Annotated in this window: 59 protein-coding genes and 2 pseudogenes (1 of these 61 running past the window's edge); 34 read left to right on the top strand and 27 right to left on the bottom strand. The window is 63.2% G+C overall.

What is annotated here, in order from left to right; genetic code table 11:
• Positions 1–375, top strand: the 3' portion of a protein-coding gene (mntR, locus tag NKJ37_RS27600; RefSeq protein WP_352775845.1) for a manganese-binding transcriptional regulator MntR. The gene continues 78 nt to the left of window position 1, outside the view; the window shows 375 of its 453 coding nt (coding positions 79–453); the start codon falls outside the window, past its left edge; its stop codon occupies positions 373–375.
• A 94-nt stretch (positions 376–469) separates the two neighbouring features.
• Positions 470–658 (top strand): hypothetical protein, encoded by a 189-nt coding sequence (locus NKJ37_RS27595; protein ID WP_352440442.1) that lies wholly within the window; start codon positions 470–472, stop codon positions 656–658.
• An 83-nt stretch (positions 659–741) separates the two neighbouring features.
• Here the strand turns inward: NKJ37_RS27595 and NKJ37_RS27590 are convergent, their stop codons facing one another.
• Positions 742–2,841 (bottom strand): hypothetical protein, encoded by a 2,100-nt coding sequence (locus tag NKJ37_RS27590; RefSeq protein ID WP_352775841.1) that lies wholly within the window; start codon positions 2,839–2,841, stop codon positions 742–744.
• 188 nt (positions 2,842–3,029) lie between these two features.
• On the opposite strand from NKJ37_RS27590, the gene ypfJ reads away from it, so the two are divergent.
• From ypfJ to NKJ37_RS27575, 3 genes are all read left to right on the top strand, one after another.
• Positions 3,030–3,950: a KPN_02809 family neutral zinc metallopeptidase gene (gene ypfJ / locus NKJ37_RS27585; protein WP_023809690.1), complete on the top strand. Its 921-nt coding sequence runs from the start codon at positions 3,030–3,032 to the stop codon at positions 3,948–3,950.
• Positions 3,951–4,104: 154 nt separating this feature from the next.
• Positions 4,105–5,241, top strand: coding sequence for a TCR/Tet family MFS transporter (locus NKJ37_RS27580; protein WP_352775838.1), 1,137 nt, complete (start codon positions 4,105–4,107; stop codon positions 5,239–5,241).
• Positions 5,130–6,062, top strand: a complete 933-nt coding sequence (locus NKJ37_RS27575; protein WP_502902019.1) for an aldo/keto reductase — start codon at positions 5,130–5,132, stop codon at positions 6,060–6,062. The genes NKJ37_RS27580 and NKJ37_RS27575 overlap by 112 nt, the downstream gene beginning before the upstream one ends.
• 47 nt (positions 6,063–6,109) lie before the next feature.
• Here the strand turns inward: NKJ37_RS27575 and NKJ37_RS27565 are convergent, their stop codons facing one another.
• The 3 genes from NKJ37_RS27565 to carA all read right to left on the bottom strand — a co-directional run bounded on the left by NKJ37_RS27565 (position 6,110) and on the right by carA (position 8,044).
• Positions 6,110–6,490 (bottom strand): helix-turn-helix domain-containing protein, encoded by a 381-nt coding sequence (locus tag NKJ37_RS27565; RefSeq protein ID WP_023809687.1) that lies wholly within the window; start codon positions 6,488–6,490, stop codon positions 6,110–6,112.
• A gap of 14 nt (positions 6,491–6,504) precedes the next feature.
• A complete protein-coding gene (locus NKJ37_RS27560) occupies positions 6,505–6,756 on the bottom strand; it encodes a type II toxin-antitoxin system RelE family toxin (protein ID WP_023809686.1) in 252 nt (83 codons plus the stop codon).
• 70 nt (positions 6,757–6,826) lie between these two features.
• Positions 6,827–8,044 carry a glutamine-hydrolyzing carbamoyl-phosphate synthase small subunit gene (gene carA, locus NKJ37_RS27555; protein ID WP_031212679.1) on the bottom strand — a complete coding sequence of 406 codons (1,218 nt, stop codon included), beginning with the start codon at positions 8,042–8,044 and terminating at the stop codon, positions 6,827–6,829.
• Positions 8,045–8,322: 278 nt separating this feature from the next.
• Between carA and NKJ37_RS27550 the strand changes: the two genes are divergently transcribed.
• Both NKJ37_RS27550 and NKJ37_RS27545 read left to right on the top strand, forming a co-directional pair.
• The gene (locus NKJ37_RS27550; RefSeq protein ID WP_023809684.1) at positions 8,323–8,772 is read left to right on the top strand and encodes a GatB/YqeY domain-containing protein; all 450 of its coding nucleotides are present in this window, start codon (positions 8,323–8,325) and stop codon (positions 8,770–8,772) included.
• A gap of 128 nt (positions 8,773–8,900) precedes the next feature.
• Positions 8,901–9,215 carry a hypothetical protein gene (locus NKJ37_RS27545; protein ID WP_352555724.1) on the top strand — a complete coding sequence of 105 codons (315 nt, stop codon included), beginning with the start codon at positions 8,901–8,903 and terminating at the stop codon, positions 9,213–9,215.
• 109 nt (positions 9,216–9,324) lie between these two features.
• Here NKJ37_RS27545 and NKJ37_RS27540 read toward each other — a convergent pair whose 3' ends face one another.
• A complete protein-coding gene (locus NKJ37_RS27540) occupies positions 9,325–10,230 on the bottom strand; it encodes a LysR family transcriptional regulator (protein WP_352555725.1) in 906 nt (301 codons plus the stop codon).
• A gap of 102 nt (positions 10,231–10,332) precedes the next feature.
• Between NKJ37_RS27540 and pcaD the strand changes: the two genes are divergently transcribed.
• The 3 genes from pcaD (at position 10,333) to NKJ37_RS27525 (ending at position 11,890) form a co-directional block, all read left to right on the top strand.
• On the top strand, positions 10,333–11,124 hold the full coding sequence (pcaD, locus tag NKJ37_RS27535; RefSeq protein ID WP_023809681.1) for a 3-oxoadipate enol-lactonase: 792 nt from the start codon (positions 10,333–10,335) through the stop codon (positions 11,122–11,124).
• 262 nt (positions 11,125–11,386) lie between these two features.
• Entirely contained in the window at positions 11,387–11,632 is a 246-nt protein-coding gene (locus NKJ37_RS27530) for a hypothetical protein (RefSeq protein ID WP_352775832.1), read from the top strand.
• A gap of 45 nt (positions 11,633–11,677) precedes the next feature.
• Entirely contained in the window at positions 11,678–11,890 is a 213-nt protein-coding gene (locus NKJ37_RS27525; RefSeq protein ID WP_352775829.1) for a hypothetical protein, read from the top strand.
• Positions 11,891–11,950: 60 nt separating this feature from the next.
• Here the strand turns inward: NKJ37_RS27525 and NKJ37_RS27520 are convergent.
• Positions 11,951–12,390 (bottom strand): annotated as a pseudogene (locus NKJ37_RS27520) (DUF2267 domain-containing protein).
• Between the two features lie 228 nt (positions 12,391–12,618).
• Here NKJ37_RS27520 and NKJ37_RS27515 point away from each other — a divergent pair.
• Positions 12,619–13,257 (top strand): hypothetical protein, encoded by a 639-nt coding sequence (locus tag NKJ37_RS27515; protein ID WP_352775826.1) that lies wholly within the window; start codon positions 12,619–12,621, stop codon positions 13,255–13,257.
• Between the two features lie 87 nt (positions 13,258–13,344).
• Here NKJ37_RS27515 and NKJ37_RS27510 read toward each other — a convergent pair whose 3' ends face one another.
• Together NKJ37_RS27510 and NKJ37_RS27505 are read right to left on the bottom strand one after the other, a co-directional pair.
• Positions 13,345–14,262 (bottom strand): NADP-dependent oxidoreductase, encoded by a 918-nt coding sequence (locus NKJ37_RS27510; protein WP_128305495.1) that lies wholly within the window; start codon positions 14,260–14,262, stop codon positions 13,345–13,347.
• 483 nt (positions 14,263–14,745) lie between these two features.
• Complete coding sequence (locus NKJ37_RS27505) at positions 14,746–15,729, bottom strand: hypothetical protein (RefSeq protein WP_023809678.1); 984 nt, start codon at positions 15,727–15,729, stop codon at positions 14,746–14,748.
• Positions 15,730–16,130: 401 nt separating this feature from the next.
• Here NKJ37_RS27505 and NKJ37_RS27500 point away from each other — a divergent pair, with 401 nt between their 5' ends.
• Positions 16,131–16,862: a DNA helicase gene (locus tag NKJ37_RS27500; RefSeq protein ID WP_352613102.1), complete on the top strand. Its 732-nt coding sequence runs from the start codon at positions 16,131–16,133 to the stop codon at positions 16,860–16,862.
• A gap of 19 nt (positions 16,863–16,881) precedes the next feature.
• On the opposite strand, the gene NKJ37_RS27495 is transcribed toward NKJ37_RS27500, so the two are convergent.
• A complete protein-coding gene (locus NKJ37_RS27495; RefSeq protein WP_352613104.1) occupies positions 16,882–17,835 on the bottom strand; it encodes a hydrogen peroxide-inducible genes activator in 954 nt (317 codons plus the stop codon).
• A gap of 263 nt (positions 17,836–18,098) precedes the next feature.
• Between NKJ37_RS27495 and katG the strand changes: the two genes are divergently transcribed.
• Complete coding sequence (gene katG / locus NKJ37_RS27490; protein ID WP_023809675.1) at positions 18,099–20,297, top strand: catalase/peroxidase HPI; 2,199 nt, start codon at positions 18,099–18,101, stop codon at positions 20,295–20,297.
• Between the two features lie 181 nt (positions 20,298–20,478).
• Positions 20,479–21,036, top strand: a complete 558-nt coding sequence (locus NKJ37_RS27485; protein WP_352613108.1) for a GNAT family N-acetyltransferase — start codon at positions 20,479–20,481, stop codon at positions 21,034–21,036.
• Between the two features lie 8 nt (positions 21,037–21,044).
• Here NKJ37_RS27485 and NKJ37_RS27480 read toward each other — a convergent pair whose 3' ends face one another.
• A complete protein-coding gene (locus NKJ37_RS27480; RefSeq protein WP_023809674.1) occupies positions 21,045–21,461 on the bottom strand; it encodes a MerR family transcriptional regulator in 417 nt (138 codons plus the stop codon).
• A gap of 106 nt (positions 21,462–21,567) precedes the next feature.
• Between NKJ37_RS27480 and NKJ37_RS27475 the strand changes: the two genes are divergently transcribed.
• Positions 21,568–23,742, top strand: a complete 2,175-nt coding sequence (locus tag NKJ37_RS27475; protein ID WP_352613110.1) for a heavy metal translocating P-type ATPase — start codon at positions 21,568–21,570, stop codon at positions 23,740–23,742.
• A gap of 6 nt (positions 23,743–23,748) precedes the next feature.
• Here the strand turns inward: NKJ37_RS27475 and NKJ37_RS27470 are convergent, their stop codons facing one another.
• Together NKJ37_RS27470 and NKJ37_RS27465 are read right to left on the bottom strand one after the other, a co-directional pair.
• Positions 23,749–24,933, bottom strand: a complete 1,185-nt coding sequence (locus NKJ37_RS27470) for an MFS transporter (RefSeq protein ID WP_352613112.1) — start codon at positions 24,931–24,933, stop codon at positions 23,749–23,751.
• A gap of 143 nt (positions 24,934–25,076) precedes the next feature.
• Positions 25,077–26,741 carry a Na/Pi cotransporter family protein gene (locus tag NKJ37_RS27465; RefSeq protein WP_023809671.1) on the bottom strand — a complete coding sequence of 555 codons (1,665 nt, stop codon included), beginning with the start codon at positions 26,739–26,741 and terminating at the stop codon, positions 25,077–25,079.
• Between the two features lie 387 nt (positions 26,742–27,128).
• Here NKJ37_RS27465 and NKJ37_RS27460 point away from each other — a divergent pair, with 387 nt between their 5' ends.
• The 7 genes from NKJ37_RS27460 (at position 27,129) to NKJ37_RS27430 (ending at position 34,335) form a co-directional block, all read left to right on the top strand.
• Positions 27,129–27,509, top strand: coding sequence for an RcnB family protein (locus NKJ37_RS27460; RefSeq protein WP_352613114.1), 381 nt, complete (start codon positions 27,129–27,131; stop codon positions 27,507–27,509).
• A 136-nt stretch (positions 27,510–27,645) separates the two neighbouring features.
• On the top strand, positions 27,646–29,580 hold the full coding sequence (gene dnaG, locus NKJ37_RS27455; protein WP_352775822.1) for a DNA primase: 1,935 nt from the start codon (positions 27,646–27,648) through the stop codon (positions 29,578–29,580).
• Positions 29,581–30,003: 423 nt separating this feature from the next.
• Entirely contained in the window at positions 30,004–32,025 is a 2,022-nt protein-coding gene (gene rpoD, locus NKJ37_RS27450; RefSeq protein WP_023809668.1) for an RNA polymerase sigma factor RpoD, read from the top strand.
• A 180-nt stretch (positions 32,026–32,205) separates the two neighbouring features.
• Positions 32,206–32,499: a GYD domain-containing protein gene (locus NKJ37_RS27445; RefSeq protein WP_352555748.1), complete on the top strand. Its 294-nt coding sequence runs from the start codon at positions 32,206–32,208 to the stop codon at positions 32,497–32,499.
• Between the two features lie 106 nt (positions 32,500–32,605).
• A complete protein-coding gene (locus NKJ37_RS27440) occupies positions 32,606–32,875 on the top strand; it encodes a putative hemolysin (protein ID WP_352555750.1) in 270 nt (89 codons plus the stop codon).
• A gap of 26 nt (positions 32,876–32,901) precedes the next feature.
• On the top strand, positions 32,902–33,966 hold the full coding sequence (locus NKJ37_RS27435) for a DMT family transporter (protein ID WP_352775820.1): 1,065 nt from the start codon (positions 32,902–32,904) through the stop codon (positions 33,964–33,966).
• On the top strand, positions 33,967–34,335 hold the full coding sequence (locus NKJ37_RS27430) for a thiol-disulfide oxidoreductase DCC family protein (protein ID WP_352440457.1): 369 nt from the start codon (positions 33,967–33,969) through the stop codon (positions 34,333–34,335). It abuts the gene before it with no gap.
• Between the two features lie 67 nt (positions 34,336–34,402).
• Here the strand turns inward: NKJ37_RS27430 and NKJ37_RS27425 are convergent, their stop codons facing one another.
• The gene (locus NKJ37_RS27425; protein ID WP_023809663.1) at positions 34,403–34,660 is read right to left on the bottom strand and encodes a DUF2798 domain-containing protein; all 258 of its coding nucleotides are present in this window, start codon (positions 34,658–34,660) and stop codon (positions 34,403–34,405) included.
• 271 nt (positions 34,661–34,931) lie between these two features.
• Here NKJ37_RS27425 and NKJ37_RS27420 point away from each other — a divergent pair, with 271 nt between their 5' ends.
• Together NKJ37_RS27420 and NKJ37_RS27415 are read left to right on the top strand one after the other, a co-directional pair.
• Positions 34,932–35,633, top strand: coding sequence for a PadR family transcriptional regulator (locus tag NKJ37_RS27420; protein ID WP_352775816.1), 702 nt, complete (start codon positions 34,932–34,934; stop codon positions 35,631–35,633).
• Between the two features lie 112 nt (positions 35,634–35,745).
• Positions 35,746–36,045 carry an HlyU family transcriptional regulator gene (locus NKJ37_RS27415; protein WP_352775813.1) on the top strand — a complete coding sequence of 100 codons (300 nt, stop codon included), beginning with the start codon at positions 35,746–35,748 and terminating at the stop codon, positions 36,043–36,045.
• A gap of 89 nt (positions 36,046–36,134) precedes the next feature.
• Here NKJ37_RS27415 and NKJ37_RS27410 read toward each other — a convergent pair whose 3' ends face one another.
• The 6 genes from NKJ37_RS27410 to NKJ37_RS27385 all read right to left on the bottom strand — a co-directional run bounded on the left by NKJ37_RS27410 (position 36,135) and on the right by NKJ37_RS27385 (position 39,999).
• A complete protein-coding gene (locus NKJ37_RS27410; protein ID WP_352775810.1) occupies positions 36,135–36,344 on the bottom strand; it encodes a hypothetical protein in 210 nt (69 codons plus the stop codon).
• Between the two features lie 93 nt (positions 36,345–36,437).
• On the bottom strand, positions 36,438–37,073 hold the full coding sequence (locus NKJ37_RS27405; protein WP_352775807.1) for an outer-membrane lipoprotein carrier protein LolA: 636 nt from the start codon (positions 37,071–37,073) through the stop codon (positions 36,438–36,440).
• A 49-nt stretch (positions 37,074–37,122) separates the two neighbouring features.
• Positions 37,123–37,386, bottom strand: coding sequence for a YMGG-like glycine zipper-containing protein (locus NKJ37_RS27400; protein ID WP_023809659.1), 264 nt, complete (start codon positions 37,384–37,386; stop codon positions 37,123–37,125).
• Between the two features lie 116 nt (positions 37,387–37,502).
• A complete protein-coding gene (locus NKJ37_RS27395; RefSeq protein ID WP_352775804.1) occupies positions 37,503–37,889 on the bottom strand; it encodes a hypothetical protein in 387 nt (128 codons plus the stop codon).
• 322 nt (positions 37,890–38,211) lie between these two features.
• A complete protein-coding gene (locus NKJ37_RS27390) occupies positions 38,212–39,414 on the bottom strand; it encodes an MFS transporter (RefSeq protein WP_352775801.1) in 1,203 nt (400 codons plus the stop codon).
• 126 nt (positions 39,415–39,540) lie between these two features.
• A complete protein-coding gene (locus NKJ37_RS27385; protein WP_013530158.1) occupies positions 39,541–39,999 on the bottom strand; it encodes an Lrp/AsnC family transcriptional regulator in 459 nt (152 codons plus the stop codon).
• A 172-nt stretch (positions 40,000–40,171) separates the two neighbouring features.
• Between NKJ37_RS27385 and NKJ37_RS27380 the strand changes: the two genes are divergently transcribed.
• Positions 40,172–40,906: an AzlC family ABC transporter permease gene (locus NKJ37_RS27380; protein WP_128305480.1), complete on the top strand. Its 735-nt coding sequence runs from the start codon at positions 40,172–40,174 to the stop codon at positions 40,904–40,906.
• Positions 40,903–41,202, top strand: a complete 300-nt coding sequence (locus tag NKJ37_RS27375) for an AzlD family protein (protein ID WP_352775798.1) — start codon at positions 40,903–40,905, stop codon at positions 41,200–41,202. Before NKJ37_RS27380 ends, NKJ37_RS27375 begins: the two co-directional genes overlap by 4 nt.
• Before the next feature lie 54 nt (positions 41,203–41,256).
• On the opposite strand, the gene NKJ37_RS27370 is transcribed toward NKJ37_RS27375, so the two are convergent.
• A complete protein-coding gene (locus tag NKJ37_RS27370) occupies positions 41,257–41,892 on the bottom strand; it encodes an FMN-dependent NADH-azoreductase (protein WP_023809654.1) in 636 nt (211 codons plus the stop codon).
• A 111-nt stretch (positions 41,893–42,003) separates the two neighbouring features.
• On the opposite strand from NKJ37_RS27370, the pseudogene NKJ37_RS32020 reads away from it, so the two are divergent.
• From NKJ37_RS32020 to NKJ37_RS27355, 3 genes and pseudogenes are all read left to right on the top strand, one after another.
• Positions 42,004–42,374 (top strand): annotated as a pseudogene (locus NKJ37_RS32020) (LysR family transcriptional regulator); the annotation flags it as partial.
• A 343-nt stretch (positions 42,375–42,717) separates the two neighbouring features.
• Positions 42,718–43,452 (top strand): AzlC family ABC transporter permease, encoded by a 735-nt coding sequence (locus NKJ37_RS27360; protein WP_128305480.1) that lies wholly within the window; start codon positions 42,718–42,720, stop codon positions 43,450–43,452.
• Positions 43,449–43,748 (top strand): AzlD family protein, encoded by a 300-nt coding sequence (locus tag NKJ37_RS27355; protein WP_352775798.1) that lies wholly within the window; start codon positions 43,449–43,451, stop codon positions 43,746–43,748. The genes NKJ37_RS27360 and NKJ37_RS27355 overlap by 4 nt, the downstream gene beginning before the upstream one ends.
• Positions 43,749–43,802: 54 nt before the next feature.
• Here NKJ37_RS27355 and NKJ37_RS27350 read toward each other — a convergent pair whose 3' ends face one another.
• Positions 43,803–44,438: an FMN-dependent NADH-azoreductase gene (locus NKJ37_RS27350; protein ID WP_023809654.1), complete on the bottom strand. Its 636-nt coding sequence runs from the start codon at positions 44,436–44,438 to the stop codon at positions 43,803–43,805.
• A gap of 111 nt (positions 44,439–44,549) precedes the next feature.
• Here NKJ37_RS27350 and NKJ37_RS27345 point away from each other — a divergent pair, with 111 nt between their 5' ends.
• Positions 44,550–45,500, top strand: coding sequence for a LysR family transcriptional regulator (locus NKJ37_RS27345; protein WP_023809653.1), 951 nt, complete (start codon positions 44,550–44,552; stop codon positions 45,498–45,500).
• On the opposite strand, the gene NKJ37_RS27340 is transcribed toward NKJ37_RS27345, so the two are convergent.
• Positions 45,439–46,059, bottom strand: a complete 621-nt coding sequence (locus NKJ37_RS27340; protein ID WP_352440464.1) for a TetR/AcrR family transcriptional regulator — start codon at positions 46,057–46,059, stop codon at positions 45,439–45,441. The two genes, NKJ37_RS27345 and NKJ37_RS27340, sit on opposite strands and share 62 nt — an antisense overlap.
• 66 nt (positions 46,060–46,125) lie before the next feature.
• Between NKJ37_RS27340 and NKJ37_RS27335 the strand changes: the two genes are divergently transcribed.
• Positions 46,126–46,551, top strand: coding sequence for a VOC family protein (locus NKJ37_RS27335; RefSeq protein ID WP_352775795.1), 426 nt, complete (start codon positions 46,126–46,128; stop codon positions 46,549–46,551).
• 6 nt (positions 46,552–46,557) lie between these two features.
• Here the strand turns inward: NKJ37_RS27335 and NKJ37_RS27330 are convergent, their stop codons facing one another.
• The gene (locus NKJ37_RS27330; RefSeq protein ID WP_023809650.1) at positions 46,558–47,508 is read right to left on the bottom strand and encodes a S1C family serine protease; all 951 of its coding nucleotides are present in this window, start codon (positions 47,506–47,508) and stop codon (positions 46,558–46,560) included.
• Between the two features lie 168 nt (positions 47,509–47,676).
• Between NKJ37_RS27330 and NKJ37_RS27325 the strand changes: the two genes are divergently transcribed.
• Both NKJ37_RS27325 and NKJ37_RS27320 read left to right on the top strand, forming a co-directional pair.
• Positions 47,677–48,549, top strand: a complete 873-nt coding sequence (locus NKJ37_RS27325; protein WP_352775792.1) for a S1C family serine protease — start codon at positions 47,677–47,679, stop codon at positions 48,547–48,549.
• An 8-nt stretch (positions 48,550–48,557) separates the two neighbouring features.
• Entirely contained in the window at positions 48,558–49,193 is a 636-nt protein-coding gene (locus NKJ37_RS27320; protein ID WP_127297399.1) for a helix-turn-helix transcriptional regulator, read from the top strand.
• Between the two features lie 6 nt (positions 49,194–49,199).
• Here NKJ37_RS27320 and NKJ37_RS27315 read toward each other — a convergent pair whose 3' ends face one another.
• Complete coding sequence (locus NKJ37_RS27315; RefSeq protein WP_352555774.1) at positions 49,200–49,589, bottom strand: type II toxin-antitoxin system VapC family toxin; 390 nt, start codon at positions 49,587–49,589, stop codon at positions 49,200–49,202.
• The gene (locus NKJ37_RS27310; protein WP_023809646.1) at positions 49,586–49,852 is read right to left on the bottom strand and encodes a type II toxin-antitoxin system VapB family antitoxin; all 267 of its coding nucleotides are present in this window, start codon (positions 49,850–49,852) and stop codon (positions 49,586–49,588) included. Before NKJ37_RS27310 ends, NKJ37_RS27315 begins: the two co-directional genes overlap by 4 nt.
• A 179-nt stretch (positions 49,853–50,031) precedes the next feature.
• Between NKJ37_RS27310 and NKJ37_RS27305 the strand changes: the two genes are divergently transcribed.
• Complete coding sequence (locus NKJ37_RS27305) at positions 50,032–50,898, top strand: SDR family oxidoreductase (RefSeq protein ID WP_128305473.1); 867 nt, start codon at positions 50,032–50,034, stop codon at positions 50,896–50,898.
• Between the two features lie 134 nt (positions 50,899–51,032).
• Here NKJ37_RS27305 and NKJ37_RS27300 read toward each other — a convergent pair whose 3' ends face one another.
• Entirely contained in the window at positions 51,033–51,557 is a 525-nt protein-coding gene (locus tag NKJ37_RS27300) for a TIGR00645 family protein (RefSeq protein ID WP_352775790.1), read from the bottom strand.
• Between the two features lie 304 nt (positions 51,558–51,861).
• On the bottom strand, positions 51,862–53,468 hold a 1,607-nt coding region (locus tag NKJ37_RS27295; protein WP_352775787.1), incomplete at its 5' end, for an OmpA family protein.

Below are 53,468 nucleotides of genomic sequence, written 5' to 3'. Positions count from 1 at the left end.
CGCGAAGCGCGCCGCAGCGCGCTGGTCGAGGATTATGTTGAGCTGATCGCCGATCTGATCGAGGACGGCAACGAGGCGCGCCAGGTCGACATCGCCGCACGCCTTGGCGTCGCCCAGCCGACGGTGGCCAAGATGCTGACCAGGCTGTGCGCCGACGGGCTGGTGTCGCGAAAGCCCTATCGCGGCGTTTTCCTGACCGATGCCGGCCGCAAGGTCGCCGAGGAGAGCCGCATCCGCCACCAGACGGTGGAAGCCTTTTTGCGCTCGCTCGGTGTCAGCACCGAGACGGCGCGCATCGACGCCGAGGGCATCGAACACCATGTCAGCGCCGAGACGCTGGAAGCCTTCCGCAAGGCCATGACAGCAGTGCGCTGAGCTTCCGCCTGGATTTCCCCAGCCACCGGAACCCTCGCACGCTGAGCACGTTGGGTCTGACATCCGCGCAAGGCGAGCGGCAAGGGAGGAAGCGATGGGCGTTGAACAGGCACCGACCGCAAAGGGCAAGCAGGCTGCCGAGGGACTGAAACAGGCGGCGGCCAGGGATGAGCGCAAGACCGAAGCGGAGACCGGCCATCCGTTGAAAAAGGGCGCGGCTCGTTTCGAGGAACGTTCGAAGAGCTCCGACGGCAAGAGCGCCGGCGCCAAGCAGGAAGATTAGACGTCTGTCAGGTTGACGTCAGCTGTTCTGGGCGAACGCCGTCTGCCGGAACGTGGTGGCGGCGCTTTCAACAAACCGTTCCCTCACTCGCGGACGTCCTGCACCCAGCTGCGCGGGTGGCCGTCGACGCGGAACTGGAAGATGAAATAGGGCGGAATGCAGGTGCCTTTGCCAGCTTTCGCTTCCGCCAGATCGTCATAGCCTGCGGTGCAGATGTAGTCCTCGCGGCAGGGATGCGCCTTGTCGCAGGCTCGTAGGCCGGCGGTCTTGGTAAATTCCTTCGTGCAGAATTTGTGGTCCTTGCCCGACGCGATGCAGTCGTTGAAGCCGGTCTTGGCCAGACGCCCGCACGTTGCTTCGTCGGGAAGCTTGTCGCAGCTTGCCTTGCGCAGCATGCCACCGGGAAAGCCGCCGGTCTTCTGCTGCGGATTGTCGTAGCGCTGGCGCGCGGCGCCATAGCCGGCGAGTTTGACCAGCGGCTTCTTGTCCTTCGCGGAGTCGATGGCGCAGGCCTTGGCGGTGGCCGGCGACAGGCGGCAATACTGGTCGCTGCCCCAGCTCGACATCTTGATCTCGCCGAACTCGACGGGGTCGCCGACCACCGTGCCTGCTTCGCTGACGCAGGTGCCGAAGCCTGGATGGAAGGCGCTTTCGTGGACACCGGCGCAGCGCAGGCCCGCACCGCAGCTCCAGTCCTTGAAACTTGCATCCTCGCCGCGATAGCAGATCGAGCCCCAGCCATTGTAGAGGTCGGTGCCCTTCAGCGCCTCGGCATATCTGGCGTCCGGACGGGCGGCGAAGCTGCGCGTAAAGTCTAGCTGACTGCCGGCGGCGAACTGCTCGACGATGGCGCGGCGGCGCGGCAGGTCGGCGAAGAACACGGCCGAGCCCGGCACGAAGACGGCGTTGCGGCGCGGCTCGCTCACCGGATCTGCGCCGGTGTAGTGGAAACCGGCAATGCCACGCGTCTGATGGCAGCCGGTGCAGCTCATCTCGTTGAGCCGCAAGTTGAAGCCGGCCACCGACTTGATGGTCGAGAGTGTGTTGCCCCTGGCGACATAGTTCTTCAGCGCCTTGTCGATGTCCGCGTCGTCGACCAGCCCGTAGACGATGTTGTTCTGCGACCGGCTGAGACCGCCGGGGGCGACGGAGACGGCGCTCCTGGCCAGGAACTTTTCGTCGATCACCAGCCGGCCATGGTCGAGGTCGTAGATGTTGCGGTCGGTGAGCAGCCATTTGGCGAAGGACGGCTTGTCGGCCAGCACAATGGCGCGGTCGATCTGGTTTTCCATCTTCGCTTCATAGAAGCTGGACGCAGCCGGATCCCATTTGAAGATCTTCAGGAGATATTCGGCATGGCCGCCGAAATCGCGCCGCGTCGAGGCCGACAGCCTGAGCACCTGCATGTTGAGTTCGAGCCGCATGATCTGCGACGAATTCAGCATGGTGCCTGACAGCGGCCCTTCGTCGGAGCGCAGCCAGGCGGCAAGCTGGTCGGGTGGCAGGTCTTTTTTTCCAGCTGCCAGCCAGCGCTGGGCAACATCGGCGCAGGACACGTCAGTGGCGCTTGGCAGGTCCTTCGAGGCGCGCGCTTGTGCCTGCCTGGGTTTGGCGTTGAACACCAGGCTCATGGTCAGCGGCAGGCGCGAGGAAATGCGCTGGCCCGCCTTTCCCTTCACAGGCTTTTCCGCGACCGAATAGTGGAAACGGTAGATCAGCCGGATTTCGCCGCATTCGGTGTGGCCGAGATAGCCGCGGTCCATGCGGTTGACGACGCCGGTCAGGTCCAGCGTCGAGCCGTCGTCATCGATGTATTTCGGATTGAATTTCTGGCTGGTGTCCTTCGACTTCGCCATGGCAGCAACATAGGGGTCGGGGCTGGTCTTCGGCTCGTCGGCTATCTGCCGCTTGACTGTGTCGCGCACCGTGGCCAGCGCCGGCACCGAAAACAGGCCGCGATTGTCGACCTCGCGGGTGAGGCCGAGTGCCGGGCCCAGCAGGCGGCTGATCGACAGGCCACCACGCTCCAGCGCCTGCAAGGTGGCGGGATCGGTGACGGCAACGCTGGAATCGAGCGTGGCGGCACGGGCGGACCCGATGCCGAAACAAGTCAATGCCGTCAGCAACAGCAGGAATTGGCCGATCGTCCGCAAGCGCCCCTCGCTTCCCAGAGAAACGGACATTAACGGTCTTCGATAGTCTCGGCCATGGGGACGATTGCAACGCCGAGCCGCTCGCCGCAACGAGCTTGGCCGCAAGGCGACCCGTATGGCCAAAAAGGCCATCGAAAAATGCTGTGACTTGGCGCAACCATTGGGATAATTGTTTGTTGCCCCGGAACAACGGGGAAGTTGCTGCACGAGGAGTTGCCATGCTCTGGAAGGGCCGTCGTCAGAGTGACAATATCGAGGACGACCGCAGCGACAGCGGCGGTGGCGGACTCGGCGGCGGCGGTGGCCAGTTCCGCATTCCGATCGGCGGCCGCACCGGTGGCGGCGGCAGCATCTTCCTCGTCATCCTGGTGGTGCTGGCCGGATGGTATTTCGGCTTCGATCCGTCGACGATCCTGGGTGGCGGCGACGGCGGCCTGCTGCCGGGCGGCGGCGGCCAGATCACCGACAACAGCGGACAGGACAACGGTGCCACACCGGCCAATGACGAGATGAAGCAGTTCGTGGCCACCGTGCTGGCCGAGACCGAGGACACCTGGTCCGGCATCTTCAAATCTCAGGGCCTAACCTACGAGGATCCGAAACTGGTGCTGTTTTCCGGCCAGGTCCGCTCGGCCTGCGGCTTCGCTTCCGCGGCGGCCGGACCGTTCTATTGTCCCGGCGACCACAAGGTCTATCTCGACATGACCTTCTTCCAGCAGCTCGACCAGCAGTTCGGCGCCTCGGGCGAATTCGCCCGCGCCTATGTGATTGCGCATGAGGTCGGCCACCACGTGCAGAACCTGACCGGCATCATGTCCAAGTTCAACCAGATGCGGCAAAGCATGGGCGAGGTCGAAGCCAACCAGATGTCGGTGCGAATCGAGCTTCAGGCCGACTGCTTTGCCGGCGTGTGGGCGCATTACACCGGGCAGAAAGGCATATTGGAGCAGGGCGACATCGAGAGCGCACTGAACGCCGCCAAGCAGATCGGCGACGACACGCTGCAGAAGAAGACGCAAGGCTATGTTGTGCCGGAAAGCTTCAACCACGGCACCTCGCAGCAGCGGCAGACCTGGCTGGCGCGTGGTTACAAGAGCGGCAAGCTGTCGGAGTGCAACACGCTGAGTGGGCCGATCTGACAGACCGTTTTCGAGCTTCACCTGCCGGCGATGCTGCCGTCAGGGGGTGTCAGGATGAATAGAATCAGCCTGTTCCCACATTGTTCCTTGCGGCGGGCTCGCCTATAAGTGCGTCCGCCTGCGCCTGAGGGCGAGCAGAGGAGCTTGATCCTGCATGATCGACCCTAAAACCGCCAGACGGGGCCTTGCGCTCGTCTTCACCACGCTGCTGCTCGACATTATCGGCTTCGGCATGATCATGCCGGTGCTGCCGGCCTATCTCAGGGAATTGACCGGGGTCAGCATCAGCGGCGCGGCGATCGAAGGCGGCTGGCTGTTCTTCGTCTATGCGGCGATGCAGTTCGTCTTCGCGCCGATCATGGGCGGCTTGAGCGACCGGTTCGGGCGGCGGCCGATCCTGCTCGCATCGGTGCTGACCTTCTCCATCGACAATCTGATCTGCGCGGTCGCCTGGTCCTACCCGATGCTGTTCATCGGGCGTGTGCTGGCCGGCATTTCAGGCGCCAGCTATTCGACGACTTCAGCCTTCATCGCCGATATTTCGAATAATGAGAACCGGGCAAAGAATTTCGGCTTGCTCGGTATCGCGTTTGGCGTCGGCTTCGTCATCGGGCCGGTTCTCGGCGGGCTGCTCGGTACGTTCGGGCCGCGCGTGCCGTTCTATTTCGCCGCCGGGCTCGCCTTCGTGAATTTCCTCATTGCGTTGTTTTTCCTCCCGGAAACGCTCGATGACAAGCATCGCCGCCGCTTCGAGTGGAAACGCGCCAACCCGGTCGGCACGCTGCTCCAGATGCGCCAATATCAAGGCATCGGCTGGATCGGGCTTGTCTTCTTCCTGATGACGCTCGGGCACATGATGTATCCGGCGGTCTGGTCGTTCGTCTCCAGCTATCGCTATGGCTGGAGCGAGCAGCAGATCGGCTTCTCGCTCGGCGCCTTCGGCCTGTGCGGTGCGATCGTCATGGCGACGGTGCTGCCGCGCGTGATCCCGAGGCTTGGCGAGTGGAAGACGGCGGTCATCGGCCTGACATTCACGGCAGCCAGCGCCTTCGGCTATGCCTTCGCGTCGCAAGGCTGGATGATCTATGCGGTGATCGTCGTCGGCTGTCTGGAAGCGCTGGCCGATCCACCGCTGAGGAGCCTCGCCGCCGCCAAAGTGCCGCCATCGGCGCAAGGCGAATTGCAGGGGGCGATGACCTCGATCTTCTCGATCACCTCGATCATCACGCCGCTGCTCTATACGGCGATCTCAGCGCCGCCCGCCCGGATGCCGATCAGGTCGCACGGCTGATCGGCACCGCCGTCGATCTCGGCCTGACCAGCTTCGATCATGCCGACATCTATGGGAACTACGAGGTGGAAGCGGCCTTCGGTGCGGGATTGGCGCGCTGGGAAGGCAAGCGCGACAGCATCGAGCTGATCTCGAAATGCGATATCATGCTGAAGTCGCCAAACCGGCCGGACAACCGGCTGAAGCACTACGATACCGGTGGCGGCCATATTGTTGCGTCGGTGGAGCGGTCGCTTGCCAATCTCGGCACCGACTATATCGACCTGTTGCTGCTGCACCGGCCCGACCCGCTGACGGATGCCGACGAGACGGCGGCAGCTCTTGCCAAGCTGGTCACATCTGGCAAGGTGAGGGCGGTCGGCGTCTCCAACTTCACGCCGTCGCAGTTCGATCTGCTGGCCTCACGGTTGCCGTTCGCCCTCGCCACCAACCAGATCGAAATGTCGGTGCTGAAAACGGCCGCATTGACCGACGGCAGCCTGGACCACGCGCAGCGCCTTGCCTATGCGCCGATGATCTGGTCGCCGCTCGGGGGCGGCTCGCTGTTCACCGGCAAGGAGGGGCGAGGCGCGGGTGCGGGCAGCGCTTGCTGCGGTGGCCGCCGAGATCGGAGCCGGCGATCTGGCTGCCGTCGCGATCGCCTGGCTATTGCGCCATCCGGCCCGATTGGTGCCGGTGCTGGGTTCGATGAAGCCGGAACGGCTGGCCGCCATGGTCAAGGCGTTGGAGATCAGCCTCGACCGCCAGCAATGGTTCGCCATCCTGGAAGCCAGCGAAGGCCGGCCGGTGGCGTAGGACGAGATACTAGAGTCTTTGTTTGACGCAATTCCCGGACGGAAAACCGTTTCACACTTTTCCCGGGATTGCTCTAGGTTTCGATCCATTCGCCGGGGATATCCAGCGTCTTTGCCAGCATGGCACTGGTCTGCGGCGATGGTTTGCGACGATTGGATTCGAGGTCGGACAGGAAACCCTGGCTGACACCAATAGCAGTCGCCAAATCGGCTTGGGTCAGGTTGCGCCAATTGCGCAGCGCCTTGAGCCGGCTCGAGCCCCGCAGGATATCCATGGTCACGGCAGCGGGCAGGGGCTTTTCCGTTTTGAGCTCGGCCTTCCGTTCATCGTAGATCGCCACATCCGCAGCATCCATGGCTTCTTCAGCGGCATGCAGCAATGCCTCGTAGTCGGCCCTCGGGATGACGACCAGTTCTTCGCCGGTTGAGGTCTTGATGATTTGCGGGGCGTTCATGATGATGTCCTGTCCTATGGCCTGCTATAGGTCGTCGTTTCACGCTTGCCGATGTAGATCGCGAGAATCGTGGTGCGGTCTTCGTCGAATATGACGCGGTAGCGGCCGATACGCAGTCTATAACCGTTCCGGCCGGCAAGACGCTTTACATCTCCACGACCGCTGACGGCGTAAGTGATCAAACCTTCGGAAACCTGCTCGCGGACATCCGCCGGCAGGTTATCGAGATCGCGAGCCGCCGATACTGAAAGGATGATCGTCTTCACAACAAATAATATCGCACATTTATCGCTTTGCGTTAAGCGATATTATAGCTAACAGCCGATCCTCAAAGGATCAGGCCCGTTCGGCCAGCAATTCCTCGCCGCGCTTTTCGCGGATCAAATTGACGAAGCGGCGGAACAGGTAGTGCGAATCCTGCGGGCCGGGGGAGGCTTCGGGGTGATGCTGGACCGAGAACACCGGCCGGCCGGTCAGCGTGATGCCGCAGTTCGAACCATCGAACAGCGAGACGTGGGTTTCCTCGACGCCCGATGGCAGCGAGTCGGCATCGACGGCAAAGCCGTGGTTCATCGAGACGATCTCGACCTTGCCGGTGGTGTGGTCCTTGACCGGATGGTTGGCGCCGTGATGGCCCTGGTGCATCTTGGCGGTCTTGCCGCCCAGCGCCAGTGCCAGCATCTGGTGGCCGAGGCAGATGCCGAACACCGGGATGTCGGTCTTCAACAGATCCCGGATGACCGGCACGGCATAGTCACCGGTGGCTTCCGGGTCGCCGGGGCCATTGGAGAGAAAAATGCCGTCCGGCTGCATGGCAAGGATTTGTTCGGCGCCGGTCTTGGCCGGCACCACCGTGACCTTGGCGCCGAGGCCGGCGAGCAGGCGCAAGATGTTGCGTTTGACGCCATAATCGATGGCGACGACGTGCATTGTCGGTTCGGTCTGCTCGCCAAAGCCTTCGTTCCACACCCAGGGCGTCTCGCGCCAGACCGAGGACTGGCCCGACGTGACTTCCTTGGCGAGGTCAAGCCCGATCAGCCCCGACCATGCGGCGGCGCGGCGCTTCAGATCGTCGAGGTCGAACACGCCATCGGGCGCATGCGCGATGACGGCGTTGGGCATGCCCCTTTCACGGATCAGCGCGGTGAGCGCGCGGGTGTCGATGCCCGAAAGGGCGACGATGCCGCGCTTCTTCAGCCATTGGTCGAGACCAGCGCCGGCGCGGTAGTTGGACGGGTCGGTGACATCGGCCTTGAACACGGCGCCAACGGCGCCGGCGCGGGCGGCCGGATTGAGGTCCTCGATGTCCTCGTCATTGGTGCCGATGTTGCCGATATGCGGGAAGGTGAAGGTGACGATCTGGCCGGCATAGGACGGGTCTGTGAGGATTTCCTGGTAGCCGGTGAGTGCTGTGTTGAAGCAGACTTCGGCGACGGCGGAGCCGGTGGCGCCGAGGCCGCGACCTTCGATGACGGTGCCGTCGGCCAGCACCAGAAGGGCGGTCGGCTTTTCAGTGGTCCAGGCGGGCGTCGAGGCGGCGGTCATCTCGGCCATGGCGGCACTCCTATCGGGCTGCCCGCTGCAACCGGCCCGGCGGGCCATCTGCGCGGCAAACGGCGCGAAGCGGCGATTTTCGCGGCCTCCACGCAGTCAAATTTCCGTTCATGCAAGGCCCAGTACATAGGGGAAGGGGGCAGAGCGGTCAATGATCATGCGAAATGCCGCCATGTTTTATTTCGCCTAGCAAAATCAGTGGCTTGCCCCGGCATATCAGGGTTTGCCTTGGCTCGCCCCCGGCGCTATTGTCCGCGCCGATCGAAGGAGAATGTACCATGCGCGGCAAAATCGCCGAATCCCTGAAGAGCGCGATGAAGGCGCAGGACAAGCACCGGCTGCCGACATTGCGGCTGATCCAAGCGGCCATTCACGACCGCGACATCGCCAATCGCGGTTCGGGCAAGGAGCCGGCCAGCGATGAGGAGATCCTGCAGATCCTGGCCAAGATGGTGAAGCAGCGCGAGGAATCGGCCAAAGCCTTCGACGACGGCAAACGGCCGGAACTCGCCGCGCAGGAGCGCGGCGAGATGGAGATCATCCGCACCTTCCTGCCGACGCAGTTGGACGATGCGGCGGTGACGGCTGCGGCGCGCGAGGCGATCGCCGCGACCAGTGCGGCCAGCCAGAAGGACATGGGCAAGGTGATTGCCGCACTGAAGCAGAAATATGCCGGCCAGATGGATTTCGGCAAGGCGAGCGGCATCGTCAAGGGTCTGCTGCAGTAGGGTGCTGCTCATCTCGTCGCTTGGGTGGCCGACCGGGCGCTCCCGGAACCCAGATCCGTCCGGAAGTCCAGGAGTTGGAACTCGGATACCGCCGAGATGTTTATCCGTCATGCAATTGGAGAGATGTCATGACTGAGAACGAAACCCGCTATGAAACCGGTGCGACGAAATATCCGGCAAAGACCGATGCCGACGCTTCCGATGAATTCTCCCAGGATGCGGCCGCCAACAAGAAGCCCGCCGGCGGCATCGGGCTCACCCGCCGGGTGGGCGAAGTGGAAGACCGAACCCGCCAGTCGGACGGACAAAACCCGCCAAGGCAAGGCACGCCGAGCGCCGCAACCGAAAAGACGTCCGGGGCCGGCCCCGCTATCGCGGAGCGTTCAAAGGACGCCAAGGCTCCGAAGAGCGGCCGCCAGCCTGGAGCGTATGTCAAGAAGTGATCGCTGGACGGGACCCGAGGTCCTAGCATTGCACGGCCGGTCATTAACGACCGATTTACACTTGCGCCTTTCGCGACTGGTTGGTCGGTATCTGTCCGGGCCTCCTCGGCTACAATGCACGGCGCAATGCCGGCGCTTCCTGCTGGATATGATCCCACAGCCGGTTGGCGATCGGCCCATGCGGCCGGTCGCGGCGCCGCGCCACCACCAGTTCGTCGGTGCGGCCCGGCAGATGGCGGCCGGCAATGGATTGCAGGCGCCCGTCATGCAGTTCTTCCTCGATCAGGAAGCGGGGCAGGTGGCCCCAGCCAAGGCCCTGCAGGATTATCTCCTTCTTCATGCCCTGGTCGGCGACGAGGCATTGCGGCGCGCCTTCGATCAGCGAATAGTTTTGTTGTGGCGAATGGCGGGCGCTGTCGCGCATGACGCATTGGGTGAGTGCCTGCATCTGGTCCAGGGTGATCGGCTGCTCGATACGCTCGGGCAGAAAGCCCGGCGCCACCACGGGAATGAAGGACACCTTGCACAGATCGACCCATTCCACCCGCGCATCGCCCTTGTCGACCCAGTGCAGGATCAGATCGGCTTCGTCATCGAATAGACGCTCCCATGGGCCGCCGACCGCTTCGAAATGCAGATGCAGGCGGGTGCCGGGGCACTGTGCGAAGAACCGCCCGAGCATGCCCAGCACATGCGGGCGCGGGCACAGGTCGCCTATCACCACGTGGATCTCGCTTTCCTCACCCATCGCCAACTGGGCGGCATGGACGCGCAAACCATCCAGCTCGCGCAGCAGCGATAGCGCTCGGCGGTGGAACGACAGCCCTGCCTCGGTCGCACGCACGCGATAGCCGCTGCGGTCCAGGAGGCAAAGGTCGAGCTGTCGCTCCAGCTTGGCGACGGCAGCGAACACCGCCGGATGCGAGCGATGCAGCACGGCCGCCGCAGGCTGAAAGCCGCCGGTGCGAATCACCGCATCGAAGCATTGAAGGTCGTGGAGAGTAAATTCGGTCATGTCGGTTTTTATTACAAAGATTGTCCCATCTTTGTAATATCAACAAAATTATCCCTCGGCTACGTTTGGCCTCATTCAAACGTTCCAGAAGGAATTTTCATCATGAACAAGCTGAATTTCGTCACGACGGGCGACGGCACGCGCATCGCCTACCGCTTCGACGGCGAGGCAAGCAAGCCGGTGCTGGTGCTATCGAATTCCATCGGCACCACGCTGCACATGTGGGACAGGCAGGTTGGCGAGTTGTCGAAGCATTTCCGTATCCTGCGCTACGATTTTCGCGGCCATGGCGGATCGAGCGTTCCTGTCGGCGCCTACTCGCTCGACCGGCTTGGCCGCGACGTCATCGAACTGCTCGACGCGCTCGACCTGCAACGCGTACATTTCCTTGGCCTGTCGCTTGGCGGGTTCGTCGCGCAGTGGCTCGGCATCCACGCGCCCGAGCGGATCGACCGGCTGATCCTGAGCAACACCTCGTCTCATCTCTCGCCGGCAAGCTATTTCGACGAGCGGATTGCCGCGGTGCGGCAGGCACCGGACATGTCGGAAACCGCCGAGACGTTCCTGAGCAACTGGTTCCCCGCGTCGATGGTTGCCGCCAACGAGCCCGTGGTCGAAGAGTTTCGCACCATGCTGCTGGCTATCGACCGGCAAGGCCTGGCGGGCCTGTTCGCGGCGGTTCGCGACGCCGATCTTCGCCGTACCGTAGCACTGATACCGCGACCGACGCTGGTGATCGCCGGTCGGCACGACACGGTGACAGCAGCCAGCCACGGCGAGATGATTGCCGCGGCGGTGCCCGGCGCGAAGCTGGTCGTGCTGCCCGCGGTCCATCTGTCGAACATTGAGTATCCGGCAGAGTTCATCCAGGCTGTGGTCGATTTCCTGCGCTGAGCTGGAGCGCGACGGAAAGGCGTCCGGCGCCAGTCCGGTGGTCGCCGAACGTTCGAAGGAGGCCATGGTTCAGAAGAGGGGCGGCGGCCTCGGTCAACGTGAGCGCCTAAGCCGAACCGAGCCCATCTGGCGAAAAGCGTCTTCAACGCTTTTCGGAACGATCCCGTCACCTTGCCATTATCAGCACGAGGGCAGGCTCGGACCCGACCTTAGAGGTGGCCGGTGACTTTCGAGCGCCAACACGAACACGCCGGAGGAAGCGATGACTGGACGCAAAACCCACGATCAACAAATTCGCATCATTGAAGAGCGGGAAAACACAAAGAACCCCGGCAAGGATTTCGATTCAGAGGCGGATCTGAAACGATCAGCGGCGGAACGCGAAGCGCTGCGCAAGGGATCGGACATGAGAACCGACACACCGGACCTCGTCGATCCGGACGACCGCAACATCCTTCGCGGCAAAAATCAGGAAAGCGTCCATCACAAAAACCGTCCTGACGACTAGATGAGCACCGATCCTGGAACATTTGTCATAGATTGGAGGCAGCCCATGGCACGCGGGAGCAAGAAACACATCGGAGCAGGTTCGCAGGGAAAGGGTTCCGGGACAGGCGCCATGACCGTAACGCCAAAGGACAAGCTCGAAAACAAGGTTCTGTCCAATCGCGACAAGGCACAGCATTCCAAAGAACGCGGTTTGGACTCCAGGCAGGTCGCGACAGAGCAGCATCAGGATCATGCCGCCAACCGTTTACGGGACTGACGCCCTGCTGGACGCCAGCCTCGGCGCGCCGCTCGGAGGCCGTCAGAGTCGTTGCCGTCGCTATTTGACGCCGAGGCTCTCGGGCCAGAGCGCCTGGATTTCCTTCGGCAGCGCATCGCGCACCTTGGCCGACTGGCCCAGATCAATATGCCGTGCAAGAACTCGGAACACCGAGCGTGCCGCCTCCTCGGGATCGACGGGGCGGATCGATTTCAATTCCTCGCCGATGTGCTGCGAGAAGTTTTCAAGGGAGCGCGTTTTGTCCGGCTCGGCTGCGGGCCGGTAGTGGTCGTAATAGGCGCCGCGCACCAGGATCGGCAGTTCCGCCCCAAGTTTGGCCGCAAGCCCGATCTGCAGCCTGTCCCTTACGGTCCGTAAGACCGCGCCCAATATGTGCCATGCATCCGCCGATCCGGACCATGATCGTCCATGATCTCGTCGAGCCAAATGTTGGTCGTCTGCAGCGTCCTGTCAAAAACATCCAAACCGGTAGCGCTCATCATCGCCTCCTCATCAAATTCATGTCTGGTTTCGAAACGATGCTTGGGGACAATCGTTTCGCTATCTGTCTACAAAATTGGCTCGGTCTGTGATCCGGCTCTGCTCCGGGATCACGGAACCGCTCTTTGTTGCGCTGGAACCCCTTCCGAAGCAGTTCGTTCCTTGGGTGGGCGGCTTTGAGGAGTTGATTGGGTGGGGGGAGCGCGTCCCGCAACAGGTTTTTTGCGATGCCTGCAAGGAAGACAAAAACCGATGAAGGCGAGAACCGGCAGCAACTCCTGCAGATGATGACCACGGAGCATTTGGTGCTGGGGACCGCCAGGGCGGCGACGACTCAGGAGGCGAATCAGCGCGCAAATTTGTTCCTGACTTCGGTATCCAGCGCCACGATCGCCCTTGCCTTCGTCGCCCAGGTGACAAGGATGGGGCTTCCTTTCATGCTGTTCAGCCTGATCCTGTTGCCATGCCTCTACTTCATCGGGCTGGTGACATTCGTCAGGGCTGTGCAGGTGGCCATCGAAGACATGGTCCACGCCCGCGGCATGGCACGCATCAGGCACTACTACACCGAGCTTACTCCCTCGATGGCGCGCTATCTGGTTCACTCCACTCATGACAACCAAACGGCTCTGCTGGCCGATGTCGGCCTCAAGCCAAGGCCCTGGCAAGCGTTCGCCGGAACCGCAGGAATGGTGAATGTCGTCAACGGTGCCATCGCCGGTGTCTTTGCCGGCGTGATGCTCAAGGTTGTCATTGGCTCGACAGTCAGTCTTGCCGTGACTGTTGGCATTCTAGCCTTTGCGGTGAGCAATTGGTGCCTCTGCAACATCACACGCGCAGTTGGGCAAGCGCGGAGCACAAGCTGAAGGTGCTGTTTCCGAACCTGCCGGACAGCGACGGCGAGGCGCGGATCGGATAACCCGTTCGAGAGGGACTGCAGAAGCACCAACTCGCTAGGCGGAAACCTCAAGCACGATCTTGCCACGCACATGCTCATTTTCCAGCCGTTCTTCCGCTTTGGCGACCTCTCCAAGAGGGTAGGTGGCTAGCACGAAGGGGGTGACCTTGCCGGCGTCGATGAGGCGGCCGATCTCGGCAAGGTGCGCCGCATTCGGCTCGGCCAGATAGGAGACGCCACGCGCCCGACGCAAGTTTGCCTTTTCCTGCGACGGTTGGGAAAGAGTGGAAACGAGCGTCCCGCCTGGCTTGAGCACATCCCAGGAACGGTCCTGCGTGTCGCCCGCGATAAGGTCGAACACCAGGTCGACCGCATTGACGACCTCTTCGAAACGCTGATTCTTGTAGTCGACCGTCTGATCGGCGCCAAGCTCACGCACGAAAACGACGTCCTCGGCGGAAACGGTTGTCGCGACGAACGCGCCCGCGGCCTTGGCCAGTTGGATCGCCAGATGACCGACGCCGCCGGCGCCGCCATGGATGAGAACCCGTTGCCCGGATTTGAGGCCGCCATGGTCGAAAAGGCCCTGCCATGCAGTGATGCCGGCAAGCGGCACCGCCGCGGCTTCGACATGGCTTAGACGATCCGGTTTCGCAGCCGCCTCCGTCGCCTTGACCACGACATATTCGGCATTGCCGCCCCGGTCATGACCAAGCATCGCAAATAACGGGTCGCCCTTCTTCAACGTATGCGCCCGCGTACCGCATATTTCCACCGTGCCGGACACGTCGCGCCCGAGCGTGATCGGCAGGGTTTCGCTCACCGACCCTTCGCGGGTCTTGTAGTCGATCGGATTGACGCTTGCGGCGCGGACCCTGAGCACAACCTCGTCGTCAAGCGGCTGAGGCGAGGGGACTTGATCGATCGAAAGGACCTCAGGTCCGCCAAAAGCGTGGATGCGGACTGCTTTCATGTCGGCATACCTCCTATTGTTTGGCTGTCGGCGACGGTGTCTGCATGTCGTCAGCGGCTGTGCAGCCCAGGTTGCGGAGGCAGCCACACCGGCTTCCCAGCCGGGCAACGCCGCCGCAAGGACGGCATCCTGCTAGGCCGTAGACTGCGTCGGCGGGTTCTGATTCATATAGCGGCAAGGCTGTAACCAGACTTGCTGGCCTTCTAACTGGGTAGCAGGCCGTTGGTTCCAACCACCACAATCGGCTGAACGTGGTGCCGGAAATTCTTTCCTCGGCCAGAGCATTCAGCCAGTCTTGATCCATCCGGCCCTTATGCACACAGCTGTTTCGAGTTGCGACATCGAGGAGAGAGGCGGGGCACCGGAGCTACCGGCGCGCTGGCCTTGGAGATCGGATTGAATCATTGATGGTGGGTCGCAGGGCTGCCGATCAATGCGGTTCGCACGCCGAACATAAAGCGGCGCGGCGGTGCGATGCGGACTTCAAGACGCTTCGCAGATCGGCAGCGGCTGCGGCGGCGGTGCCGGGTGATCCTTCCTGTATTGGGCGATGATCGGCTCGAGGGTCTTTCGCGGCCAGAATTTAGGTGTGCCGATTTCCTTCAGGCAGGACGCGTTCCAGTAGGCGCCCGGCTGTGAATGGTTGGCTGCGACCGCGGCGATGTCGCGCGATTCCGGGTAGATATAGAGCGTCGTCGGATTGTCCTTGACCATGGTGATGATCTGCTGCGCATCCGCCGGCGACCAGCTGGTGCAGCCATTGCTGCGGCCGCCGGCATAGTCCACCAGTTTGCCGAACGGCACGAAGCCGTCATGGTCGGCATGCGAACTTTTCGGGTTTTTGCGCAGGCATAGGCCGTGCAGCACCTGGGCGGCATGGCCGCCGATCACCCGCTGCCTGGCATTCGCGGCCTCGCCTTCGCCGTCGAACTGGATGAAGGTGCGCTGGAAAACCGCGTCCTGTTTCGCAACGGTGCGGTAATAGCCCTTGAACGAGGTTTTTGCCTCGCGGGTGATATAGCCGCCGCCGGCCGTCAACGACGAATCCATCGCATTGCCGAAATTCTTCGCGCACCGCTTGCTGTTCGAAAAATCGACAACGCCTTTCAAATCCCGGCCGCTGCCATGACCCGACGAAATCGCGCGAAACGACTGGCTGGCTTCGCAGATGACGTAATAGCGGCGCCCCAGAACGCCATCGCCCAGATCGCTGGGGCGCGTCGCATCCATGGCGAAGTAGCAGGGGTTCTTGACTGCACCTTGCGCGACCTTCTTCCGGTAAAGCGCGCGGGCTCGTTCGAGGACAATTTGTGAGATCTGGCCGTCGCTGTTGCCGATGTGAGCCTGCAGCCAGGCCGGAACGTCAGATGGTGCGGCAAAGGATCGAGCCGACATCGTCAAGGCAATGGCGGCGACGAGGAGGCTGAGGATCGGGACGATACCCAGAGGGACGAATCTCAACCGCACTGGATCAACTCCTGCCAAAGCCATTTCCTTGCGGTGTTGCCGCCGGGAATCGATCATAAAGGGTCTCGCATTATCAGGCGAAACACATCTTGTTTAGCGCACCCTTTGTTAACGCGTGCCCTCCGCAAGTCCGCACGAAGAGCCATGAAGGAGATCGACGCGCGCAAATGCTCCTACGCCGGGATGCTGGCTCCAGGCTTGCAGCGGGCTCCCCGCATCTTTGAATGTCTGCGATTTTCGATACGCAGGGATTGAGCTATCATCTGATTCTGGCGCAGCCCACGCCTCCTCCCTCCGCCGGGAAAGCATCGTTCATGCAGGGCTTTCCGATCACCGAACCGACTGTTCGAGCGCCAGGCATAAGGAGGGATTGCGGAAACTGCTCGCACCAGGAGGTTTGCATGAAGTTGTCCGCGCCGGTCTATTATCTGAAGCGTCAAGCCAGGCTGTTGTCCCGCGAGGGCAAGATTGCGCTCCACGAAGCGCTCGATCGTGTTGCGGCACGGGAAGGTTTCAGCAGTTGGAGCCTGCTTGCAGCCGAGGCAGCCGAGGCAGCCGAGGCGGCCGAGGTGGCACCTGCCGGTGTACTGTTTGCGCAACTGGCGCCCGGCGACCTGGTTCTGGTCGGTGCGCGACCCGGCCACGGCAAGACGCTGATGAGCCTCGAACTCGCGATCGAAGCCATGAAATCAGGCCATCGCGGCGTGTTCTTCACGCTGGAGTATACGCAACGAGATGTGCTCGACCGGTTTCGCGCCATCGGGGCGGATCCGGCGCGGTTCAACGACCAGTTCGTGTTCGACAATTCCGACGCCATCAGCGCCGACTATATCGTCAAGGCATTGGGCTCGGTGCCGCGCGGCACGCTGGTGGTGATCGACTATCTGCAACTGCTCGACCAGAAGCGGCAAAATCCGGACCTGATGGCGCAGGTTCGCACGCTGAAGTCGTTTGCCGGCGACAAGGGATTGATCCTCGTCTTCATCTCGCAGATCGATCGGTCATACGATCCGGCGAAGAAGCCATGTCCCGATATCAGCGATGTGCGGTTACCGAACCCTCTGGATCTGTCGCTGTTCAACAAGACCTGTTTTCTGAACAAGGGTGAAATCCGGTTCCACGCGGCAGGCTGACGATCCGGTCAGTCTGCCTTCATTGGGCCGCTGCCGGCAGCTTCAGAGGCTGTGCAACCGATGCCGAACTGTGCTGCGCGCGCAATGCTTCGGCCGCCTGGCGAACCACTTCGGATATAAGCAGCAGCTGTTTGGCGATCGGGCTTGTCTTGCGCCAGATCATGCCGATCGTCCGCGATGGTTGGGGATTGGCGAAGTGGGCGATAGAGACTGCCGCGGAGCGCGTCTCCACCGGCACGGCCATTTCGGGGATCAAGGTGACGCCGACGCCGGCGCCGACCATCTGCACCAGGGTCGACAGCGAGCTGCCGTCCAGCAACTCGCGCGGCCGTGCCGAATGCATGTTGCAGAACGACAGCGCCTGATCGCGAAAACAATGGCCCTCCTCGAGCAGGAGCAGCCGCATCTCGCGCAGCATTTCGCGGTTGGGCACCGGCTTTCCCTCATCCTCGCCGGGCCGGACCAGCACGAAGTTCTCGGCAAACAGCACGATTTCCGTCAGCGAGGGTTCCGACACCGGCAAGGCAACGATGGCCGCATCGAGCCGGCCGTCGGCCAGTTCCTGGATCAGCTTCTGCGTCTGCGTTTCGCGCACGTGGATATCGAGCCCGTCATGCATGCGGGCGAGGTTGCCGATGATGGCAGGCAGAAGATAGGGTGCGATCGTCGGGATCACGCCGATGCGCAACCGTCCCACCAGCCGGTCGCGCGAGGCGCGGGCCAGATCCGTCAGCTCGTCCACCGAGCGCAGGATGTCGCGGACGCGCAAGGCGAATTCCTCGCCGAAATTGGTCAGCCGGACCTGGCGTGGGCCTCTTTGGAAAAGCGCCGTGCCAAGCGTTTCCTCCAACTCCCGGATCTGCACCGAGATGGCGGGCTGCGAGATGGCGCAGGCATCCGCCGCGCGTCCGAAATGGTTGTGCCGCGCCAGTGCCTCGAAATAACGCAACTGCTTCAGCGTCAGGTTTGTCATAATGTCATCTTATCGCTGTAATCAGGAAATCCAACTTAAATTAATCAGACGGCTTTGCTATACGAGTCGCAACGAAGATGAGGAGCAGCCGGGACCGCCTGGTGAGGCGCATGCCCGCAGCAACAGGACATCCAACATATTCGGTCGCGTATCGGGCATATGGTCATCGCGCCAGCCATGAAACGGACCGCCTCCAGGGACATTTCTATGTCCCTGTCACCCAGCAGTTGAACAGCTCAACACAGCCACGATCGGAGAAGAACATGGACGCACAGACCGATGATCCCAGCGCCGGCAAATGCCCCGTTGCACACGGATCCTCCAGCAGGAGCAACCGTGACTGGTGGCCCAACCAACTCGATCTTGGCGTTCTCCATCAGCAATCGAACCTTTCGGATCCGATGGGCGAAGAGTTCGACTATGCCGAGGAATTCAAGTCGCTCGATCTCGATGCGGTGATCAAGGACCTGCACCAGGTGATGACGGATTCGCAGGATTGGTGGCCGGCCGACTTCGGCCATTACGGGCCGCTGTTCATCCGCATGGCCTGGCACAGTGCCGGCACCTACCGCATCGGCGATGGCCGTGGTGGCGCCGGGGCAGGCCAGCAGCGTTTCGCACCGCTCAACAGCTGGCCGGACAATGCCAATCTCGACAAGGCGCGCCGGCTGCTGTGGCCGGTCAAGCAGAAATATGGCCGCAAGATTTCCTGGGCCGACCTTCTGATCCTCACCGGCAACGTCGCGCTGGAATCGATGGGTTTCAAGACCTTCGGCTTCGCCGGCGGCCGCGCTGACGTCTGGGAGCCCGAGCAGGACGTCGACTGGGGTTCGGAAACCAAGTGGCTCGACGACAAGCGCTATTCCGGCGACCGTGAACTTCGCGGCCATCTCGGCGCCGTGCAGATGGGGCTGATCTACGTCAATCCGGAAGGGCCGAACGGCACGCCGGATCCGCTGGCCTCGGCCCGCGACATTCGCGAGACCTTCGCCCGCATGGCCATGAATGACGAGGAGACCGTGGCGCTGATCGCCGGTGGTCACACCTTCGGCAAGACGCACGGTGCCGGCGATGCGTCGTTGGTTGGCGCGGAGCCAGAGGGCTCGATCATCGAGGCGCAAGGCCTCGGCTGGTCGAGCAAGCATGCTTCCGGCATTGCCGGCGACGCCATCACCTCGGGCCTCGAAGTGACCTGGACCACGACGCCGACCAAGTGGAGCAATAATTTCTTCGACAATCTGTTCGGCTTCGACTGGGAACTGACCAAGAGCCCGGCCGGCGCCCATCAGTGGACGCCAAGGGGTGGCGCCGGGGCCGGCACCGTTCCGGATGCGCACGATCCGTCAAAGCGCCGCGCGCCGGCGATGCTGACCACCGATCTCGCGCTGCGGGTAGATCCTGCCTACGAAAAGGTGTCGCGGCGCTTCCACGAGCATCCGGAGCAATTCGCCGACGCCTTCGCCCGCGCCTGGTACAAGCTGACCCATCGCGACATGGGTCCGGTCGCCCGCTATCTCGGCCCGCTCGTGCCGAAGGAAGAGCTGATCTGGCAGGATCCGATCCCGGCCATCGACCACGAGCTGGTCAGCGAGCAGGACATCGCCTCGCTGAAGGCGAAGATCCTGGCATCGGGCCTTTCAGTCTCCGAATTGGTCTCGACTGCGTGGGCCTCGGCCTCGACGTTCCGCAATTCCGACAAGCGCGGTGGCGCCAACGGGGCACGTATCCGACTGGCGCCGCAGAAGGATTGGGACGTCAACCAGCCGGCGGAACTGTCGAAGGTGCTTGCCAAGCTCGAAGCCATTCAGAAGGAGTTCAACGCGGGCAGCAAGAAAGTCTCTCTTGCCGACCTGATTGTGCTTGGCGGCGTTGCCGCGGTCGAGAAAGCCGCGAAGGACGGAGGCCATGAGGTGAAGGTGCCGTTCACGCCAGGCCGCATGGACGCCTCGCAGGAGCAAACGGACGTGCATTCCTTTGCCGCGCTCGAGCCAAAGGTCGACGGCTTCCGCAATTACGTCAGGGGCAAGCAGCCGATGTCGGTCGAGGCCATGCTGGTCGACCGGGCGCAGTTGCTGGCGTTGACCGCGCCGGAATTGACGGTGCTGGTCGGCGGTCTGCGCGTGCTCGGCGCCAATACCGGCGGATCGAAGCACGGCGTGTTCACCGACAGGCCGGGCACTTTGACCAACGACTTCTTCGTCAATCTGCTCAGCATGAACACGGTCTGGGATCCGGCCGCCGGCTCTGTTCCGGGTTCGGAAGAGGTGTACGAGGCGCGCGACCGCAAGACCAAGGCGGTCAGGTGGACCGGCACCCGTGCCGATCTGATCTTCGGCTCGCACGCCCAGTTGCGTGCGCTTGCCGAGGTCTATGGCTCCGCGGATGCAAGCCAGAAATTCGCCAGGGATTTCGTGGCGGCATGGACCAAGGTGATGAACGCCGACCGCTTCGACATCGCCTGACTTCGCATAAGGGTACTCCCGCGCGCCTGCGCCGGAGCTCCAGTCCTCCCAAGGACATAAGATCGGGGCCGCGTTTCCAGCGATGGAAACGCGGCCTTGTCGTAAGAGGCTGCTCCTTGGTGGACCGTGCCTTGCCGGGCAATGCTGCTATTTATCGGCGTAGCGTCTCCGCCGGTGCACCATGATCGAAATCGTCAAACCCGCGCTTGAACATCTGCCATCCTACAAGGTGGCGCTCGAGCGCGGCTGGTCACCGGACAATGTGCGGCTGATGGAAGCGACGCGCGAGCAGCTCGCGGCCATCGAAAAGGATCCCGTGGCCTTTCTTGCCGACCTCGACAATCCCCAGGCCAAGGGCGGCCCGATCAGCTTGCCCGACGGCAAAAAAGTGCCGCGCCTGCCGGGCTTCCGCCGCTGGATCTGGGATGGCGAGGCGTCGGGCTCGATCGGCTTTCGCTGGCAGAAGGGCACGGCGGAACTGCCGCCGCATGTGCTCGGCCATATCGGCTATGCGGTGGTGCCGTGGAAGCGGCGGCGCGGCTACGCCACCGAGGCGCTGCGGCTGATGCTGGACGAGGCGAGGGCGGTCGGCCTGGCTCACGTCGAGATCACCGCCAAGCCGGGCAATCCGGCCTCGCACAAGGTGATCCTGGCCAATGACGGCAAGCTCGTCGAACGCTTCTTCGAGGACGCCGCCTATGGCGGGGCGGAAAGCTTGCGGTTCCGGATCGAGCTGTAGGATGTGTCTCAACCATGCTCATCGGCGCACAGCGCATGATCCGACAGCGCGCGGATGACGTAGCAGTCGCCGACCGTCTGGCCATTGCAGCACGTGGCGATGCGTTCGAGCTCGGCCTCGAGTCGCTTCAACTGGGCAATCTTTTCCCGCACCGAGATCAGTTGCTCCTCGGCGATCTTGTCGGCGTGGCCGCAGGGCTGCTCGGGGTGGCCGCTCAAGTCGATCAGGGAGCGGATGTCGTCAACGGCGAAGCCGAGGTCGCGGGCGTGGCGGATGAAGGCCAGCCGCTCCAGCTCCTGCCTGGAATAGCGGCGCTGGTTGCCTTCCGAACGCTCGGGTGCGGCGACAAGGCCCATCTGCTCATAATAGCGGATTGTCGGCACCTTGACCCCGGTGCGACGCGAGAGATCACCGATCGAAAACATGAAATTTCCCCTTGAAGCTCTAGTGACTAGAGCAATTATAGTGCCTGACATCAGCATTCAAGACCCATGCGGCGACGCCGCGCGGGCAAGACAGGCAGGTAATGTGATGACGACGCCGCTCAAGCAGGAAACGATCGGGCAGACACGGTTCAAGATCGGCGGCATGGACTGCGCCTCTTGCGCGGCCAAGATCGATACGGCGGTGCGTCGTCTCGACGGCGTCGCCGATGTCTCGGTTTCGGTGACCGGCGCCAGCATGACGGTCAGCCACAGCGGTTGGCTCAACGACGACAAGGTGCTGCGGCAGGTGGCGCGGCTGGGCTACGGCATCGTCAAGGCGGAAGGCGGGGCCGATGGGCGTGCTTCAGTGGCCAAGGATCATGATCATGCTGATCATGATCACAGCGATGCGGCGCCGGGGCAGGCGTGGTGGCGCTCCCGCCGTGCCGTGCTGACGCTGGCCTGCGCGGCAGCGCTTCTCGCCGCCTACGGCATCGGCCATCTTCTTCCTGCGGCCGAGCGCTGGGTCTTCCTTGCCGCCCTGCTGGTCGGCCTAGTGCCGATCGCACGGCGAGCGCTGATGGCGGCATTGGCCGGCACGCCGTTCTCGATCGAGATGCTGATGACCATCGCGGCGATAGGCGCCGTGATGATCGGGGCTACGGAAGAAGCCGCCGCCGTGGTGGTGCTGTTCCTGATCGGTGAACTTCTGGAAGGTGTCGCAGCCGGCCGGGCGCGGGCGAGCATCCAGGGACTTGCCGATCTGGTGCCGAAGACGGCCTTGGTCGAACGCGCGAGCGGCACATCGGAAGTTCCTGCCGAACGGCTCGGCGTCGGCGACATCATCCTGGTGCGGCCGGGCGACCGCATTCCGGCCGATGGCGAGATCATCGAGGGGTCGAGCGAAATCGACGAGGCGCCGGTGACCGGCGAGAGCACGCCCAAGCGCAAGGGCGTTGCGGACGTCGTCTTTGCCGGCACGATCAGCACCGACGGCGTGCTCAAGGTGCGGGTGACGGCTGCCGCGTCTGACAACACCATCGCCCGAATCGTGCGGCTTGTGGAGCAGGCGCAGGAAGCCAAGGCGCCGACTGAACGCTTCATCGACCGCTTCTCAAGATACTACACCCCGGCGGTGCTGGCGGTCGGCGCGCTGGTTGCCCTGTTGCCGCCGCTGCTCATTGGCGGCGACTGGAACGAATGGATCTACAAGGGCCTGGCGATCCTGCTGATCGGCTGCCCCTGCGCGCTGGTCATCTCGACGCCGGCGGCAATCGCCGCGGGCCTTGCGGCCGGGGCGAGGCGCGGCCTGTTGATGAAGGGCGGCGCGGTGCTGGAAGGCTTTCGCCGGATCACGGCGGTCGCCTTCGACAAGACCGGCACGCTGACGGCAGGCAAGCCCGTGGTCACCGACATTGTGGCGTATGGAAGGGATGAACGCACCGTGCTGGCGCTGGCGGCAGCGCTGGAGCAGGGCTCCAGCCATCCGTTGGCGATGGCGATCCTGGACCGGGCCAAGGCCGACAAGGCACCGGTGCCGCCGGCTCTGGCGGCCAAGGCGATCTCGGGCAAAGGTGTCGAGGGCAGCGTCGGTGGCGTCGCCGTCTTCCTCGGCTCCGGTCCGGCGGCGGGCGAACGCGCCGACATGACGCAAGTGCAGCGCCTTGCCGTCGACAGCCTCAACGGGCAGGGCAAGACCGTCTCGGTGCTGGTCGCCGACGGCGTGGTGGCAGGGCTGATCGCCCTGCGTGACGAGCCGCGACCGGATGCGGCGGTCGGCATTGCGGCGCTGAAGGCCGAAGGCATCCGCACGATCATGCTGACCGGCGACAATCGCCGCACGGCGCAAGCCATTGCCGCTTCGCTCGGCATCGAGGCGCGGGCGGAGCTGTTGCCTCAGGACAAGCAGCGCATCATCGGCGAATTGCAGCGCGAAGGGCTGAAGGTCGCCAAGGTCGGCGACGGCATCAACGACGCACCGGCGCTCGCCGCCGCCGACATCGGAATCGCCATGGGCGGCGGCACCGATGTGGCGCTGGAGACCTCGGATGCGGCAATCCTGCGTGGCCGCATCACGGACGTCATGCGGATGGTGAGGCTGTCGCGGGCGGTGATGGCCAATATCAGCCAAAACATCAGTGTGGCGCTCGGGCTGAAAGCGGTGTTCCTGGTCACCACCATTGCCGGCATCACCGGCCTGTGGCCGGCGATTCTGGCCGACACCGGCGCCACCGTGCTGGTCACCGCCAACGCCATGCGCCTGCTGCGCTGGCGCGGGTGAAGTGGTCTATTCCGCCGGAGCCGTCAGCGGCGGCGTGGCGTTGCTGCGCCCTTCCCAGACATAAGATGCCAGCGCCACCGCGACGGCGACCAGCATGGCGATGGCGCCCAGCAGCGGCAGGCTGCGGTAGCCATAGCCGCTGTTCAGCATCGCGGCGCCCAACGACGCGGCCAGCGCGATGCCGACATTGAAGCCGGACGGAATGAGCGACGAGGCGAGGTTCGAGGCGTCCGCCGTCCAGGCCAGGATGCGGGTCTGGATCGGTGTGCCGATGGCGAAGTTGAGGCCGCCCCAGACGACGATCGCCACAACCATCGGCAGGGGATAGGGGCTGACGGCGTAGATGACGGCCAGCGTCACCGCCTGCAGGGCCAGCATGGTGATCAATGACGGCATCAGCTTCCAGTCGGAGAGCTTGCCGCCGAGGAAGACTCCCAGGGTGGCACCGACGCCATTGAGCAGCAGCACCCACGGCACCAGGTTCTCGTCGAGCCCGGTGACCTCCAGCAGTGTCGGGGTGATGTAGGTGAACAGGCCGAACTGGCCGATCATCAGCATCAGCATCAGGATCAGCGAGGTCCAGACCTGCTGGCGGGCCAGCACACAGACCTCGCGGGCGAAACCGGCGGGCCTGACCGACGATCCGGTGGTGCGCGGCAACAGGGCTGCCATGGCCAGCGTTGCCGCCACGCCGAGCGCGCACATCACCCAGAAGGTGGCGCGCCAGCCCCAGATGTTGCCGATCGCGGTGCCCGCCGGCACGCCGATGACGTTGGAGACGGTGAGGCCGGACAGGATGACGGCGACAGCCATGCCGCGCTGGTCCTCGCGCACGAGACCGACGGCGACGACCATGGCGACGCCGAAATAGGCGCCATGCGCGACCGCCACGGCAATGCGCAACAGTAGCATCGAGGTGAAGTCGGGCGCCAGCGCGCAAGCCGCCTGGCCGATGGTGAAGGCGATGGCGAGGCCGAGCAGCAGGCTTTTGCGTGACAGCGACTTGGTGGCGAGCGCCAGCAGCGGGCCGCCGATGGCGATGCCGCCGGCATAGCCGGAGACGAGGTAGCCGGCCGAGGGGACCGAAACGCCAAGACCTTGCGCCACCTGCGGCAGCACGCCGGCAATCACGAATTCGGTGGTGCCGAAGGCAAAAGCGGCAATGAACAGGGCTATAAGCGGAAGCGACATGGCAAGGCCTTAGCTGGACGGCCTCAAACCACGGATGGGCTTTGCGGGCAATGAAGAAATTTTTGTCGCGAGTTTAGGTTTTCTTCAGTGAGCGAGGCGGTGAAGCGCCAATCTCCCTCCTTGTGGGGGAGATCGGCTGCTTCTCAGCTCGCCTTCAACCGCGACCCAGTGAGCAGACCGCGCTCTTCGAGCACCGGATAAGCCATCGAGGCCAGCAGCGAATTGATCTGCTTCAGGTCGCGGATGGTATCGAGATGAATCGAACTGGTCTCGACGCTTTTGGCGGTGCCGTCGCGCAGCCGCACGAAATGGCTGGCGCTGGTTTCCTTCTCGCGGTCACGCAGCTGGTCCTTTTCCAGCACCAACTGGCGGGCAGTCTCGGGATCGCGCGACACCAGCACATTGAAGGCAAGCCGCGCATTGGCCAGCACCGAGCCATGGAAGGCGCACAGCTCGGCCCAGCCCTCGTCGGTGAATTCCAACCCGCGCTCGAATTTCTTCTTCACATGCACCAGCATGTTGCGCACGATGATGTCGCCGACCTGCTCGAGCTTGACGCAGGCGCCGATCAGTTCCTGGCAGCGCAGCGCTTCGTCCTCGGTCAGCGGGTTCCTGGTCAACTTGGCGAGGTAGAGCTTGATCGCGGCGTGCTTGCGGTCGACGCGGTCGTCGAGTGCGGCCAGCGCCTTGATCTTGTCGGCATCGGCACTTTCATAGAGTTCGATGATGCGCTTGAGCATGATCTCGATCGTCTCGCAGACCCGCACCACCTCGCGGGTGGCATTGGCCAGCGCCTGGCTCGGCACGTCGAGCGCGCTTTCGTTGAGCGCGGACAGTTCGACGACGTCAAGCGAGGCGGCCGGCACCGGCTTGGTGCCAAGTGCGACGATCTTCTCCGAAGCGCGGTAGACGAACCCTGCCAGCGGCAGGCCGGCGAGCAGGATCAGCACGTTGAACAGGATGTGGGCATTGACGATCTGGTCCGCCGCCGTCGAACCGAGAAAGGCGAAGTGCGGCCTGAAGATCATGACCAGGATCAGCATGACCAGCGAGCCAAGCCCGCGCATCAGGAGGTTGCCGATCGGCACGACGCGCACTTCGGGGCTCGACGAGCGGGTCAGCATCGGCGCGATGATCGAGGAGCCGAGGTTGACGCCAAGGATGAGAACGACGCCGAGTTCGGGCGTGATCAGGCCGCGGCCTGCCAGCGTCGCCATCAACAGCACCGCCGCGATGCTCGATTGGAACAGCCAGGTGATCAGCGCCGCCAGCAGATAGGCGGTGATGGAATCGGTCGAGAAGTAGTTGATGATGACCGGCATGAGCTGGCTGTTGCGCAGCGGCTCAGACGCCTGGCCGATCATCTCCAGCGACAGGATCAAAAGGCCGATGCCGACCAGAATGCGGCCGGTCTGGCGCCAGTCGCGCCGCTCGGTGGCCATGAACATGACCGTGCCGGTGATCAGGCACAGCGGCACCAGCAAGGTGAGGTCGAAGGTCAGCAGCTTGACCACCAGCGCAGAGCCGATCTCGGCGCCGCGCACTGCCAATTGGCCCGCGGCGCCCGAGACGATGCCAGAGCCGGCGAAGGAGCCGACCAGCAGCGTGACGGCTGTGGAACTCTGCAGGGCGATGGCAAGGCCGGTGCCGGCCAGCACCGCCATGATCGGATTGCGCATGGTGGCGCGCAGGCGGTGGCGCAGCACGTCGCCATAGGCGCGTTCAACGCCGGTCTTCACCATGCGGGTGGCAAACAGCATCAGCGCCACGGCGCCGGCCAGATGCAGAAGGACGACGGACCCGCTCATTTCGCCCCCCGCATGCAAACAGGATGCGCGTCCTGTTTGGCGTGGCGATCAGAAGGGAAAACGAGGGTACGAATCATGTTCATGGCGGTGACTTATAATAACTCGAATATTTTAGCCGGATAATAAAATCTTGTCGATTTCAAGGGCCGTTGCAGCGCGACGGGCGGTGTCGGAAAATGGACGGACGCGCAAATGGTTGCATTGCGGGGCGGGCTCGAAGCAACGGATAGGCAGAGTTAGCAGCGCGACCGGCTCCTGCCTTTGCGATTATGTTCAGCTCTATTGGGTAAATAAAGGAAATCATTACACAATTGTAATGCAGGCGTTCAGCTTCGGTTCATCGGTGGCCCGCTATTCCTCTGGCATCGACAACCAAGGAGACTTCTTTTGAAACGCATTGTCCTTTCCGCACTCGCTTTCTCGATGCTGGCCGCTACGTCGCTCACCGGCCAAGCCGCACCGCTGAATGCACCGAACGCTCCGCAGTCGAATTACAGCCAGGTCGACTGGCAAAAGCCCACCAACAGGGATGTCAAGAAGCGCTTCATCCAGAAGCGCGTCATCCATAAGAAGGTCATCGTGAAGCGCAACAACTGGCGCAACGGCCATAAATATTCAGGCTGGAGACAGCACCAGCCGATCCGCGACTATGGCCGCTACGGCCTGCATCGTCCCGGTCGCGGCCAGGAATGGATCCGCGTCGGCAACGACTATGTGTTGGTCGGTGTGCTCTCCGGCGTCATTTTCGGCGTGCTTGCCGCGCATTAAGCGGTCCCCAGGCGGATATTGGAAAGAGGCGGCCCGCAACGGCCGCCTCTTTTGCCTGTGGAAACCGGGTATGGCCCGCATTAAGGGTCGTCGGATTTCATGGGTATGATTATATAATCGGGAAACGAGTTCCCCGATGCGCTTTCCACCCGCCTTCCTCGACGAGATACGCGACCGCGTGCCGATTTCATCGGTTATCGGCCAGCGCGTTGCGTGGGACAGGAAGAAAACCAACGCGCCGCGCGGCGACTATTGGGCCTGTTGTCCGTTCCACGGCGAGAAGAGCCCCTCCTTCCACTGCGAGGACAAAAAGGGCCGCTACCATTGTTTCGGTTGCTCGGTCTCGGGCGATCATTTCAAGTTCCTCACCGAACTCGACGGGATGAGCTTTCCCGAGGCGGTTGAGAAGATCGCCGACATGGCCGGTGTGCCGATGCCGGTTCGCGATGCGCAGGAGGAGCGGCGCGAAAAGGAACGCGCCAGCCTGACCGACGTCATGGAGATGGCGACCGCCTTCTTCCAGGAACGGCTACAGGGGCCGGAAGGCGCCAAAGCCCGCGCCTATCTCAGAGACCGCGGGCTGACGCCGGCGACGCAGCAATCGTTCCGGCTCGGTTTTGCGCCCGACAGCCGCAATGCGCTGAAGGAGCATCTCGCCGCCAAGGGCGTGCCCAAGGCCGACATCGAGGCTTGTGGACTGGTGCGCCACGGCGACGACATCCCGGTTTCCTATGACTGGTTCCGCGACCGCATCATGTTCCCGATTCCGGATTCCCGGGGCAAGATCATCGCGTTCGGCGGCCGTGCGCTGCAGCCGGACGCGCTGGCCAAATACATGAACTCGCCTGACACCGAACTCTTCCACAAGGGCAATGTGCTCTATAATTTCGCCCGCGCCCGCAAGGCCTTGGCCAAGGGCGGCACGGTCATCGCCGTCGAAGGCTATATGGACGTCATCGCACTGGCGCAGGCCGGCTTCGAGAACGTCGTGGCGCCGCTCGGCACCGCGCTTACCGAGAACCAGCTCGAACTGCTCTGGCGCATGGCGCCGGAGCCGATGCTGTGCTTCGACGGCGACAAGGCCGGGCTGAAGGCAGCGTGGCGGGCCGCCGACATGGCGCTGCCGTCTGTGCAGGCCGGGCGCTCGGCGCGCTTCGCGCTGCTGCCGGAAGGCAAGGATCCCGATGATCTGGTCAAGGCCGAAGGACCGGATGCGTTTCGTCGCGTTCTGGCCGAGGCGCGGCCGCTGGTCGACCTTTTATGGATGCGTGAGACGGCGGGCGGCGTCTTCGATACGCCGGAGCGGCGGGCCGAGCTCGAGAAGACGCTGCGCGAACTGACCAGCCGCATCCGCGACGAAAGCCTGCGCTACCACTACCAGCAGGAGATGCGCGAGCGTGTGCTGAGCTTCTTCGGCTCGCAGCGCGGCACCAGGCAAAGTCGGCAAGACTGGAAACAGGGCCAAGGCAAGATGGCCGCGCCCGGCGGGCAGTTCGCCAAGGCCGGCAGCGGCCGCATGGCGATCACCGAAAGCCTCGGCCAGTCGGCTTTGGTCAAACGCGGCGGCGAAGGGATGTCGGTGCGCGAGGCGACGATCATCGTCGCATTGGTCAACCATCCGGCGCTGATCGACGAGAATTTCGCTCATATCGAGTTCCTCGATCTCGCCAACTCCGATCTGAGGCGGCTGCATGGAGCGATTCTCGACGCGATGGCGCACGACATGGCCAATGACCGGCAGGCGGTGATTGCGACGATCGAACGCGCCGGCTGCGCCGAGATCTGGGAGCGGGCCGTCGGGCTGATCCGGCGGATGCGGCAATGGCCGGCGCTGGAGACCGCCGCCCTTGAAGATGCCCGCGATGCTTTCAGCCAGGCGCTGCACTTGCAGCGCAGCGCGCGCACCTTACATAAGGAACTGAAACAGGCGGAAGCGGCGCTCGCCACCGATCCCACAGATGAAAACTACCAGCACCTGATCGAAATTCAGGCGCAATTCCAGGATGTGCAGGCCACGGAAGCGCTGATCGAAGGGTTTGGCGTCTCCTCGGGCAGGGCGGGGCGAGCTTAGTTGGAAGCGAGTGAATTGAGAAAGCGTCGTTGCGCGTCCAAATGGCGCGTAACGGGCTAAGTCGGGTAATTGATTCGCTTTTTTCATGCGAATCATGCGAGAGGCGCTTGACCTTCTGGCAGATTGGCGGAATCAGGACGATTCGAAACGTTAACCCGAACCCGCGTCACGGGAAAACAAGCGATGTGAGGTACTGGTCACTGGACAGGCAGCCCGCCTGCCACAGATATCAGGGTTAATCTGGACTTAATGCATGTCGCCCAAAAGGGGAAACCCGATTTGGGCAACGACATACACCAAACGAAACGAGTTGATGCAGTTACTGGCCCGGTGAAGCGCGTTTCATAAGCGAGCGCATCCGATTTGACTGGTCCGACAGCTTACGCGGCTTTGAAGTTCGGCCGCTAGGAGAAGATAAAGACTATGGCGACAAAGGAAAAGGAAGAGGTCGAAACCGAACGCGAAGGCGCCACCGATGGCCCTCTGCTCGACCTTTCCGATGATGCTGTCAAGAAGATGATCAAGGCCGCCAAGAAGCGCGGCTATGTCACCATGGACGAGCTGAATTCGGTGCTGCCCTCGGAGGAAGTGACCTCCGAGCAGATCGAGGACACGATGGCGATGCTGTCCGACATGGGCATCAACGTGGTCGAGGACGACGAGCAGGGCGAGGAGCCCGAGGCCACCGACACCGCCGCCGATGCCGAGGAAGACGCCAACGAGCTGGCCGAGCAGACCGGCACCGCGGTCGCCGCCACCACCACCAAGAAAGAACCGACCGATCGCACCGACGATCCGGTGCGCATGTATCTGCGCGAGATGGGCTCGGTGGAGCTCTTGTCGCGCGAGGGCGAAATTGCCATCGCCAAGCGCATCGAGGCCGGCCGCGAGACGATGATCGCCGGCCTGTGCGAAAGCCCGCTGACTTTCCAGGCCATCATCATCTGGCGCGATGAACTCAACGAATCCAAGATCCTGCTGCGCGAGATCATCGATCTCGAAGCCACCTATGCCGGCCCCGAGGCCAAACAGGCGCCGGTGGTCGAGCGCGTCGAGGAAGCCAAGGTCGAGGACAAGCCGCGCCGTTCGCGCGACGACGAAGACGACATCACCAATGTCGGCGCCGATACGCGTGGGCTGACGGATGACGACGACGAAGACGAGGACGAAGCCAGCCTGTCGCTGGCCGCGATGGAAGCGGAACTCCGCCCGCAGGTGATGGAGACGCTCGACGTTATCGCCGACACCTACAAAAAGCTGCGCAAGCTGCAGGACCAGCAGGTCGAGAACCGTCTGGCCGCCGCCGGCACGCTGTCGCCCAGCCAGGACCGCCGGCTGAAGGAGCTCAAGGACCAGCTGATCAAGGCGGTGAAGTCGCTGTCGCTCAACACGGCGCGCATCGAGGCGCTGGTCGAGCAGCTCTACGACATCAACAAGCGCCTGGTGCAGAACGAAGGCAAGCTGCTCAGGCTGGCCGAAAGCTACGGCGTGCGCCGCGAAGAGTTCCTGAAGGAATATCAGGGTTCCGAGCTCGACCCGAACTGGACGCGCTCGATCGGCAATCTGACATCGCGCGGCTGGAAGGAATTCACCAAGAACGAGAAGGATGCGATCAAGGACCTGCGCGCCGAGATCCAGAACCTCGCCACCGAAACGGCGATCTCGATCCTGGAATTCCGCAAGATCGTCAACCAGGTGCAGAAGGGCGAGCGCGAAGCGGCGATCGCCAAGAAGGAAATGGTCGAAGCCAATCTGCGCCTCGTCATCTCCATCGCCAAGAAGTACACCAATCGCGGCCTGCAGTTCCTCGACCTGATCCAGGAAGGCAATATCGGCCTGATGAAGGCGGTCGATAAGTTCGAATACCGCCGCGGCTACAAGTTCTCGACCTACGCGACATGGTGGATCCGGCAGGCGATCACGCGTTCGATCGCCGATCAGGCGCGTACCATCCGCATTCCGGTGCATATGATCGAGACGATCAACAAGATCGTGCGCACCTCGCGCCAGATGCTGCACGAGATCGGCCGCGAGCCGACGCCGGAGGAACTGGCCGAAAAGCTTGCCATGCCGCTCGAAAAGGTGCGCAAGGTCTTGAAGATCGCCAAGGAGCCGATCTCGCTCGAAACGCCGGTCGGCGACGAGGAGGATTCGCATCTGGGCGATTTCATCGAGGACAAGATGGCGATCCTGCCGATCGACGCGGCGATCCAGGCCAATCTGCGCGAGACCACCACGCGCGTGCTGGCCTCGCTAACGCCGCGCGAGGAGCGTGTGCTCAGAATGCGCTTCGGTATCGGCATGAACACCGACCACACGCTGGAAGAAGTCGGCCAGCAGTTCTCTGTTACCCGCGAGCGCATTCGTCAGATCGAAGCCAAGGCGCTGCGCAAGCTCAAGCACCCGAGCAGGTCGCGCAAGCTGCGCAGCTTCCTGGATAGCTGAGACTTACCGATGCAAAGAGTTCAAGGGCGCCGATGGCGCCCTTTTTTGTTGTGGACGCACTCTTGCGGGCGAGGCCCTTCAGGAGGATAATTTCGGTGTCGGATGCATTTTCTGGGCGACAACCCGGATGCCCGCCCCGGCGAAGCCGCCGTGCTCCGTGGCCCCGGAGGGAGGTGTGCCATGACAAGCTACATCGTGCTGATGAACTGGACGGAGCAAGGTGCCAGGAACGTACGCGAGTCACCGAAGCGGCTCGACGCCGCCAGGAGGCAACTGGGAGACATGGGCGGATCGTTCAAGGGGTTCTACCTGACCATGGGCGAATACGATATGGTGGCTGTGGTCGAAGCCCCCGACGACGCGGTGCTGGCGCGCTTCTCGCTGATGCTGGCGGCAGCGGGCAATGTCAGGACGCGGACGCTGAAGGCCTTTCCCGAATTAGCCTACCGCGAGATCATCACCTCGCTCGGGTGAAGGAATCGGCAGGGTTTCTCGAAGTCGCTGGTTGGTGCCGGCCTGGTGGCGCTTTGCCGCAAGACGGGGCGCTTCGCCGTGATAGAATGCGGCCGGGGAGATCGCGATGAAGAAGGTTTCGATATTGGTCGCCAGCTTTGCCGCTTTGTCGTCGCTGCCGTTTTCCGCCGGCGCCGGCGCGCAAAAACCGGTCGGCATGGCCAATCCGGCGTCCGTCCATTGTGGCGAGATCGGCGGGCGCCTGGTGATCAGGAAGGACAAGGCCGGTAATGAATATGGATTCTGCGGCTTGCCCAATGGGCGCCTTTGCGAGGAGTGGGCGCTGTTTCGCGACAACAAGTGCGTCGGGCCGAAGGCTGCCATGCGCCGCAAGTGACACACCTGCCATCATAGGGTGAGATCATGTCCGAACCGCATTCCCATTCGCATCTGTGGCCCGGCGTGCCACTCGCGCTTGGCTCGGCCGCCCTGTTCGGGGCGACGCCGCCGCTCAGCAAGCTGCTGCTCAATGGCGTCAATCCCTTCATGCTGGCCGGGCTGCTCTATCTCGGTGCCGGTCTCGGGCTGGCTCTGTACCGCCTGCTTCGGGGCAGGCAGGCCGCGGCCGGGGAGGCGCAACTGACCGCTGGGGATATTCCCTGGCTGGCGCTGGCGATCGGCATGGGCGGCATCATCGCGCCGGTGCTGCTGATGTTCGGCTTGACCCTCAACACGGCGTCCAGTTCGGCGCTGCTGCTCAACCTGGAAGGGCTGGCGACGATGGCGATCGCCTGGCTCGTCTATCGCGAGAATGTCGACCGGCGCCTGCTTTTCGGCGCGTTCGCCATTCTGGCGGGCGCCGTTCTTCTGTCGTGGCAAGGTGAGGGCGTAGCCTTCAACCGTGGCGCCCTGCTGGTGGCAGGAGCTTGTCTGGCCTGGGGGATCGACAACAATTTCACGCGCAGGATCTCCGCCACCGATCCGGTGGTGATCGCCATGCTCAAAGGGCTGGTGGCGGGTGTCGTCAATGTCGGGCTGGCGCTTGCCGGCGGGGCCTTGTTTCCCCGGGCGTCGGTCATTGCAGCGACCGCGGCAGTCGGTTTCTTCGGCATTGGGGTCAGCCTGGTGATGTTCATCGTGGCGCTGCGTCATCTGGGTACCGCCCGGACAGGGGCCTATTACTCGCTCGCTCCCTTCATCGGCGCGCTGCTGGCAATCGCCATCCTGGGTGACGCCGTCACGCTCAAGCTTGCGGCCGCCGGACTTCTGATGGGTGTTGGCCTGTGGCTGCATCTGTCGGAGCGCCATGAGCATGAGCACGACCATGAGGAACTGGAGCATGAGCACAGCCATGTGCATGACGAACACCACCAGCAGCATCATGACGGGCCGGTAAGCGAGCCGCATTCTCATTGGCACCGGCATGCCCCAATGCGACACCGGCATCCGCATTATCCCGACCTGCACCACAGGCATGGCCACGGATAAATGCTGACCGTCTGGTACAACACGCGCTGCCCGGTCTGCGATGCCGGCATAAGCAGGCAGAAGCGGCGGCTGATCGAAGCGGTCAAGGCCGGGCGGATCGAGTTCCGAGACATCAATTTTGAACCGGCAGCGCTTGCCGGGCATGGCGCGTCGCTTGAGGATATCCGCCGCCGGCTGCACGCCACCGACGCGGCGGGCAGGCTGCTGGTCGGCGCCGACGTTGCCATCGCCGTGTGGAAGGTCACGCCGGGCGAGGGCTGGCTGGCGATGGTGTTCGGCAATCCGGTTGTCTTGCCGCTGACACGCTTTGCCTATGATCGTTTCGCCGACCTTCTCTATGCCTGGAACCGGCGCAAGGGTCGCTGGTAGCGCTTCGTGATTAATGACCAGAAGCGCAAAGGTCCGGAGGACATCTCCGGACCTTTTTTCGTGCGAGTTATCGGCTGGCCGGCTCGCAGAGCGCGCCGACGATGCGGCGTACCACCGGCAGCACCAGCAGCAGCGTCGGAAACGCCACCAGCCAGGACAGCCCCCAGGCGGTCAGCCAGATGGACGGCAGCTCGGGGTGGAAGCCAAGGCTTTTCAACGTCGAGATGAACGAGACGATGAAGGTCATCAACAGCGACAGCACCAGCGGGCTAAGAACAGCGGCATAGCGCGCAGGCAGCTTCCTGCGCTGATGTCTTGCAGTCATTTTGAGAGTTCCCTGAAGTATCCGGTCCGTCGCTTTTGGCATCCATTCGCCGGTGACCGGCAAAATTGCCCGGAAAGACCGGGGTTGGATGCGTTGCTTGACGTCAGACGCTTACGGAGCAGCCGAGGCGCTCGCGGGACTTCTAGCGGTACGTTCCGGTGAAAGCAAGCCTCTGGCGCCGCATTCAGATACATCGTAAGATATATCTTGACTCTCTCGATTGGCTCGCATAATTAAGATATATCGTAAGATACAACTCAAGGAGCAATCAATGCACAAACATTTTGGGAACAATCATTTCGGCGAGCGCATGTTCATGCACATGGCCGGCAAATTCGGCGGCAAATTTGGTAGCAGAGGGGGCGGCGGTTTTGGCCCGTTCGGGCACGGCGGTCGCGGTGGCGGGCGGGGCGGCCCGGGCGACATGTTCCGCGCCGGGCGCATGTTGGCCGACGGCGACCTCAAGCTGATCACGCTGTCGCTGCTGGCCGAGGCCCCGCGCCACGGCTACGACATCATCAAGGCGTTGGAGGAACGCACCAGCGGCATCTACAGCCCGAGCCCCGGCGTGGTCTACCCGACGCTGACCTTCCTGGAAGAGGCCGGCTATGCCGCCTCCGCCGCCGACGGCAACAAGAAGGTGTTTTCGATCACCGAAGCTGGCCAGGCGCATCTCGCCGACAACCGCGAGATGATCGATGGCGTGCTCGACCATCTCGAGCGCTTCGGCCGCAAAATGGCCAAGGCGCGCGACTGGTTCGGCTGGAACGACGAGAGCGAAGAGGGCGGGCGTCGTGGCGGCCGGGGTGGCCGCGGGGATCGTTCGGAAGCGCGCGACGAATTCCGCGCAGTCCGCCACCGGCTGCGCGCGGCTCTGGGCGACTTCGTCGACGCCCCGCCCGACAAGCAGGCCGAGGCGATCGCCATCCTCGAAGGCGCCGCCGAGGCTCTGGAAGCGCTGTCGCACAAGTAAGCTCGTCCAGCCGACCAGACGCAGCCCTTGCCCGCTGGGCCAAGGACCGATAGTGAAATTCATCCCGCGTCACTCTACATGGTGCGGGATGAATGCTGTTGGAGGAAGCCCGATGTCTTTTCTGAAGCGTCTTTTCGGCGGTGGCGGCGGCGGAACCCAGACGGCCGAGCCGACGAGTGCAGCGCCAGCCAAGCAGGTCGAGCACAAGGGCTTCCTGGTCAGCGCCACGCCCTACAAGGCGGATGGCCAGTACCAGACGTGCGGCGTCGTCTCCAAGGAGATCGACGGCGTGGTGAAGGAACACAAATTCATCCGCGCCGACCGCTTCGCCGGGCTCGACGACGCCGTCGACATCTCGATCAAGAAGGGCATCCAACTGGTCGACGAGCAGGGCGACCGGATTTTTGGGTAGATCACCGCCAGCATGTCACTGTCTAACCATGCGGGCCTTTGCGCCACGATGGACCTCTCGGTCCGGGTTGACGTACGACCGCCGGCGGATCAACTCGTCCTGGCGGGATCGATCGTCATCAGGCGGGTCCTGGCCTCGATCAGATGCCTTCTCGCGGCCCTTATCCGGCCGCACAATGCCAAGTTAAGAGCGACGCCGCCTTCCTCATCCAGCAAGTCATTCGCGCGCTTCAGAGAGCGCTCAGCTCTCCTTAAACGCAGTCTGGCGTTGGCCGCTTCGATGCTGTGAATTTCAATCATTGTGCCGCGTCCTTTGCGGTTCCGGTCCCTTCATGGACTAAACCGCCGCTGATCCTATTGGTTCCGGCGCTGAGACTATGGCTGCGGTTTCGGCTATTTCGTTGTGGTGTTGAATTCACGGTTTGCCGCATAATCGATAACGAAGGTGCCCTCGGGAGCGCGAACGCCCTGCCTCACATTTGAGATGGTCACCGTCGTGGTAAGTCCCTTCTCGTCGGTGAGGCTCCATCTGCGCAGATCGAGCGATTTTCTGTCGAACACCATGGAGATGTTCGAATTGCCGAAAGCCGATTTGTCGGCCAGCTTGACGGTAACTTGAGCGCCGTCGTCTCTGATGCTTTTGACGCGACTGCCGGAGAAGTCGACCTTGTTGTCGAGCAGCAGCTTAAGCGGCGTCTTCGAGAGAGCATAAAGCCGCGATGTCTTCAGTTTCCTGTTGTAAACCACCAGGGAGTTGCCATCCGCGATCACGCTGACCCCAGATTGGCCTGCATAGTTGAACCGGATCTTGCCTGGGCGTTGGAGAAAAAACCTGCCGTGTTTTCTTTCCGCTTTCGGGCCTGACTGCACGAAATCCCCTGACATGGATTTCACCGATGAGAAGTGATCGGCAATCGTCTTTGCTTCAACCGGCGCGGCCGAAATCGCAATCGTGGACCCGGCATTCACCGCGGCAACGCCGATAACGGCACACAAGAAACCCAGCAGCTTTTTGATCCGATAGGCCATTCGATTAACCCCCAGCAGACGCGTGATCGAAGGAGATCACGCGTTGAGATCAGTAGCCGTTCGGGCACCGCGCGACGTAAACCCGGCCGTACCGATCGCGATATCTGCACTGGCCGGCTTCGCTGGCGTGGCCGATGATGGCCCCTGCTATCGCACCAACCGCACCGCCAACAACCGCCCCTTCCACAGGGTCTCCGGCCACCGCGGCGCCTACGGCCGCGCCACCCAAGCCGCCGACGGCGGCGCCTTGTTCGGTACGGGAGCACGCCGAGAGCGGAATGAGCAGGCTCAAAATGAGCAGCGTCTTTTTCATTGGTTCTCTCCTGGGGCTACTATTAGCCAAAGCTTAAATGCTCAAGAGAGCTTTTCGATCCATCGACCGTTGCCTGCCATTCAAGCCTGGCCGTGGCGGAGCCACGCGCCTTCGGCTCAAATGCCTGCGATAGCCAAAAGCCAGGCCAGGATGTCGAGCAGCAGAAACAACAGCGCAATCTGCAGCGCCACCTGCAGCCGCTGGATAATTCGCCAGTTGCCGGCCATGTCCGCCTTGATGCGAAGGGCAAGCGCGCGGCGCATGGCCGACATCGTCGTCGGCCTGTCGCCGTCGACATATTGATCGAGCAGCTCTTCCGGATCGAAGCGGAATGTATATTGGTGGTAGGGCCAAAGCATGAAGACGATCAGCCCGCCGATGCCGAACAGCAGGGCCACCGCGGTCCAGTCCCAAAGCCCAAGCCCGTTGGAAAGGGCCGCACCGCCGAGCAATGAGTTTGCGAATGCGGTGGCAAAGACAAGGCTGCCGGCGCGGGTGCTCATGTCCTCCACAAGGGTCTGCTGTTGCGCGAGACCTCTCACCGCTTCCTGATAAATGAACGCAAGACGGCGGATCGTCGTCGGCGCCGCCGCTTGTGACAATTCTGTTGCTTTCTCCTCCACTCGGATGTTTCGGCCATCAGGGTGTCCTCTCTGGCGTGGACTGGATGCGCGAGCTCAGTCGAGATCCCACGGTGCAAATGTTGTCCGTGGACTGCCCCGCGCAAGGGGGGAAACAGATGAAACAGGAGACAGGATCCGGGGCGGACCGAACGGGCCAGGCTGATTGCAGGCCTGGCCAGCAAGGTTTGGGAAATCCACCCGACTAAGCCGGCTGCAGTTCTCTGCGCGGCAGTGGCGGGAACGCGATGGCGATGCCGACCGCCCCGAGCCCGATAAGAGCAGAGCCTATGAACAGCCAGGAATAGTTGGCGTAGACGTCGAACACCATGCCGCCGGCAAGCGGTCCCAATGCCATGCCGAGGCTGGACAGCATGGTGGCGGCGCCGAACACGGTGCCGAGGATGCGCTGGCCGAAATATTCGCGCGCCAGCACCGCATAGAGCGGCATGACACCGCCATAGGTGGCACCGAAGATAACGGCCAGCATGTAGAACTGCTCAAGCTGGCTGATCGACAGATAGGCGGCAATGACGATCGCCTGGATCGCCAGGCCCGCGATCAGCACCGGCTTGACGCCCAGCCTGTCGGCCAGCACGCCGTAGAAGAGCCGGCCGCCGAGGCCTGCCAGGCCTTCGACACTGTAGATCGAGACCGCTGCCATGGGGGCGACGCCGCACAGCATGGCATAGCTGACCATGTGGAAGATCGGCCCGGAATGCGCCGCGCAGCAGGCAAAGAAGGTCAGCCCCAGCACGATGAATTGCGGCGAGCGCAGCGCCTGGCCGACCGTCAGGCCGGCACCTTCGGCAACCGGCGCGGAGCCGGGGTCGACTAAGACGGGCTTCGGCGGCTGGCGCACCAGCAGCACCGCCGGCAACAGCAGCACCCAGGCGGTAATGCCGATGTCGAACATGGCGGTGCGCCAATCATAGGCGGAGATCAGCCAGCGGGCGAAGGGCGAGATCGTCATCGGCGCCACGCCCATGCCGGCCGAGACCAGTGAGACGGCAAGGCTGCGGTTGGTGTCGAACCAGCCTGTGGTCAGCGCGATCATCGGCGCGAAAAAGGCGCTTGCCGCGAGACCGACCAGCACGCCATAGGTGACCTGGAAGCTCAGCAGCGAACCGGCGCGGCTGGCCAGCACCAGCGCCAGCCCGAGCAGCACCGCGCCGATCATCACGACGATGCGGGCGCCAAAACGGTCCGATATCGCGCCCCAGGCGAAGCCACCAAGGCCCATCACCAGGAAGTTGAGCGTCATGGCGCTGGAAATGCCGGCGCGCGACCAGTTGGTGTCGATCGCCATCGGCTCGAGAAAGGTCGCCAGCGAAAACATCGTCCCGATGGCGACGCAGGACATCAGCGCGCCAGCGGCGACGATGACCCAACGATAGGAAAGGCTCATTCAAATCTCCCATGCCTAAGGGCAGCGCTGCGCGCTGCTTGCACCCGAAGGACGCCGGCACCGGGTTCGATCCTACAATCCGGTTGCATTTTTTATCCAGTTTGACGTGACGCCGTTTTCAGTAGCTCAGATCGGCAGTTCCGACGTGTATTTGATCGTCTGGCTGGGGACGTCGGTCTTGACGTTCTGCACGCCCTTGATGCGGCTCAGATGCTCCGACTGGAAGCGGCGGTAATCGTCGATGCCGGCCGCCACCACACGCACCATGGCGTCGCAATCGCCGAGCATCAGGTAGCACTCCATCACCTGCGGCAGCTTGGCGACTTCGGTGGCGAAATGCTCGATCGTGTCCTCGTCCTGCGTTTTCAACCAGATGCGGGTGAAGAAGGTCAGGCCCTTGCCGATGCTGGCGGGGTTGAGCACGGCGACGTAGCGGTCGATGACACCGGCCTCCTCCAGCAGCTTCACGCGACGCAGGCAAGGCGATGGCGACAGCCCGACCTCATTGGCCAGATCGTTGTTGGCCATGCGGCCGTCGCGCTGCAGCGCCCGCAGGATCCGCTTGTCGATCTCATCAAGTTTCATGGCTCTGGATTCCATCTATTTATGGTTTTGTAGCGCCAAATGCCAAATTCTGATGAAACACAACAATCTTCGCAACCAAATTGTGAGCCGGTGCCGCTATGTTTGCGGCCGACATCACAAGAGTCCAGAAGCAACCCGGGAGCGGCGGCCGCGAGGCGCGCCAGGGAGACCCATGAGCATTTCACAGGCAGTCGAGGCGGCGGGCAATGGTTCGGGATCCGAGTTCCGCCGTGGCGTGGCGTCCTGCGCGCCGGTGCTGTTCGGCACCATCCCCTATGCGCTGGTGCTTGGCGCCCAGGCCACGCAGAAAGGCTTAAGCACGGTCGAACTGTCTGCCATGACAGGGCTGAACTTCGCCGGCGGCTCGGAATTCGCGGCGATCCAGTTGTGGACGTCGCCGCCGCACGTCGTGCTCATCGTCGCCATCACCTTCCTGGTCAACAGCCGTCACCTGCTGATGGGTGCGGCACTGGCGCCGTTCTTGCGCCACCTGCCACGACGCAAGGTGTTTCCGGCGCTTTTCTTTATGTGCGATGAAAGCTGGGCGCTGGGCCTGGCCGATGCCAAGCAGCGCACCGCTGCCGGCATCACGCCGGCCTTCAGCCCGCGCTACTATATGGGCGCGGCGCTGGCGATGTATCTCACCTGGGTGGTCTTCACCACGTTGGGCGCTTTGCTCGGTCCGATGCTCGGCGACGTCGGGGCCTATGGTTTCGACATGGCGTTCCCGGCCGTCTTCCTGGTGCTGATGCGCGGCATGTGGACGGGTATGGCGGCGGCGCGGCCCTGGCTGGTCAGCCTGATCGTTGCAGCACTGGTCTATCTCTTCGTTCCCGGCGCCTGGTATGTCGCCGCGGGCGCCATGTCGGGGCTGGTCGCGGCTTGGCTGATGGCGGGTGATGCATGATCGACGCAATGACCTTTCTCACCATCGTGCTGATGGCCGGCGTCACTTATCTGACGCGCATCGGCGGCTATGTCGTGCTGCGCAACCGCACACTCAGCGCGCGTGCCACAGCGGTCATGGGAGCCGCGCCTGGTTGCGTGCTGATCTCTGTCATCGCGCCCGCCTTTGTGTCGAGCAACCCGGCGGATATTCTGGCGCTGGCTGTTACTCTGGTAGCCGCCACGCGGCTTTCCATGCTGCCGACCGTGCTGATCGGAGTCAGCGCCGCTGGTCTGCTGAGGCACCTCATCGGCTAGAACGAAAAGGCAGGCGTGCACGCCTGCCTTTCGATGCGGACAAATTTCGGCTCTTTACGCGGCAGCCGCGACACCTTGGCTGGCGGCCACCACGGCATCGACCTTGGCGGTCGCCTTGGCGAGCGCTGCGGTCACCGCGTCAGGACCCATGCCGACGCCTTCGATGCGGATGACATCGACATCGGTCATGCCGAGGAAGCCGAGCACGCCGCGCAGGTAGGGGATGGCGTGATCGAACTGCACGGCCGCACCTTCGGAGTAGATGCCGCCCGAAGCCAGCACGATATAGACCTTCTTGCCGGTGACGAGACCCTTGGGGCCGTTCTCGCCATAGGCAAAGCTCTTGCCGGAACGAGAGATGTGATCGACCCAGGACTTCAGTGTCGAGGAGATGTTAAAGTTGATGAAGCCTGTGGCCAGGATCACCGTGTCGGCGGCAAACAGCTCGTCGAGCACCACATCGGAGACGCCGACGACTTCAGCCTGGCGCGCAGTGCGGGCTTCCGCCGGCACGTAGATGCCGCTGGCGTAGTCGGCGTCGATATGGGGGAGCGGATTGGCGACGAGGTCGCGCACGACGAGCGTGTTCGACGGATCGGCGGCGACCAGCTTTTCAGCGAATTCGGTAGCGATGCGGGTCGAATGCGAGGCGGCGCCCCGCGGGCTTGAGGTCACAAGAAGAATGGACATTTTGGGCTCTCCAGCGGTTGGAATGATTTGTCCCACCAGATATGGGGCTTTCGATCCATTCAATAAACTGGTATATTTTCTATACGATCCATCTATAAGTTAGATATAGCGATGCAGCCCAACCCGACGCTCGATCAACTTCAGATCTTTGTGACAGTCGCCGAAGCCGGCAGCTTCTCGGCCGCCGGCCGCAAGCTCAACCGGGCACAGTCCGTGATCAGCTACGGCATCGCCAATCTCGAGGCGCAGCTGGGGCTGAAACTGTTCGAGCGCGAGGGCACGCGCGAGCCGCAATTGACCGAGATCGGCCGGGCGATGCTGGAGGATGCGCGGCGCAGCGCGACTTCGGCCTCGAGCCCCTGGTGGTGGCCGTCGACGCGGGAGCGGATGCGCTGCAGCACGCCGATCATGCTGTCGTCAGCGGGCAGGCCGACCTTGGCATTGGCGGCCTGCTGGGCGATGTCGATGCCTTCAACACCCGCACCAGCACCGGCGACGGCAGCGCCGCATCGACCGACAGCGCCATGATCGGGGATCAGGCCGAGCGTGCCGATATGCAGGCGCAGCAGCATTCGAGGTGCAGTTTCCGACCGTGATGCCGATGTGCGCTGCAGCGCCCGCAGGATCCGCTTGTCGATCTCATCAAGTTTCATGGCTCTGGATTCCATCTATTTATGGTTTTGTAGCGCCAAATGCCAAATTCTGATGAAACACAACAATCTTCGCAACCAAATTGTGAGCCGGTGCCGCTATGTTTGCGGCCGACATCACAAGAGTCCAGAAGCAACCCGGGAGCGGCGGCCGCGAGGCGCGCCAGGGAGACCCATGAGCATTTCACAGGCAGTCGAGGCGGCGGGCAATGGTTCGGGATCCGAGTTCCGCCGTGGCGTGGCGTCCTGCGCGCCGGTGCTGTTCGGCACCATCCCCTATGCGCTGGTGCTTGGCGCCCAGGCCACGCAGAAAGGCTTAAGCACGGTCGAACTGTCTGCCATGACAGGGCTGAACTTCGCCGGCGGCTCGGAATTCGCGGCGATCCAGTTGTGGACGTCGCCGCCGCACGTCGTGCTCATCGTCGCCATCACCTTCCTGGTCAACAGCCGTCACCTGCTGATGGGTGCGGCACTGGCGCCGTTCTTGCGCCACCTGCCACGACGCAAGGTGTTTCCGGCGCTTTTCTTTATGTGCGATGAAAGCTGGGCGCTGGGCCTGGCCGATGCCAAGCAGCGCACCGCTGCCGGCATCACGCCGGCCTTCAGCCCGCGCTACTATATGGGCGCGGCGCTGGCGATGTATCTCACCTGGGTGGTCTTCACCACGTTGGGCGCTTTGCTCGGTCCGATGCTCGGCGACGTCGGGGCCTATGGTTTCGACATGGCGTTCCCGGCCGTCTTCCTGGTGCTGATGCGCGGCATGTGGACGGGTATGGCGGCGGCGCGGCCCTGGCTGGTCAGCCTGATCGTTGCAGCACTGGTCTATCTCTTCGTTCCCGGCGCCTGGTATGTCGCCGCGGGCGCCATGTCGGGGCTGGTCGCGGCTTGGCTGATGGCGGGTGATGCATGATCGACGCAATGACCTTTCTCACCATCGTGCTGATGGCCGGCGTCACTTATCTGACGCGCATCGGCGGCTATGTCGTGCTGCGCAACCGCACACTCAGCGCGCGTGCCACAGCGGTCATGGGAGCCGCGCCTGGTTGCGTGCTGATCTCTGTCATCGCGCCCGCCTTTGTGTCGAGCAACCCGGCGGATATTCTGGCGCTGGCTGTTACTCTGGTAGCCGCCACGCGGCTTTCCATGCTGCCGACCGTGCTGATCGGAGTCAGCGCCGCTGGTCTGCTGAGGCACCTCATCGGCTAGAACGAAAAGGCAGGCGTGCACGCCTGCCTTTCGATGCGGACAAATTTCGGCTCTTTACGCGGCAGCCGCGACACCTTGGCTGGCGGCCACCACGGCATCGACCTTGGCGGTCGCCTTGGCGAGCGCTGCGGTCACCGCGTCAGGACCCATGCCGACGCCTTCGATGCGGATGACATCGACATCGGTCATGCCGAGGAAGCCGAGCACGCCGCGCAGGTAGGGGATGGCGTGATCGAACTGCACGGCCGCACCTTCGGAGTAGATGCCGCCCGAAGCCAGCACGATATAGACCTTCTTGCCGGTGACGAGACCCTTGGGGCCGTTCTCGCCATAGGCAAAGCTCTTGCCGGAACGAGAGATGTGATCGACCCAGGACTTCAGTGTCGAGGAGATGTTAAAGTTGATGAAGCCTGTGGCCAGGATCACCGTGTCGGCGGCAAACAGCTCGTCGAGCACCACATCGGAGACGCCGACGACTTCAGCCTGGCGCGCAGTGCGGGCTTCCGCCGGCACGTAGATGCCGCTGGCGTAGTCGGCGTCGATATGGGGGAGCGGATTGGCGACGAGGTCGCGCACGACGAGCGTGTTCGACGGATCGGCGGCGACCAGCTTTTCAGCGAATTCGGTAGCGATGCGGGTCGAATGCGAGGCGGCGCCCCGCGGGCTTGAGGTCACAAGAAGAATGGACATTTTGGGCTCTCCAGCGGTTGGAATGATTTGTCCCACCAGATATGGGGCTTTCGATCCATTCAATAAACTGGTATATTTTCTATACGATCCATCTATAAGTTAGATATAGCGATGCAGCCCAACCCGACGCTCGATCAACTTCAGATCTTTGTGACAGTCGCCGAAGCCGGCAGCTTCTCGGCCGCCGGCCGCAAGCTCAACCGGGCACAGTCCGTGATCAGCTACGGCATCGCCAATCTCGAGGCGCAGCTGGGGCTGAAACTGTTCGAGCGCGAGGGCACGCGCGAGCCGCAATTGACCGAGATCGGCCGGGCGATGCTGGAGGATGCGCGGCGCATGATCGGCGTGCTGCAGCGCATCCGCTCCCGCGTCGACGGCCACCACCAGGGGCTCGAGGCCGAAGTCGCGCTGTCGGTCGATGCGGCGCTGCCGTCGCCGGTGCTGGTGCGGGTGTTGAAGGCATTCGAGGTGCAGTTTCCGACCGTGATGCTGCGCCTGCATATCGGCACGCTCGGCCTGATCCCCGATCATGTCGTCAGCGGGCAGGCCGACCTTGGCATTGGCGGCCTGCTGGGCGATGTCGATGTGCATCTCGCGCGCATCGGCTTCATGTCGATCGTGCTGGCCGCCGCGCCCAGCCATCCGCTGGCCCTGCTGCCGAAGCCGGTGGCGATCGAGGATGCGCGCGAACACACGCAGCTTGTCGTCACCGACCAGTCGGAGCGTACCAAGGGGCGCGACTTCGGAGTCTTCGCCTACCGTACCTGGCGGCTGACGGATGTGCGCACCAAGCATATGCTGATGCGCGAGGGGCTGGGCTGGGGCGGGCTGCCGCGCTGGCTGATAGCAGACGACCTGGCGAGTGGCCGGCTGGTCGAAATCGACCTCGAATCCTTCAGGGAGGTGAGTTCGCCGCTGTTTGCCATGCACCGCAACGATCGCAGCCCGAAGCCAGCGGCCGCCTGGCTGATCGACCAGTTCAAGCGCCAGCTCGGCTGCTTCAACGAGTTCGAACCGGGCGAGGTGCCTGAGGAAGAGACAGGCCATCGATCAGTGCTATGAGCACCGCGCGGTAGTCCTGAACTGACGCACCGGCCTCGATGGCCAGGGCGGCACGATCGAAGGCGGAGCCGAGCAGTGCGGTCAGCGCGTCGGCCGGCAATCTCGTCATCGTTTGCGCCCGCATCGCCGCGACCAGCCCTTCGCGCAGCGAGCGGTTGCCATGGCGGTTGTCGATCGCGTCCATGGCGGCGCGGCCAAGCACGGCCGGGCCGTCGAGCAGCAGCAGGCGCGTGCGGCCTGGCGTGCGCATGGCGGTGAGATAGGCGTCGGAACCGGCAATCAGTGCGTCGCGGGCATTGAGTGATGGCGCCGAGGCGCGCTCGATCTCCTCGGCGACCGCTGCCGCCTCCTGGTCGACCACGGCGGCAAACAGCGCCTGCTTGTCGGCGAAGTGATGGTAAAGCGCGCCGCGCGTGACGCCGGCGGCAGCGGCGATCTCCGGCGTGCCGGTCTCGGCATAGGATTTTTCCGTAAACAGCTTTCGCGCCGCGGCAATCAGGTCGGCGCGCGTCGCCTCGGTACGGTCACGGTTGGAACGACGCGCGGAATCGCGTTGCATACATGCAGCCTGTATGTTAATTCAATTTACATGCAGACTGTATGTTAATTGACGGGAGAAGGAAAGATGAAGACGACGAGCTATTACCCGGTGCTGATGACCGGCGACGTCGCCGGCACGACGGCGTTCTATGTCGAGCATTTCGGCTTCCAGCCGCTGTTTGAAAGCGACTGGTATGTGCATCTGCAATCGGTGGACAACAAACGCGTCAATCTCGGCATCGTCCAGGGCGACCACGAGACCATCCCGGAAGAGGGGCGGGGTCGCACCTCGGGCCTGCTGATCAATTTCGAGGTTCGCGACCCGGACGCGGTCTATGAGCGGGTCGTTGCCGCCGGCCTGCCGATCCTCCGATCCTTGCGCGACGAGCCCTTCGGCCAGCGCCATTTCATCACCAAAGACCCCAATGGCGTGCTGATCGACGTCATCAAGCCGATTCCGCCGAGCGAGGCGTTTCTGGCGCAGTACGCGGAGGGGGCTGCGGAACGGTGACCGTCCTCAGCCCGCCCTTGCCACCGGCGTCACCGTCACCTGGCTGACGCCGGTGCGGCGCACCACGGTGCATTGTGTCTCGCGGCCGATGCGCTCGGCGTCGAGCACGCGCACCAGGTCGTCGACGCCGGTGACCGGGCGGCCGTCTATTGCGGCGATGATGTCGCCCTCCTTCAAGCCGGCCTTGGCCGCCGGGCCGTCCTTCTCGACGCTGCGCAGGCGAACCGCCGTGCTGGTCGAGACTTGCGATAACAGGGCAGCGCGTCGCGGCAGATTGACGGTGTCGGCCGAGACGCCGATGAAGGCGCGGCGCACGCGGCCGAAGCGGATGATCTCCGAAATGACGAAATTGGCGGTGTTGGAGGCAACCGCGAAGGCGATGCCTTGCGCGCCATGGATCATGGCGGTGTTGACGCCGATGACCTCGCCGGCCGACGACACCAGCGGTCCGCCGGAATTGCCGGGATTGAGCGCTGCGTCGGTCTGGATAACGTCGTCTATCAGTCGGCCGGTGGAGGCGCGCATCGAGCGGCCGAGCGCAGAGACGACGCCCGAGGTGACGGTCCATTCGAAGCCCAGAGGATTGCCGATTGCAATGGCGATCTGGCCGCGCCGCAGCCGCTTGGAATCGCCCAACGGTGCGATATCGGCAAAGCTGCCGTCGGCGCGCACCAGCGCGATGTCGGTGTCGGGATCGCGGCCAAGCACGCGGCCTTCGCGGGAGGCACCGTCCGGCATCGACACGCGCACCGTCCTGGCGTCGCCGACGACGTGGAAATTGGTAACGACCAGCCCGTCCGGTGCAATGACGAAGCCGGAGCCATGGCCGCCCTGACCGCCAACGCGCTCAATGCGGCAGACGGCCGGACCGATGCGGTCGACGGCGTCGGCAACCGTCGTCGAATAGGCGTCGAGCAGCGTATCATCGGTTTGGAATTTGGCGACGGCGAGGGCCATGGGAGGGCTCCGTGTGTTCAGGCTTGATCGTGACTATATGTGCGGAGCGGCTGGAACCGCAGCGACCTGACCAGATGGCCAGTCAAACCGGCAACTAGCCGTCAGGCGAGTACCCGCGGACGCGCTGTCGAGCGATATCTGGGGCATGGATGAACCCAGGAGACCATTATGAGCGATTTCAATCTGAGCGCGTTTTCGCAAGCCGTCGCCGATCTCGCCGCCAAGGCCGCGCCGGCAACGGCTGGCTTCGCCACGCATCATCACCGCACGGCAAGCGCCTTCCACTGGTGTGACGGCTATTTCGTCACCGCTGAAGAGGCTGTCGAGGCCGGCGAGGAGATCGAACTGGTGTTGGCTTCGGGGGAAACGGTGAAGGCCGAGCTGGTTGGCCGCGACCCTTCTACCGGTGTTGCCCTGCTGAAGCCGGCGGAGGCCGTCAGCGCCGCGCCGTTGGCCAAGGCCGATGCGGTGCGGCCGGGCAACATCGCCATTGCCATCGGCAGCAGTGACGGTTCCGCTTTGGCTGTTTCAGGCTCGGTGGGCGAAGTCGGCCCGGCCTGGCGCTCGATGCGCGGCGGCACCATCGACCGGCGCATCAATCTTGCCGTCGGCGCCGGCGGCCGTTTCGAGGGCGGCCCGGTTCTCGACGCCAAGGGTGCGCTGATCGGCATGCTGTTGTTCGGACCGCGCCACCGGGCGCTGGTCATGCCTTACGAGACGATCGAGCGGGCGGTCGCGACCTTGCGCGAAAAGGGCCATGTCGCGCGCGGCTATCTCGGCGCCGGCCTGCATCCGGTACGCGACCGCGACGCGCATGGCGCGATGGTGATGAGTCTCGATGACGATGGTCCCGCGAAGGCCGCCGGTCTCTCTCTTGGCGATATCATCGTGGCGTGGAACGGTGAGGCGGTGCACGGCCCGCGCGACCTGATCCGCAGGCTCGGACCCGACAGTGCCGGCGCTTCGGTGACGCTCGGTGTCGTGCGCGGCGGCGAACAGCGCGATGTCGCGCTGACAATCGGCGAAAAGCCGCTGAGCTGAGAGGATCCATGGACACGCTCACCAGCGACCGGATCATGCATGACGGTGCCGTCTCGCGGCGGCTGGTGGTGCTGATTGCGCTTGGCGATGCGTCACGCGCCGAGCGCCTGGCGGCCTCGCTGGCCGCGAGCGATGACCTGCTGCCGGTCGTGGCTGGCGGTGGAAGAGCCGACGTCGCCATCGTTGACGACAGCATTGGTGATGGCGTGCCGGCCCTCATTCCACGGGTGCTGCTGACCGGACGCGCTGGCGGCGAGTGGCCCGCCGGTGAGGTGCTGGCCGTGATGTCCGCTGGCGCGGACGATTTGTTGATCGCCGCGGCGGCGCGGCTGGCCGCGGCCGGCTATCGCGTCTCGGGCGAGCGCGGAAGCGGACGCCATGAGGATTTCCGTGCCGGCGATGGCGAGCCGTTCGAGGAGGAAGCCTCCGACGAGCATGCCGCCCGGCCTTCGCTGTCGCCGCGTGAGGCGGAAGTGTTGGCGCTGCTGGCCGAGGGCGCTCCAAACAAGGTGATCGCGCGGCGGCTCAACATTTCGGTGCACACCGCGAAGTTTCATGTCGCCGCAATCCTGATCAAGCTCGGTGCCGCCAACCGCACCGATGCGATTGCCATTGCGATGCGCCAAGGGCTGGTGCTGGTCTGATCCCGATCACACCGCCGCCTCGATATCGGTGAGGTGGAAATCATCACCCTTGAACAGGAGCGGCATGGCCTCTAGCCGCGCCGTGGCGTAGGCGATGCAGTCACCGAAGTTCAGCGCCGCCGGGTGCCGACCCTTGCCGTAGCGCAGGAAGGCTTGGCGGGCGACAGCTGCATGATCGGCGGTGAAGGCGACGGTCTCGATCGAGGCGGTGTGTAGGAAGCTGTCGAGGCGATCCAGGATTTCATCTTGCTTGCCGCCGGCAAGAACCATCGTCGTTTCAAGAAAAGTTGGCGCGGCCAGCAGGCGTCTCTTGGCCTGCGTGATCGCCAGCACGAAACGTTCGTGACCTGGCTCGGCGCGCAGAATGGCGACCAGGGCCGAGGAATCGATGATCATTTCGTCGGGATTCCGAACTCGTCGTATCCAAGGATTTCGTCGTCGGTCATCGCATTTTCGCGTTTGGGGATTTTTCCGGCGCTGTCGGAGATCGCCATCAACCGCTGAAACAGGTCGCTGGCTTCGTCGCGCGGCACCAGCCGCTCGCGTGCAACCTCGCGCTCGAGACTTTGGCGGATGGCCTCCGTCACCGAGACGCGCCGGCGGCGGGCAAGTTCGCGCGCCAGTTGCTCGACTTCCAGATTCTTGATCGATAGCGCCATTCTATATCATACCTATCCATATAGAATATATACCTAGGCGGTCGATAAATCCAGTAGGTTTGTAGTGCTGGCCAACGACAGCCTCCGCAACGTCACCGTGGCCTCCCGCAGCAAGCTCTTGATGTCCGAGGCCGTCACAGGCAAGGATCGCGCAGCGAGACAATGCAGGCGGAGGGAAAATGTCGCTCAAGGGAAAGACGCTGTTCATCTCCGGCGGGTCGCGCGGCATCGGGCTGGCGATCGCGCTGCGCGCCGCGCGTGACGGCGCCAATGTGACGATCGCGGCCAAGACCGCCGAACCGCATCCGAAGCTGCCGGGCACGATCTATACGGCGGCTGAAGAGATCGAACAGGCCGGCGGCAATGCGCTGCCTGTGCTGTGCGACATCCGTGAGGAGGCACAGGTGGCCGAGGCGGTCGCCAGGACCGTGGAGAAATTCGGCGGTATCGACATCTGCGTCAACAATGCCAGCGCCATCCAACTCACCGGCACGCTCGAGACCGACATGAAGCGCTATGATCTGATGCATCAGATCAACACGCGCGGTACCTTCCTGGTCTCGAAAATGTGCATTCCTCACCTGAAGTTGGCGCAAAATGCTCACATCCTGAATCTGGCGCCGCCGCTCGACATGAAGGCCAAGTGGTTCAGGAACCACGTCGCCTACACGATGGCCAAGTTCGGCATGTCGATGTGCACGCTGGGCATGAGCGCCGAGTTCGCCAAGGACGGTATCTCGGTCAATTCGCTGTGGCCGATCTCGACCATAGACACGGCGGCGGTGCGCAATCTGCTGGGCGGCGCGACGGTTGCGGCGATGAGCCGTTCGCCGGACATCATGGCCGATGCGGCGCATGCCATCTTCATGCGGCCAGCGCGCGAGACAACAGGCAATTTCTACATCGACGAGGAGGTGCTGCGCGCCGAAGGCATCAGCGATTTTTCGGTGTATGCGCCTGATGCGACCGGGCCGCTGGCCGGCGACTTTTTTGTCCCCGACGAGGTGTTCGCCCGCACGGACAGCAAGATCAGGAATATTTACTAGAACTCTTTGTTTTGACGCGACGCGGGCGTTGAGCCAAGCCCTTCGCCACCCGCAGAGTCATGGCAAAGCCTTGCTCGAACAAGGCGGTAGGGCATCGTTCCTGCCGGACTGATTCAACTTCCGGCCGGCGCAGGTCACGCCTCGTCCTTCTTGCCTTTGCTCAGGCCCATCAGCCGGTCGATATAGGCGAGCATGAAGGCCGAGACGACGAAGGCGAGGTGGATGATGGTCAGCCACATCAACTGGTCGGTGGTGTAGGACGACGAGTTCAAAAACACCTGCAAAAGGTGGATGGACGAGATGGCGACGATGGTCGAGGCGACCTTGACCTTCAGCGAACCGACATCGATCGTGCCCAGCCAATGCACGCCGTCGTCGCCGCCGTCCTGGTCATCGAAGCGGCTGACGAAATTCTCGTAGCCCGAGATGATGACCATCACCACCAGCGAAGCGACCAGCGCGGCATCGATGAGGCCGAGCATCTTCAGGATGGTGTCGGTGTCATCGAGCGTGAAGGCCAGGGTAATGAACTCATAAAGCTTCTTGCCGAATGACAGCGCATAGACGGCCAATGCAAGGGCCAGGCCTATATAGAAAACGACGAGCAGCCAGCGCGACGCGAGGATGATCGATTCGATGGCGAGTTCGAGACGCTTCATAGGATGATTCCGGCTGGTTATCTCTCGGACAATGGCCGTATTCCGCCAGGTCGCCACCGTTTGCAAGACAAAAAGCCCCGCCGAACAATGTCCGCGGGGCTCAATGCGTCCCGCTGGAGTCGGGACGGGGCAGGGAACGCCCAGGCTTGAATCTGGGGTAGGTGCGCTCGCGATTCAATGAGTCGTGTCTAATGGCTGTACAATTCTTGTTGAACCCGGCACATCCATCCACCCCCGGCAGTGCCGGGGATGGATGCTTCTCGTGCCGATTCCGCAAACCAGGTCATGGTTTTGAAATCATGACCTAATTGTTGCTGGCGACCGGTGCCACCAGCGACGTGATGCGGCGAATGCCAACGCGCCGGTTCTCGCGGTTCGGCGCCGACGTATTGACCTTCAGATACTCCTCGCCATAACCCTGTGTCGTCAGGTTCTCCGGCGGGATGCCGAAGGCGTTGGTGAGCGCTTCCGCCACTGATTCCGCGCGGCGATCGGAAAGGGCCAGGTTAGCCTCCGGTGTGCCGACGGCGTCGGTGTGACCTTCGATCAGGAAGGTCTCGGCCGGGTTCTTCTTCAACAACTTCTCCATTGCGGTGGCGACGCCCTCGAGCTTCTGCACCTCGGTGTCGGAGATCGAGGCCGAGCCGAATTCGAAGTTGAGCGTGTCGAGATCGACGCGCCGTGCGATGTCGCGCACGCGTGCCGAACGTTTGACCTCGTCGATCGAGTATAGGCGCTGGACCTTCTCCACCGGTGGCTGTTCGAGGAAGGTGTAGTAGTCGTCCGGATCCTGGACATCCTCGGAGTCCAGAATGTACTCCTCGCGCGGGATTGTCAGCCGCATCGGCGGCAGATCATCGCCGGGATCGCGCCAGTCGCTGTCGTCCTCATAGTGCCGCTCATCGACATAGCTCAGCACATATTCGCGTCCATCCGGCGCAATGCGCGAACGCTGGATGACGTCGCCATAGCGGTTGCGGATGGTGACGATCTGGACACCGTTGTCACGCTCGACGATTTCCCGGGTGCGATTGCCCGAGAGATCCTCATAATAGACGTTCCTGGCGCCGCGGGTCATGCGCGGGGCGTCATTGCTCTCGACGAACGTCTGGTTGTTGAACTGCAGGATGACGCGGTCGCCGAGTTCCCTGACGACGTCGACGCCTTTCGGACGCCGGCGGTCGCGGACGTTCTCATCGGGTGCACGCTCTACGCGTGTGCCCTTTTCCTCGGTCACCGGCGCGATCTTCTCGGGCTTGATCTCCTGCTGTGCGGCCCTGTCGTCGGTGGGGGGCGGGCCTTGGTCGATGGGAGCAGCCACCGGCTTGCGGCCCTGATCGCCACCTTGCTGGGCATTTTGCCCGCCATTCTGCTGCTCGCCATCCTGGGGGACGATCTTGTCGCCCTGCTTGCGGCCGCCTCTGCGCTCGGCGTCCTTCTGGCTGTCCAGGATGGGAGCGGCGTTTGGATCGGCCGGTGCTTCGCCTTGCACCGGGCTTTCGCCCTGTACCGGTGCTGCCGTCTGACCATTGGCCGGTTGTTCGCCGGTGGCTGGCTGCTCGGCTGTGGCCGGCTGCTCGCCAACAGGTTTCCTGACACGCTTCTTCGTCGTGTCCTGGGGCTGCTCGCCCTGGGCCGCGGGCTGTTCGCCGGCAGGGGCCGTCGCCTCTCCAGCGGGAGCCTCCTTCGGTGCCGGGGCGACTTCAGGTTGGGCCTGCTGGTCCTGCCTGTTCTTCTTGCGCGGCTTGGCCTGCTCGCCGGGCTGATTGTCGTTGGCCGGTTCCGCCTGGCCGGCCGGCGCCTGCTCGGTTTGCTGCTGGTCGCGTTTCTTCCTGCGCGGCTGCTGTTCCTCGGCTGGAGCGGCCTGTTCGGCCGGCGCCTGCTCGGTCTGCTGCTGCTGGTCGCGCTTCT

This window comes from Mesorhizobium sp. M0140 (genome assembly GCF_040322475.1).
Classification (GTDB): Bacteria; Pseudomonadota; Alphaproteobacteria; order Rhizobiales; family Rhizobiaceae; genus Mesorhizobium.
This window is presented reverse-complemented; position numbering and strand designations above follow the sequence as displayed.

What these genes read in the sequence shown, in the direction of transcription:
- NKJ37_RS27595 (WP_352440442.1), top strand. Translation starts at nt 470, where the DNA reads ATGGGCGTTGAACAGGCACCGACCGCAAAGGGCAAGCAGGCTGCCGAG.
- NKJ37_RS27590 (WP_352775841.1), bottom strand. Translation starts at nt 2,841, where the DNA reads ATGTCCGTTTCTCTGGGAAGCGAGGGGCGCTTGCGGACGATCGGCCAA.
- ypfJ (WP_023809690.1), top strand. Translation starts at nt 3,030, where the DNA reads ATGCTCTGGAAGGGCCGTCGTCAGAGTGACAATATCGAGGACGACCGC.
- NKJ37_RS27580 (WP_352775838.1), top strand. Translation starts at nt 4,105, where the DNA reads ATGATCGACCCTAAAACCGCCAGACGGGGCCTTGCGCTCGTCTTCACC.
- NKJ37_RS27565 (WP_023809687.1), bottom strand. Translation starts at nt 6,490, where the DNA reads ATGAACGCCCCGCAAATCATCAAGACCTCAACCGGCGAAGAACTGGTC.
- carA (WP_031212679.1), bottom strand. Translation starts at nt 8,044, where the DNA reads ATGGCCGAGATGACCGCCGCCTCGACGCCCGCCTGGACCACTGAAAAG.
- NKJ37_RS27550 (WP_023809684.1), top strand. Translation starts at nt 8,323, where the DNA reads ATGCGCGGCAAAATCGCCGAATCCCTGAAGAGCGCGATGAAGGCGCAG.
- NKJ37_RS27545 (WP_352555724.1), top strand. Translation starts at nt 8,901, where the DNA reads ATGACTGAGAACGAAACCCGCTATGAAACCGGTGCGACGAAATATCCG.
- NKJ37_RS27540 (WP_352555725.1), bottom strand. Translation starts at nt 10,230, where the DNA reads ATGACCGAATTTACTCTCCACGACCTTCAATGCTTCGATGCGGTGATT.
- pcaD (WP_023809681.1), top strand. Translation starts at nt 10,333, where the DNA reads ATGAACAAGCTGAATTTCGTCACGACGGGCGACGGCACGCGCATCGCC.
- NKJ37_RS27530 (WP_352775832.1), top strand. Translation starts at nt 11,387, where the DNA reads ATGACTGGACGCAAAACCCACGATCAACAAATTCGCATCATTGAAGAG.
- NKJ37_RS27525 (WP_352775829.1), top strand. Translation starts at nt 11,678, where the DNA reads ATGGCACGCGGGAGCAAGAAACACATCGGAGCAGGTTCGCAGGGAAAG.
- NKJ37_RS27515 (WP_352775826.1), top strand. Translation starts at nt 12,619, where the DNA reads ATGCCTGCAAGGAAGACAAAAACCGATGAAGGCGAGAACCGGCAGCAA.
- NKJ37_RS27510 (WP_128305495.1), bottom strand. Translation starts at nt 14,262, where the DNA reads ATGAAAGCAGTCCGCATCCACGCTTTTGGCGGACCTGAGGTCCTTTCG.
- NKJ37_RS27500 (WP_352613102.1), top strand. Translation starts at nt 16,131, where the DNA reads ATGAAGTTGTCCGCGCCGGTCTATTATCTGAAGCGTCAAGCCAGGCTG.
- NKJ37_RS27495 (WP_352613104.1), bottom strand. Translation starts at nt 17,835, where the DNA reads ATGACAAACCTGACGCTGAAGCAGTTGCGTTATTTCGAGGCACTGGCG.
- katG (WP_023809675.1), top strand. Translation starts at nt 18,099, where the DNA reads ATGGACGCACAGACCGATGATCCCAGCGCCGGCAAATGCCCCGTTGCA.
- NKJ37_RS27485 (WP_352613108.1), top strand. Translation starts at nt 20,479, where the DNA reads ATGATCGAAATCGTCAAACCCGCGCTTGAACATCTGCCATCCTACAAG.
- NKJ37_RS27480 (WP_023809674.1), bottom strand. Translation starts at nt 21,461, where the DNA reads ATGTTTTCGATCGGTGATCTCTCGCGTCGCACCGGGGTCAAGGTGCCG.
- NKJ37_RS27475 (WP_352613110.1), top strand. Translation starts at nt 21,568, where the DNA reads ATGACGACGCCGCTCAAGCAGGAAACGATCGGGCAGACACGGTTCAAG.
- NKJ37_RS27470 (WP_352613112.1), bottom strand. Translation starts at nt 24,933, where the DNA reads ATGTCGCTTCCGCTTATAGCCCTGTTCATTGCCGCTTTTGCCTTCGGC.
- NKJ37_RS27465 (WP_023809671.1), bottom strand. Translation starts at nt 26,741, where the DNA reads ATGAGCGGGTCCGTCGTCCTTCTGCATCTGGCCGGCGCCGTGGCGCTG.
- dnaG (WP_352775822.1), top strand. Translation starts at nt 27,646, where the DNA reads ATGCGCTTTCCACCCGCCTTCCTCGACGAGATACGCGACCGCGTGCCG.
- rpoD (WP_023809668.1), top strand. Translation starts at nt 30,004, where the DNA reads ATGGCGACAAAGGAAAAGGAAGAGGTCGAAACCGAACGCGAAGGCGCC.
- NKJ37_RS27445 (WP_352555748.1), top strand. Translation starts at nt 32,206, where the DNA reads ATGACAAGCTACATCGTGCTGATGAACTGGACGGAGCAAGGTGCCAGG.
- NKJ37_RS27440 (WP_352555750.1), top strand. Translation starts at nt 32,606, where the DNA reads ATGAAGAAGGTTTCGATATTGGTCGCCAGCTTTGCCGCTTTGTCGTCG.
- NKJ37_RS27435 (WP_352775820.1), top strand. Translation starts at nt 32,902, where the DNA reads ATGTCCGAACCGCATTCCCATTCGCATCTGTGGCCCGGCGTGCCACTC.
- NKJ37_RS27430 (WP_352440457.1), top strand. Translation starts at nt 33,967, where the DNA reads ATGCTGACCGTCTGGTACAACACGCGCTGCCCGGTCTGCGATGCCGGC.
- NKJ37_RS27425 (WP_023809663.1), bottom strand. Translation starts at nt 34,660, where the DNA reads ATGACTGCAAGACATCAGCGCAGGAAGCTGCCTGCGCGCTATGCCGCT.
- NKJ37_RS27420 (WP_352775816.1), top strand. Translation starts at nt 34,932, where the DNA reads ATGCACAAACATTTTGGGAACAATCATTTCGGCGAGCGCATGTTCATG.
- NKJ37_RS27415 (WP_352775813.1), top strand. Translation starts at nt 35,746, where the DNA reads ATGTCTTTTCTGAAGCGTCTTTTCGGCGGTGGCGGCGGCGGAACCCAG.
- NKJ37_RS27410 (WP_352775810.1), bottom strand. Translation starts at nt 36,344, where the DNA reads ATGATTGAAATTCACAGCATCGAAGCGGCCAACGCCAGACTGCGTTTA.
- NKJ37_RS27405 (WP_352775807.1), bottom strand. Translation starts at nt 37,073, where the DNA reads ATGGCCTATCGGATCAAAAAGCTGCTGGGTTTCTTGTGTGCCGTTATC.
- NKJ37_RS27400 (WP_023809659.1), bottom strand. Translation starts at nt 37,386, where the DNA reads ATGAAAAAGACGCTGCTCATTTTGAGCCTGCTCATTCCGCTCTCGGCG.
- NKJ37_RS27395 (WP_352775804.1), bottom strand. Translation starts at nt 37,889, where the DNA reads ATGAGCACCCGCGCCGGCAGCCTTGTCTTTGCCACCGCATTCGCAAAC.
- NKJ37_RS27390 (WP_352775801.1), bottom strand. Translation starts at nt 39,414, where the DNA reads ATGAGCCTTTCCTATCGTTGGGTCATCGTCGCCGCTGGCGCGCTGATG.
- NKJ37_RS27385 (WP_013530158.1), bottom strand. Translation starts at nt 39,999, where the DNA reads ATGAAACTTGATGAGATCGACAAGCGGATCCTGCGGGCGCTGCAGCGC.
- NKJ37_RS27380 (WP_128305480.1), top strand. Translation starts at nt 40,172, where the DNA reads ATGAGCATTTCACAGGCAGTCGAGGCGGCGGGCAATGGTTCGGGATCC.
- NKJ37_RS27375 (WP_352775798.1), top strand. Translation starts at nt 40,903, where the DNA reads ATGATCGACGCAATGACCTTTCTCACCATCGTGCTGATGGCCGGCGTC.
- NKJ37_RS27370 (WP_023809654.1), bottom strand. Translation starts at nt 41,892, where the DNA reads ATGTCCATTCTTCTTGTGACCTCAAGCCCGCGGGGCGCCGCCTCGCAT.
- NKJ37_RS27360 (WP_128305480.1), top strand. Translation starts at nt 42,718, where the DNA reads ATGAGCATTTCACAGGCAGTCGAGGCGGCGGGCAATGGTTCGGGATCC.
- NKJ37_RS27355 (WP_352775798.1), top strand. Translation starts at nt 43,449, where the DNA reads ATGATCGACGCAATGACCTTTCTCACCATCGTGCTGATGGCCGGCGTC.
- NKJ37_RS27350 (WP_023809654.1), bottom strand. Translation starts at nt 44,438, where the DNA reads ATGTCCATTCTTCTTGTGACCTCAAGCCCGCGGGGCGCCGCCTCGCAT.
- NKJ37_RS27345 (WP_023809653.1), top strand. Translation starts at nt 44,550, where the DNA reads ATGCAGCCCAACCCGACGCTCGATCAACTTCAGATCTTTGTGACAGTC.
- NKJ37_RS27340 (WP_352440464.1), bottom strand. Translation starts at nt 46,059, where the DNA reads ATGCAACGCGATTCCGCGCGTCGTTCCAACCGTGACCGTACCGAGGCG.
- NKJ37_RS27335 (WP_352775795.1), top strand. Translation starts at nt 46,126, where the DNA reads ATGAAGACGACGAGCTATTACCCGGTGCTGATGACCGGCGACGTCGCC.
- NKJ37_RS27330 (WP_023809650.1), bottom strand. Translation starts at nt 47,508, where the DNA reads ATGGCCCTCGCCGTCGCCAAATTCCAAACCGATGATACGCTGCTCGAC.
- NKJ37_RS27325 (WP_352775792.1), top strand. Translation starts at nt 47,677, where the DNA reads ATGAGCGATTTCAATCTGAGCGCGTTTTCGCAAGCCGTCGCCGATCTC.
- NKJ37_RS27320 (WP_127297399.1), top strand. Translation starts at nt 48,558, where the DNA reads ATGGACACGCTCACCAGCGACCGGATCATGCATGACGGTGCCGTCTCG.
- NKJ37_RS27315 (WP_352555774.1), bottom strand. Translation starts at nt 49,589, where the DNA reads ATGATCATCGATTCCTCGGCCCTGGTCGCCATTCTGCGCGCCGAGCCA.
- NKJ37_RS27310 (WP_023809646.1), bottom strand. Translation starts at nt 49,852, where the DNA reads ATGGCGCTATCGATCAAGAATCTGGAAGTCGAGCAACTGGCGCGCGAA.
- NKJ37_RS27305 (WP_128305473.1), top strand. Translation starts at nt 50,032, where the DNA reads ATGTCGCTCAAGGGAAAGACGCTGTTCATCTCCGGCGGGTCGCGCGGC.
- NKJ37_RS27300 (WP_352775790.1), bottom strand. Translation starts at nt 51,557, where the DNA reads ATGAAGCGTCTCGAACTCGCCATCGAATCGATCATCCTCGCGTCGCGC.